42 protein-coding genes, 3 pseudogenes and 1 CRISPR repeat array (1 of these 46 only partly in view) are annotated in these 57,671 nt (G+C 64.4%); of the genes and pseudogenes, 21 read left to right on the top strand and 24 right to left on the bottom strand.

Features of this window, described 5'->3' with window-relative positions; translation table 11 throughout:
* The 3 genes from HALKA_RS0115040 to HALKA_RS0115050 form a co-directional block, all read left to right on the top strand.
* A protein-coding gene (locus tag HALKA_RS0115040) for a hypothetical protein (protein WP_018258773.1) crosses the window boundary here: on the top strand, window positions 1-29 show its end. Its footprint begins 238 nt before the window's first position; the window shows 29 of its 267 coding nt (coding positions 239-267); its start codon lies beyond the left edge, outside the window; its stop codon occupies window positions 27-29.
* Window positions 30-251: 222 nt separating this feature from the next.
* On the top strand, window positions 252-794 hold the full coding sequence (locus HALKA_RS0115045) for a hypothetical protein (protein WP_245545403.1): 543 nt from the start codon (window positions 252-254) through the stop codon (window positions 792-794).
* A 2-nt stretch (window positions 795-796) separates the two neighbouring features.
* The gene (locus HALKA_RS0115050; protein WP_018258775.1) at window positions 797-2,866 is read left to right on the top strand and encodes a coiled-coil domain-containing protein; all 2,070 of its coding nucleotides are present in this window, start codon (window positions 797-799) and stop codon (window positions 2,864-2,866) included.
* A gap of 201 nt (window positions 2,867-3,067) precedes the next feature.
* On the opposite strand, the gene HALKA_RS0115055 is transcribed toward HALKA_RS0115050, so the two are convergent.
* Window positions 3,068-3,787, bottom strand: coding sequence for a PP2C family protein-serine/threonine phosphatase (locus tag HALKA_RS0115055; protein ID WP_018258776.1), 720 nt, complete (start codon window positions 3,785-3,787; stop codon window positions 3,068-3,070).
* 161 nt (window positions 3,788-3,948) lie between these two features.
* On the opposite strand from HALKA_RS0115055, the pseudogene HALKA_RS21975 reads away from it, so the two are divergent.
* Window positions 3,949-4,167, top strand: a pseudogene (locus tag HALKA_RS21975) (glutaredoxin family protein); the annotation flags it as partial.
* A gap of 11 nt (window positions 4,168-4,178) precedes the next feature.
* Here HALKA_RS21975 and HALKA_RS22390 read toward each other — a convergent pair.
* A pseudogene (locus HALKA_RS22390) lies at window positions 4,179-5,243 on the bottom strand (DUF2249 domain-containing protein).
* A 305-nt stretch (window positions 5,244-5,548) separates the two neighbouring features.
* On the opposite strand from HALKA_RS22390, the gene HALKA_RS19640 reads away from it, so the two are divergent.
* Entirely contained in the window at window positions 5,549-6,385 is an 837-nt protein-coding gene (locus HALKA_RS19640) for a hypothetical protein (RefSeq protein ID WP_155119420.1), read from the top strand.
* A 95-nt stretch (window positions 6,386-6,480) separates the two neighbouring features.
* Here HALKA_RS19640 and HALKA_RS19645 read toward each other — a convergent pair whose 3' ends face one another.
* Entirely contained in the window at window positions 6,481-6,852 is a 372-nt protein-coding gene (locus HALKA_RS19645) for a hypothetical protein (RefSeq protein WP_211206028.1), read from the bottom strand.
* Window positions 6,853-6,973: 121 nt separating this feature from the next.
* Between HALKA_RS19645 and HALKA_RS0115075 the strand changes: the two genes are divergently transcribed.
* The gene (locus HALKA_RS0115075) at window positions 6,974-7,213 is read left to right on the top strand and encodes a hypothetical protein (RefSeq protein ID WP_026190341.1); all 240 of its coding nucleotides are present in this window, start codon (window positions 6,974-6,976) and stop codon (window positions 7,211-7,213) included.
* Window positions 7,214-7,258: 45 nt separating this feature from the next.
* On the opposite strand, the gene HALKA_RS21990 is transcribed toward HALKA_RS0115075, so the two are convergent.
* The 6 genes from HALKA_RS21990 to HALKA_RS0115100 all read right to left on the bottom strand — a co-directional run bounded on the left by HALKA_RS21990 (window position 7,259) and on the right by HALKA_RS0115100 (window position 12,692).
* Window positions 7,259-7,726 carry a helix-turn-helix domain-containing protein gene (locus HALKA_RS21990; protein WP_245545404.1) on the bottom strand — a complete coding sequence of 156 codons (468 nt, stop codon included), beginning with the start codon at window positions 7,724-7,726 and terminating at the stop codon, window positions 7,259-7,261.
* Between the two features lie 70 nt (window positions 7,727-7,796).
* Window positions 7,797-7,997, bottom strand: a complete 201-nt coding sequence (locus HALKA_RS21995; protein WP_245545405.1) for a hypothetical protein — start codon at window positions 7,995-7,997, stop codon at window positions 7,797-7,799.
* Window positions 7,998-8,573: 576 nt separating this feature from the next.
* On the bottom strand, window positions 8,574-10,163 hold the full coding sequence (locus tag HALKA_RS0115085; protein ID WP_018258782.1) for an oleate hydratase: 1,590 nt from the start codon (window positions 10,161-10,163) through the stop codon (window positions 8,574-8,576).
* 475 nt (window positions 10,164-10,638) lie between these two features.
* A complete protein-coding gene (locus HALKA_RS0115090; RefSeq protein WP_018258783.1) occupies window positions 10,639-11,283 on the bottom strand; it encodes a helix-turn-helix domain-containing protein in 645 nt (214 codons plus the stop codon).
* A gap of 30 nt (window positions 11,284-11,313) precedes the next feature.
* Window positions 11,314-11,748 (bottom strand): hypothetical protein, encoded by a 435-nt coding sequence (locus HALKA_RS0115095; RefSeq protein WP_018258784.1) that lies wholly within the window; start codon window positions 11,746-11,748, stop codon window positions 11,314-11,316.
* 113 nt (window positions 11,749-11,861) lie between these two features.
* Window positions 11,862-12,692 carry an IS5 family transposase gene (locus HALKA_RS0115100; protein ID WP_018258785.1) on the bottom strand — a complete coding sequence of 277 codons (831 nt, stop codon included), beginning with the start codon at window positions 12,690-12,692 and terminating at the stop codon, window positions 11,862-11,864.
* 323 nt (window positions 12,693-13,015) lie between these two features.
* On the opposite strand from HALKA_RS0115100, the gene HALKA_RS0115105 reads away from it, so the two are divergent.
* From HALKA_RS0115105 to HALKA_RS0115145, 9 genes are all read left to right on the top strand, one after another.
* Complete coding sequence (locus tag HALKA_RS0115105) at window positions 13,016-13,618, top strand: helix-turn-helix domain-containing protein (protein ID WP_245545406.1); 603 nt, start codon at window positions 13,016-13,018, stop codon at window positions 13,616-13,618.
* A 127-nt stretch (window positions 13,619-13,745) separates the two neighbouring features.
* Complete coding sequence (locus HALKA_RS0115110) at window positions 13,746-13,985, top strand: 4Fe-4S ferredoxin N-terminal domain-containing protein (RefSeq protein ID WP_018258787.1); 240 nt, start codon at window positions 13,746-13,748, stop codon at window positions 13,983-13,985.
* Window positions 13,978-16,488 (top strand): molybdopterin-dependent oxidoreductase, encoded by a 2,511-nt coding sequence (locus HALKA_RS0115115; RefSeq protein ID WP_018258788.1) that lies wholly within the window; start codon window positions 13,978-13,980, stop codon window positions 16,486-16,488. Before HALKA_RS0115110 ends, HALKA_RS0115115 begins: the two co-directional genes overlap by 8 nt.
* Window positions 16,489-16,490: 2 nt before the next feature.
* Entirely contained in the window at window positions 16,491-17,264 is a 774-nt protein-coding gene (gene dsrO, locus HALKA_RS0115120) for a sulfate reduction electron transfer complex DsrMKJOP subunit DsrO (protein ID WP_026190342.1), read from the top strand.
* Window positions 17,264-18,592: an NrfD/PsrC family molybdoenzyme membrane anchor subunit gene (gene nrfD / locus HALKA_RS0115125; protein ID WP_018258790.1), complete on the top strand. Its 1,329-nt coding sequence runs from the start codon at window positions 17,264-17,266 to the stop codon at window positions 18,590-18,592. Before dsrO ends, nrfD begins: the two co-directional genes overlap by 1 nt.
* Window positions 18,585-19,157: a TorD/DmsD family molecular chaperone gene (locus HALKA_RS0115130; RefSeq protein WP_018258791.1), complete on the top strand. Its 573-nt coding sequence runs from the start codon at window positions 18,585-18,587 to the stop codon at window positions 19,155-19,157. Before nrfD ends, HALKA_RS0115130 begins: the two co-directional genes overlap by 8 nt.
* A gap of 124 nt (window positions 19,158-19,281) precedes the next feature.
* Complete coding sequence (locus tag HALKA_RS0115135) at window positions 19,282-19,950, top strand: hypothetical protein (protein ID WP_018258792.1); 669 nt, start codon at window positions 19,282-19,284, stop codon at window positions 19,948-19,950.
* A 79-nt stretch (window positions 19,951-20,029) separates the two neighbouring features.
* A complete protein-coding gene (locus HALKA_RS0115140) occupies window positions 20,030-20,650 on the top strand; it encodes a DUF4085 family protein (protein WP_018258793.1) in 621 nt (206 codons plus the stop codon).
* 38 nt (window positions 20,651-20,688) lie between these two features.
* Complete coding sequence (locus HALKA_RS0115145; RefSeq protein ID WP_018258794.1) at window positions 20,689-21,927, top strand: ATP-binding protein; 1,239 nt, start codon at window positions 20,689-20,691, stop codon at window positions 21,925-21,927.
* Between the two features lie 157 nt (window positions 21,928-22,084).
* Here the strand turns inward: HALKA_RS0115145 and HALKA_RS0115150 are convergent, their stop codons facing one another.
* A complete protein-coding gene (locus tag HALKA_RS0115150; RefSeq protein ID WP_018258795.1) occupies window positions 22,085-22,741 on the bottom strand; it encodes a hypothetical protein in 657 nt (218 codons plus the stop codon).
* A gap of 114 nt (window positions 22,742-22,855) precedes the next feature.
* On the opposite strand from HALKA_RS0115150, the gene HALKA_RS22000 reads away from it, so the two are divergent.
* The 3 genes from HALKA_RS22000 to HALKA_RS0115165 all read left to right on the top strand — a co-directional run bounded on the left by HALKA_RS22000 (window position 22,856) and on the right by HALKA_RS0115165 (window position 26,284).
* Window positions 22,856-23,662: a serine/threonine-protein kinase gene (locus HALKA_RS22000; protein WP_049919921.1), complete on the top strand. Its 807-nt coding sequence runs from the start codon at window positions 22,856-22,858 to the stop codon at window positions 23,660-23,662.
* Window positions 23,663-24,438: 776 nt separating this feature from the next.
* Window positions 24,439-24,873 (top strand): ferredoxin Fer, encoded by a 435-nt coding sequence (gene fer / locus HALKA_RS22005; RefSeq protein ID WP_044956722.1) that lies wholly within the window; start codon window positions 24,439-24,441, stop codon window positions 24,871-24,873.
* Between the two features lie 166 nt (window positions 24,874-25,039).
* Window positions 25,040-26,284 (top strand): inorganic phosphate transporter, encoded by a 1,245-nt coding sequence (locus tag HALKA_RS0115165; RefSeq protein ID WP_018258797.1) that lies wholly within the window; start codon window positions 25,040-25,042, stop codon window positions 26,282-26,284.
* A 37-nt stretch (window positions 26,285-26,321) separates the two neighbouring features.
* Here HALKA_RS0115165 and HALKA_RS0115170 read toward each other — a convergent pair whose 3' ends face one another.
* The 5 genes from HALKA_RS0115170 to HALKA_RS19980 form a co-directional block, all read right to left on the bottom strand.
* Window positions 26,322-30,779 carry a hypothetical protein gene (locus HALKA_RS0115170; RefSeq protein ID WP_018258798.1) on the bottom strand — a complete coding sequence of 1,486 codons (4,458 nt, stop codon included), beginning with the start codon at window positions 30,777-30,779 and terminating at the stop codon, window positions 26,322-26,324.
* 3 nt (window positions 30,780-30,782) lie between these two features.
* Complete coding sequence (locus tag HALKA_RS0115175; RefSeq protein WP_018258799.1) at window positions 30,783-32,687, bottom strand: VWA domain-containing protein; 1,905 nt, start codon at window positions 32,685-32,687, stop codon at window positions 30,783-30,785.
* Window positions 32,688-33,623: an ATP-binding protein gene (locus HALKA_RS0115180; protein ID WP_018258800.1), complete on the bottom strand. Its 936-nt coding sequence runs from the start codon at window positions 33,621-33,623 to the stop codon at window positions 32,688-32,690. It abuts the gene before it with no gap.
* A 175-nt stretch (window positions 33,624-33,798) separates the two neighbouring features.
* Entirely contained in the window at window positions 33,799-36,036 is a 2,238-nt protein-coding gene (locus tag HALKA_RS19660) for a serine/threonine-protein kinase (RefSeq protein WP_018258801.1), read from the bottom strand.
* 6 nt (window positions 36,037-36,042) lie between these two features.
* Window positions 36,043-36,363, bottom strand: coding sequence for a hypothetical protein (locus HALKA_RS19980; RefSeq protein WP_018258802.1), 321 nt, complete (start codon window positions 36,361-36,363; stop codon window positions 36,043-36,045).
* A gap of 140 nt (window positions 36,364-36,503) precedes the next feature.
* Between HALKA_RS19980 and HALKA_RS0115190 the strand changes: the two genes are divergently transcribed.
* Window positions 36,504-39,329, top strand: coding sequence for a protein kinase domain-containing protein (locus HALKA_RS0115190; protein ID WP_018258803.1), 2,826 nt, complete (start codon window positions 36,504-36,506; stop codon window positions 39,327-39,329).
* A 1,297-nt stretch (window positions 39,330-40,626) separates the two neighbouring features.
* Entirely contained in the window at window positions 40,627-41,970 is a 1,344-nt protein-coding gene (locus tag HALKA_RS0115195; RefSeq protein WP_018258804.1) for an orc1/cdc6 family replication initiation protein, read from the top strand.
* A 437-nt stretch (window positions 41,971-42,407) separates the two neighbouring features.
* Here the strand turns inward: HALKA_RS0115195 and HALKA_RS19665 are convergent, their stop codons facing one another.
* The 5 genes and pseudogenes from HALKA_RS19665 to HALKA_RS0115220 form a co-directional block, all read right to left on the bottom strand.
* On the bottom strand, window positions 42,408-42,698 hold the full coding sequence (locus HALKA_RS19665; RefSeq protein ID WP_018258805.1) for a hypothetical protein: 291 nt from the start codon (window positions 42,696-42,698) through the stop codon (window positions 42,408-42,410).
* 236 nt (window positions 42,699-42,934) lie between these two features.
* Window positions 42,935-45,721: a CRISPR direct-repeat array (repeat unit 30 nt; unit sequence GTTTCAGACGGACCCTTGTGGGATTGAAGC).
* A gap of 125 nt (window positions 45,722-45,846) precedes the next feature.
* Window positions 45,847-49,200, bottom strand: a pseudogene (gene grpE / locus HALKA_RS19985) (nucleotide exchange factor GrpE); the annotation flags it as partial.
* A gap of 66 nt (window positions 49,201-49,266) precedes the next feature.
* Window positions 49,267-50,289 carry a threonine ammonia-lyase gene (locus HALKA_RS0115210; protein ID WP_018258806.1) on the bottom strand — a complete coding sequence of 341 codons (1,023 nt, stop codon included), beginning with the start codon at window positions 50,287-50,289 and terminating at the stop codon, window positions 49,267-49,269.
* A gap of 87 nt (window positions 50,290-50,376) precedes the next feature.
* The gene (locus tag HALKA_RS0115215; protein WP_018258807.1) at window positions 50,377-50,937 is read right to left on the bottom strand and encodes a helix-turn-helix transcriptional regulator; all 561 of its coding nucleotides are present in this window, start codon (window positions 50,935-50,937) and stop codon (window positions 50,377-50,379) included.
* The gene (locus HALKA_RS0115220; RefSeq protein ID WP_018258808.1) at window positions 50,934-51,599 is read right to left on the bottom strand and encodes a hypothetical protein; all 666 of its coding nucleotides are present in this window, start codon (window positions 51,597-51,599) and stop codon (window positions 50,934-50,936) included. Before HALKA_RS0115220 ends, HALKA_RS0115215 begins: the two co-directional genes overlap by 4 nt.
* 304 nt (window positions 51,600-51,903) lie before the next feature.
* On the opposite strand from HALKA_RS0115220, the gene HALKA_RS0115225 reads away from it, so the two are divergent.
* A complete protein-coding gene (locus HALKA_RS0115225; protein WP_018258809.1) occupies window positions 51,904-52,857 on the top strand; it encodes a hypothetical protein in 954 nt (317 codons plus the stop codon).
* Between the two features lie 195 nt (window positions 52,858-53,052).
* On the opposite strand, the gene sod is transcribed toward HALKA_RS0115225, so the two are convergent.
* The 4 genes from sod to HALKA_RS0115245 all read right to left on the bottom strand — a co-directional run bounded on the left by sod (window position 53,053) and on the right by HALKA_RS0115245 (window position 57,558).
* Entirely contained in the window at window positions 53,053-53,655 is a 603-nt protein-coding gene (sod, locus tag HALKA_RS0115230; RefSeq protein ID WP_012807413.1) for a superoxide dismutase [Mn], read from the bottom strand.
* Window positions 53,656-53,858: 203 nt separating this feature from the next.
* Window positions 53,859-54,059 (bottom strand): ribbon-helix-helix domain-containing protein, encoded by a 201-nt coding sequence (locus HALKA_RS0115235; RefSeq protein WP_018256768.1) that lies wholly within the window; start codon window positions 54,057-54,059, stop codon window positions 53,859-53,861.
* Window positions 54,060-54,223: 164 nt separating this feature from the next.
* Entirely contained in the window at window positions 54,224-56,575 is a 2,352-nt protein-coding gene (locus HALKA_RS0115240; RefSeq protein WP_018258810.1) for a heavy metal translocating P-type ATPase, read from the bottom strand.
* Window positions 56,576-56,814: 239 nt separating this feature from the next.
* Window positions 56,815-57,558 (bottom strand): helix-turn-helix domain-containing protein, encoded by a 744-nt coding sequence (locus tag HALKA_RS0115245; protein ID WP_018258811.1) that lies wholly within the window; start codon window positions 57,556-57,558, stop codon window positions 56,815-56,817.
* Window positions 57,559-57,671 lie beyond the last annotated feature (113 nt).

A 57,671-nucleotide genomic window follows, 5' to 3' on the forward strand; every position in this document is an offset into this window, starting at 1 on the left:
TGGACGACGTGATCGACCTTGGCGAGTGACGCGACGCCCTCCGAGCGCCACCGCGAAACAGTGGTGAGCGCGACGGAGTCGGAACCGAAGCGTCGCGTCCGGACCATCGGTTCCGACGGACAGTTGTGTCCAATATGGAGAAATTGTTTATAGTTGGAGGTGGAACGTTGTGCCAGAGAGATGAGAGACGCGACGAAGGGGTGTGCGAGTCGGTCGACGCCGGTCGGCGTCGCGACGGAGCACCCAGACCAGTGGAGGGCAGCACCGAGATGAGCGAGGACGGTGCGTACCTCGTCGTCGTCGACTACGAAGACGAGCGCGAGCGAAAGCGCGCGGAGTACCTGCTCGACAACTGGGAGGACGGGACGATCGAGTCCCTCGACGGCATGTCCCGCGTCGTGCGAGACGTCGACATCGACGAGCTGTACGACCAGCTGGCGGCGAAGGTGCCAGAAGAGGAGCTGTCGGCGTACGAACTGAACCGCGTCGACACCGAGGCGACGCAGGTCCAGGCGACGATCGACGAGACGTTCGACGGCGTCGAGGCCGAACGCGTCGAGTGGGCGATGGAATCGATCATGAAAAAGCGAAAGGCCGTCGACCAGGGGTCGACGACCGACGGCGAGAGTCTCTGGGCCGTCTACACGAAGAAGGGACGAGCCGAGATCCAGTACGACATCCGAGAGCGAGAACAGAACACCGTCCGACTCCACGTCGTCATCGACGGTTTCGGAGAGGCACCGGAGTTTCTCCGTGAATTTATCGAAGAGGAGATCGGGTACATGATTGCCTAACAATGGGAACGATCAAAGACAAGCGCGACGAGCTGACGTATCCGGCCCACCAGGTCTTGCAGAAGGACCTGGTCGAACTAGCGAACTACTCGGCACAGCGCCGACGAGACCTGTACAACCAACTCGAACAGAACAAAGAGGAGTACGAGTGGGACTTCTACCCCGAACACCGGGAGTCGATCCCCGAAGCCACCAAAGAGAACGAGCTGGCCTCCTTCGAGGCCGCGAAGCTGCTCCTGGCGACGGCGATCGAAGAGGCAGGCGAGAGCGAGCCCGAGTCGAAGGGGTTCGTCGACCAGTTCGAGGCGGGCGAACGGGAGTTCGTCAGGCAGTTCGACGACTTCCGCCGGAAGTTCAAGCAGATCGACGAGGAGAACCTGGAGACCAACATCAAGAACAAGGACGGGAAGGTCCACCAGTTCGTCACCGAGGAGCTCGAAGCGCAAGCCGACCTCCGGGAGTCGCTGCTCGACACGTCGTCCAACGAGATCCGCGGCGCGACGATCTCGTACTTCCAGCGGGAGTTCGAGGAGTTCTTCGAACTGGCCGACGAGGCCGTCTTCCTCTACATCAAACACCACGGGCTCCCGAACACCATCGAGGGTATCGTCAGTGCCGCGGAAGCGGCCCGGGACGCGAAGTCCGAGCGAGAGACCATCGAAGCGACGGTACGGGACGAGCTGGAGTCGCTCTCGGAGACGATCCACCACAGCCTCCGGGAGCAAGAGCGATCCCTGCGGACCGAGATGAGCCGACTCCAGTCGGAGATGGCGACCGGCGGCGTCGACACGGACGCCGTCGAAGGCGAGCTCGACGAGATCAAAGCCCAGATCGCGACCCTCTCGGAGCAACGCTCCGCGGACAGACGAGAGATCTCGGAGAAACTCGACACGATCTCGACGCTGGAAGGCGATCTCGAAGCCCAGATCGAACAGCTAGAGGCGGCCCGCGAGGAGACCCGCCAGGAGCTACAGGACGAGGCCGCGTCGAAAGCCGCGTCGCTGCTCGAAGACGAACTCGACCGCCTCTCTGAGCGGAAAGGCGATCTCAGCGCCGAGATCCAGCGGTTACGGAACGAACGCGAGCGCCTGGAGACGACGGGAGATCGACTGGACCGGGAGTTCGGCGACCTCGAAGAGCGGGTCGCGACGGCCGAACAGCGGGTCGACCGAGTCGACGAGCTGGACGAGCGCGTCGGTGAGATCGCCGATTCCGTCCGAGGCCAGCGCGAGGAGCCCGACGGGAAGGCGATCCGCGCGCAAGTGGCGCGGCTGTACGAGATGGACTACGTCACGCGGTTCGAGACCTCCGTCGAGGAGGCGACCCACCTGACGCTCCCCGGTGGCGATCGCTTCGAGATCCCGGAGGGGTTCTGGGAGGATCGACGCCGACACTTCACCGGGGACCACCGATCGATCGTCGCAGACGTACTGGACGACGAGACCACGGTCGACCGCTACCCGGTCGGACGCTTCTCGACCTACCGCGTGCGGACGAACAAGTTCGTCGCGTTCTCGGAGACGAAACTGGTCGTCGAGGCCGTCGTCGCCGCCAACCTCGAAGCCTTCGCCGCGAACGGCTTCGACGCGCGGCCCGCGGGCATCGACGACCTCATCGATGTCGTCAACGAGACGGTCGCCCGGGCCGAGTCGAACGACACGACCCACCTGATCGGCATCGCCTCACCCACCGGCTGGACCGACGACGTGGAAGCGTTCGTCCAGAACGAGGACGCCGCGCGGTCCCGGTTCGACCAGCAGGTGAGCGTCTGTCTGGTCGACATCCAGTCCAACGAGCTGATTTACGACCGGAACGACCGCCTCGTCTCCGAGAACGTCGATCTGTTCACGCGAGCGGTGGACAGCGAGCGCGTCGCCGACTGCATCGAAGTCCTGCGCGACGACTACGTCGACGACCCGATGACCGAAGTCGTTCAGCACCACGCGGTCGTCGACGAACACGACCTCGGCCCACACATCGTGCGGGCCGCCTTCGAACGACTGGCCGACGACGGCTACGGGACGACCGGCTACCCCGCCGCCGCGGACGGGCTCTGTTTCGTCGTCGACTGAGACGGCTGAGTGGAGCGATTGACCGGTGTCGTCGACCCCGTGGCGACGATCGCCGGTACGCAACGACGATACACCGTCTGAGATGGCGCTGTGAGTGATACGGGCCATTGGCCACTCCGGGGCGGCAAACTGTCCGACAGACGCGGCCGGCGGGCGAGAGCTGTCCCCGAAGCGGCGACGAAGCGGACACCGCGGTGTGGCCTACGCCGTTTCGGTCCGGCAGAGACCGACAGTGACGTTGTCCGGTCCGCCTCGATCGTTGGCGTCCCGGATCAGATCCGTCCCCGCGGCTTCGAGCGACGTGGCGTCGAGACAGGTCGCCTCGATCGTGTCCTCCGGAACGGGGTCGGTGAGCCCGTCCGTACAGAGCAGGAGCCACCCCTCCGAGAGCGACTGCGTGTACAGGTCGACGTCGAGGTCGTCGGCGGTCCCGATCGCCTGGGATAGCACGTGACTCATCGGGTGGTTCGAGGCCTCTTCCGGCGTGATCTCGCCCGCCTCGACGAGTTCCTGGACCTGCGATTGGTCGGTGGTCACCTGCCGGAGTGCGTCGTCGACGTAGTAGGCGCGGCTGTCTCCGACGTTGGCGATCGTCGCGGTGTCGTCCGCGACGAGTGCGGCGACGAGCGTCGTCCCCGGCGTCTTGCGCTCGCCCGCCGCGAGATCGGTCACGGCGTCGTGTGCGGCCCGGAAGCCGCGTTCGAGCACGGCCTCCGGCCCGTCGTCCTCGGGCGTCTCCGAGGTGACCGCTTCGAACAGTCGCTCGACGGCCGTTGCACTCGCCTCGGCACCCTTCGGGTGGCCCCCCATGCCGTCGGCGACGACGACGAGTTCCCGCCCGTCGTCGAGCGACGCACAGCGGGACGCATCCTCGTTTTCGGAACGCTGCTGGCCGACGTTGCTGTGGCAGTACGAGATCATAGTTGATCTGCGACGAACAGGTCGTGACCGATCGGTTATCACGCGTCCCAGATAACTGTACTGCCGGGTGAGGGGGCGACAGTTCGCTGGCTCTCGGTGACGCGCGTCCGGTGGCCGGACCATCGCATCGATTTTCACCCCGCTGGACTAACACCGAGACGATGGCGGACACGACAGTGACAGTGTACACCCGGGAGGAGTGTCACCGCTGTGACGACGCGCTCCGGACGATACGGACGGTGGCCCAGTCGGTGGCTCGGTCGGTCGACATCGAAGTCGTCGACGTCGACGAGGCGTCGCTGCGCGAGGAGTACGGCGACCGCGTCCCCTACGTGCTCGTCGACGGCCGGCCGGCGTTCAAGTTCCGCGTCGACGAGCGCGTCGGCGACCGTCAGAACGGCGCGTTCGACGCGTCGCCGGCCGCTTCTTTCCCGCTGGACGGTTCGCTGCCGGCCACTCTCGTCTTCCCGATCAGCACTCTGAATTCCTCGGGCTCTTTCTGTCGGTACTCCCAGCGGAACTCCGGCCCCGTCTCGGCCTCGAACTGGTGGTACAGCGGTTTGGGGTCGTGGTCGTTGACCAGCACGAACCCCGTTCCCTCCGTCAGGTCGTCGTACGCGGCGAAGATACGCTCGTGGCGCTGGGCCGGCGGCAGATCGCGCACGTCCAGCTCTTCGAGGATCTCGACCGCCTCGTCGTCGGCCTCCGCCTCGTTCGTGTCCCCGGAACCGTCGGCGTCGCCGCCGGCCTCTTTCGTGATTTGGACGCGACAGCGACCGGGCTCGCTCTCGACGACCTCCCAGGAGAAGGCGTTTCCGTACCGTTCCCGGAACTCGCCGCGGAGCGGTCGCGGCTCGTGGGGAGCGATCAGTTCCACCGTCCCGCCCTCGGGGATCATCCCGTAGCGATGGTGGATCGTCGGATGGCGCTCTTCTTTGGGGATGTCACGAACGTCGTAGCGGGTGACGACGCCCTCGTCGTCGGCGTCGGACTCGCCGGTCTTGACGACCTCGACGCGCCAGCCGTCGTCGCCGCGGCTTCTGTACTCTCAGTCGACCACGTCGCCGTGCATCGACCTGAGCTCGTGATACAGCGGTTTGGGGTCGTGGTCGTTGTGCAGGACGAACCCCTCGTCGGCCCCCAGTTCGTCGAAGATCGCGAGCAGCGCCTCGTGACGGCGCTGGGGCTTCAGGTCGCGAACGTCGATCGTTCCCAGGTCGGCCGCCAGCGGATCGCGCTTGGCTACTGTGAGTTCCCGGGGCTCCGCGTCGGGATCCGCGTACGTCCACTCGATCTCCCGATCGCGTTCGATCTGGTAGCGGACCAGGTGGAGATCGAGGTCTCGATTCGCCACGACCTCGACGGTGTCCCCGGTCTCTATCTCCGACAGCGTGTCGAACAGCGTCCGGCAGTGCTCGTCTTCCGAGTGTTCTCGCAGGTCGAGTTCCGTTGCCATGTCTACGGTCCGTTTTCGCCCCGATCCCATTACCTCCGTGGCAAATCCTTTCGGGACCGTGATCGAGGACCCGACAGTCGAGAGCGACCCGCGGGCGGAGATATTCGGCCGAACACACTCGGCCGTCTCGCTCGAAGCTCGTCGACACGGAGACGGTGTCCGTCGGTCGGGAGTTCGACGCCGTCGGCCGCTCGGACGAAAGTCGGTACCGCGTGGCGAGTCCGTCACGCGGTCACGACACCGACGAGGGCAGTCGCGTGTGTAGACCACGGAACACGAGTCTGCCGGCCCGTAACACCCCACCAATGGACGAAGCAAACACAGTCGACGACGCAGTCCCCGTCGAGTGGCGGCAGGTCCCGCCAGACGGGGTGTCGCCCCCCGTCGTCCAGGAGCGCCCGTATCTGGAACTGAAACTCGAACATCCCGGGCTCGAACCGACCGAGACCGGTGACCGGTTCTTTCCGGACGCAGTGCCGTACGAACTCGACGGAACGTCGCGCGTCTTCTACTGGCGACCCGCGTTAGCGTCCTCGACTGCGGAGCCGCGAGACCGGGAACTGGCCTGTGGGACCACGCACGAACTCGTCGGGTTCGAGTCGTTGCCAGCAGAGGGGCCACCGCTCGTCACGGAAGGTGCGAGCGGGACGACGGTCGTCGTCGATGGCACCATCGGCGGGGACGTGACGACGAGCCACGTCGGAGCCTACGTACCGCCGGCCGTCTCGATCGAGCGACACGTCGAGTCGGCGGTCGAACTGAGGGTCGACGGGACCCGACACGATCTCTCGCCGGGGCAACGGCGTCGAATACGCCTCGGCGAGCAGCGCGTCGAGCCCGTCGGCACGGACGGTCGCCCGAAGACGATCGCTCCGGAACTCGTCGTCCGCTTCCCCGGCTGGCGCGAATCCACCACCCCGCACCGGGAGCGACGTACCGACTGTTCCCGGCTTTCGGTCTGGACCTCGAAGCGCTCCCGAATTCGCTCTCGGTCCCCACGACGACCGGCGAACTCGACGATCTGGCGCTCGCGGCGGCACTCGGCGTCGACCTATCACGGCGACCGTACCCCGAACGCGCCCTCTGGCAGGCGTTTGCCTACACCGCGTTCGATCCACACGCCGACGCGACGCCCGAGCTGACGCAGCTCGCGACCGGGCAGATCGTCCTCGAAACCGGCGAGTGAAGCCGCGGTATCGGCCACAGTCCCCACGTGAGGAGAGGGCCGTGAGAGGCCTCACACCGTCCGTCTGTACGTCGCCGCGACCATCGCAGTCAGGGTCGTCAGAACGAGGAGCTTGAAGCCCACGAGGTGGCCGAGGCGCGAACCCAGCACCGCTGACGGTGCGAGCCCGAGGAGGCGGTCGGTCTGATAGAGTCCGGTCAGGAACACCAGCGCGATCACGGCCGGCAGGTGGCGGCGGAACGCTCGCGCCTGTGACCGCAGCGCGTCATCGGCGTCGGGACGGGATCGCACCGTCGGGAGGACGACGAAGTTGTGCCAGCCGGCTCCACCGATCCAGAGGGAGAAGGCCGCGAGGTGTCCCGCCCTGATCGCCCAGTCATAGATCCGTCTGAAGCGTCGTCGAGGGCGTTCTTGAGGGATCACCCGAACAGTTCCGACCGATCGACGACTGACTTCGGTCGATCGCACGTCCGAACCAGTTCGGGGAAAGAGTCAGGTTCGATCCGTCGCCATGCGAAGACGCAATAATTTAGGTCAGCCTAAAATGATTCGAGAACATGTCACACACATCAGGACGGCGGTGGATCGGCGGTCGATTCCCACGCGGGTCGGGATCACGGTACTGGCACTCCTGTCGCTGCCGTTGCTTGGCACGGCGGTTCGAGCGGTCGGTCGGGCTCTCGAACTGGGGTGGCTGACGACCCCACTGCTGGTCGTCGCTCACGTCCCGGTCGTCGTCGCGCTGATCGCGCTCTGGTCGATCGGCTGTGACATCTGTCAGTGAGGTCGATACCCGGAGACCCGACGATTCAGCGCCGGCCGAGCGCGGTCAGCTGGACGACACCACGACTTCGGAAGGGACCTCGTCGTCCCGATGCTCTTTCAGCACCCGTCCTTCGGCGCGGTGAAGGATCTCGCTACAGGTCGACTTCGCGACGTCCAGTTCGTCGGCGAGGTCGACGAGCGTAGTACGTCGGGGCGTGTCGTAGTAGCCCCGTTCGATCGCCTCGTCGAGCACCCACTCCTGGCGTTCGGTCAAGAGCGAATCTGATTCGGGCTCCTGTTGGATGCGCTCGACGGTGTACCGGATACCGAAGTTGTCGAGCGTCTCGCCCAGTTCCGAGAGCGTCTCCTGTGGGAGCGTCGCTTCGAGCGTCATCCGTCCGTCCACGACCTCGAACGACATCTCCAGCGGTACCCCGGAGTCTTGCAGCGAGGTCAGCAACAGCGGGACCGTCGTCTCGACTTGCACGCGGATCGCCTCGGCCTCGGTGTCGAAGACCGTCAGGTCGGTCACGGCGTCGTACTCCCGGAACTCCGTACAGACCGTCTCATACGGTTTATTGTAGTTGCTTACCGGTGATCGTCTACTCCGTGGCGACGATCATCGGTAAATCGCTACAATAATCCGTATCAGAGTCGTCGCCGAGAATTTCGATTCTGGCGACGCCGCTCGCGGTGCTGGCCGTCGCCGCAAGCACGCGAAACCGCGTGTCGGGATACGCACGGGACAGTTCGCTGATCCAGACCGTCTCCGGAACCGTGATCGTGAGTTCTGCGTAGGGCATGGTGGAATCGAGGTGCTCACCGGCGTGTCCGAAAGGATCGCTCCGGTTCTGTGTACGGACATGTTTTAGGCGAGGCTAAAAATATGTTGGCGTGAACATCATCGGGTCTGCCTGAAGTACGCGCGATAGCCCGACCGTCGGCAGAACTACGCCATTTGAACCGACCGGTCGCGATCGTCTGATCGGAGGAATCCGACGACTGCGAGAGGATCGCGTCTCTCTGAAGGAGGAAACGAACCGGTGAGAGTAACCCGGCCGGCAATGGATTTGCGGATTGGAAGCACCAGACGTAGTATTTCTTTCGGAGCCACATGGATGCGAGCTACCCCGAGATCGTCGGTTTGGCCAGCGAAATGAATCTGGTTCGTGGCCTGTTGCAGTTGACTCGACTCGCTTTCCCAGCACCCTCGACGCCGTGACGGTCCTCCGAGCGAGTGTCGCGATGCAGAGACCTGGTCGTGGCCGTCGCCGTCTGCAATCTCGAACGGGCCATCAAGGAGTGATCGCTACGCCGTCTGTGGCGTCAACAGGGCCTCGTAGAATCTGGAATGCACTCATCCGTACCGCTGTCGATTCTCAGCGGTACGCGGCGCGAACAGTGTCCGCAAGCACACTGGGTTTCCGGTAGTGTTTGGTCACCGAGGGAACCTCGCGGTCGAGGTCGAGCATCTCGTAGACGGCAGTCATCGCCGACCGAACCGAATACTCGACAGTGAACACGACATCCCGCGGCTGTTCGGCGTACTGTCCGAGGAACGCCAGATTGTTCGACCCGTCCGGAACGACCTCCGGTCGGTCACCGGGTTCTCGGGGTTGGAAGTGCGCCGTGATGAACGGCATCATCGCCGGGATGCAGGTCACGTCGTCGAGTAGCTCCGGGAGCCAGTCCTCGCACTGCAGGTGGTAACACAGTTCCTGCAGGATCTCCCGGCCAGTACACTCGGACATCGGTTTCTCCACGTAGTTCCCCTCGCGGTCCGGGAACAGCGCGTAGCCCCAGAAGACCTTCACGTCGTCCGGCTGGTTCGCGAAGTGGGGCTGGGCGGCGACGACCGTCGACAACAGCCAGTTCGACCCGAGGTAGGTGACGAGCCCGTTGCCCGGTTCCTCGTTGGTGAACTCGACGATGTGGTCGAACAGCTCGGTGTTGTGCAGGGTAACGGTGAACGACTCCCATTTCGTCTCCGTGACGTTGTCCGCGAACACCGACGGATTGCCGAACTGTGGGTTGTCCTCGGCGATGGACTTCCACAGTTCCCACGACGCACCGGTCTCGTTCAGTTCAGGTACTTCGTCCATCCCGCCGATGGACGAGCCGTCGGTCATCGAACCGTTCGTTACGAACACGAGGTCGGACGGCTCGACGGGGACCGATTCGGTGCCGCTGTCGGTCTCACAGTATATTCGCTCGACGGTGCGCCCCGTCCGCGACGGGACGATGTCCATATCGGTCACTTCGTGTCCGTGCTCGAAGGAGACCCCTCTGTCTTCGAGCCAGCGCCGGAGCGGGAGAATCATCGAATCGTACTGGTTGTACTTCGTTCGATCGATGCCCTCCATGGTGTGCAGGCGCGGGAACTCGTGGAGGAACCGGTACATATATCGCCGGACTTCGGCGACGCTGTGCCACGGCTGGAACGCGAAGATGGTCGCCCAGACGTACCAGAAGTTCGTTTCGAGGAAGGACTCGTCGAACCACTCCTCGATGCGCGTATCACCGAGCCGCGGTTCGGGCGTGAGGAGGAGCCGAGCCATCGACTGCCGGTGCTGGCGCGTCAGTCCGTACTCGCCCGCGTCGATTCGTTCACCCTCGTGCATCAGTCGCGTTTTCGCGTACGAGGGGTTCGCGTCGTTGAACTCGTCCATCACAGCTTTGACCGAACGCGAATCGTCTTCGAGCGACGGGATAGACTCGAAGAGGTCCCACGTGCATTCGTACGTCGGGTAATTGAACATCCGGCCACCTCGAATGAGGTACGCCTCGTCCGGGTCGCCGGCTCCGTCCATCGCGCCACCGACGACATCCAGCTTTTCGTAGACGTGGATATTCTCGCCGGGCATATTGCCGTCCCGGACGAGAAAGGCTGCGCCAGCGAGGGAGGCGATACCGCCCCCGACGAAGTGTGCCTCGCGGTCAGTGACGTGTGGGTGCTGATTGTGGGTCATAGTGACTCACCGTCATGTAGTGGTACGCCAGTCACGGCCCTAACCGTTGCCAACATATGTACAGCAGTTTATCAGAGGGGGAGAGCTGTCGCCGGAACGGCCACGCTCTGGTTATAGTAACAATTGAAATGATCTACATACCTATCGCGCTTTTGTCGTGCGATCGAGTGTGCATTGATTTTCAATCAGCGTGTCATAGAATAGTCCGCATGGTTGTTTGTGTATTCGGAGTCAGCGACTCCGAGACCGTCATCTCCATTCTCACAGCAGTCGTGCGCTCCACACCGAATCACCGTTGATGCTGTCTAAATATCAGTATTCACAACGGAACGTTTTCTTTCTGACTGGTTCTATAGTCCGTGCACCGGGTGCACGAGCTTCTGAATCTGTTACGGCTTAAAAACAGTAATCAGGCCGACCAAAGTGTGGGGCGTATTCTATGACAGGCTCTTTCAATGGCTACTATAGCTCGCTGTCACTGTTCGGAGCTGGCGATCGTGTGGTCGATCAACCGATCCGTCCCACGACGGAGTCGCTCTGAGATCGCGGACGCGGTCGCGTCGAGTTCCGCTGCGAGTTCCGTCAGATCTGCTCCGCGGGGGACGGCGAAATACCCCAGCCGGTGGGCTGCCAGTAGCGCCTCTCGCTGTGGAGCAGTGAGCCCGTAATCGTCGCCGCCGTGTTCCGTCTCGCAGAGCCGGTGTGGACGGAACGTGACACTGCTGGACTGACAGGCGTCCCGGAACGCTTCGAAGTCTGCTCGGTCGGCGAATTGCGTGCTCACCTTCCACCCGTGTTCGGTCACGAGCGCACCTATCGGATACGTCTGCCGGTCGACAAGTTGGGTGTACATCTCGACGTAGTTCGTATCGAGGACGACACGATACCGAGACTCAACGATGGCCGAGTCTATGGCGACGAACTCCACGACTGACTCGTCACCGAGCAACGCCAATTCGAGCGTATCCGGATTGACACCCGTCGCGGAGAACACGAGCGCCGGTTCAGCAGTCATTCCGGAGACGACATTGTCGACGATCAGTTGGGTCTCCAGCTCGGCAGCGACCGCACACAGCGGCATATCTGCGGACTGCAACTCGAATTCACAGATGACGCTCATGTGTGCTACTCAGCCGACCAAAATAAAGGCCTACTGAGGATTCTCACTCGTCGAAACCGACCAGCGGCGTCTGAGTCGCTCGGCCAACACGTCGAATGAGCGTCGTAACGCGCGTCGACCTCGCTCATCGTTCATCCCGCCATCGGCGCGGACCTGCGGCGCAGCATCCGACTCGCCGCCACAGAGAGTCACCACGCGGTCGGCGTAAGCCTCAAACGCGTCGCAGTCCGCGTCGGTCTCTGGCTCCAGCTCGTCGATTCCACATCCGAACTCGCCGGCCACCCCGAGCGGGCGATCGACATCGACCGCGTCCACGGCTGGTTGGAGGACCGCGCGGACTCCGTCGAGACCCGCGAGATGCACGGTCAACGGCGGTACCACGTGCAGTCTCCGGACTCTGAGAGCACCGGTGTGATCGAGGTCGTCGATCCCGTAGAGAACCCGCGGTTCTACGCGAGCAGCCATCGCATCCGTGTGACACACGGCGGGGACTGGGTGCGCAACGAAACGTGCGTCGAGACGACTGCTGCAATGGGCTCTTTAGAGGGCTGTGTTGAATCACCATATGGCGTGGGAATTCACTGTTTCACGGCCCGCTTAATGTTGTAGACGACACACATTAGGGCAATTTCTCGGAACTCACGAAACCAGGACCGAGCTCGCACGGCAAAGCCGAGCGAGCGCTTGACCACCGAATTGACGGTTTCAGTCATTGAGCGCTGGTTGTAGCAGTCGTCGTCAATCCGAGCGTTGTGAGCGTGATCGTACGCAGCGAAGATGCGATTCTTGATTAGCGGGCGAATATCGAGTTCACGGAGTGCTTCTCTGAGCGCTTGCTTGTCGTATCCCTTGTCGGCGGCGAGACTCAGCAGATCGCCCGCGTTCCGGCGGGCGATCTGCGCACAGAGATCGGCATCACTTCCCTTGCGGTTGGTCGAGCAGTGCACATCAAGGATCGCTTGCGTGTCTGTATCGACGAGTTTCGTGACTTTCAGCTTCTGCACACGGTAACTCGTTCGCTGGCAGTAGTGACGACTCGCGGCAGATCGTTCGTAGAACGTGGCATCGATAGCGCCGTGTTTCGAGGGGTCGTGCAGCTGCGCCGACTGGCGCAGCAGCACTCGACACACGCTCATGCTCATATCATCGAATGCTTTACACAACGTTGATGGATGAGGGAGATCGTCCGCTTCAAGGCCGATCTCCCCGATTATTTGTGGCATCTCCTTCAGCAGGTCGATAGTCATCCGATAGGACGTGTCGAGGTAAACCCGGAGACAATGGAGAGAAACGAACGCATAGTCGGCGAATCCGCCGCCTCCTTCCGGAGCGGCGGATTCGTCTCCATCGCCCGTGACTCTTTTAGCGACCGGCACAACTTCCCCAATGAAGCGGGAGATTTGGGTCATGGACAACCGGAGTCTCCCGCTTCAACGCCTTTGATTTACTGACCTGTCCCGACGCTGTCTAGTGATTCAACACAGCCCTTTAGAGAGACACTGGCGGCCGTCACAGTTCCGAAAATTTGGAGCGCCGAGGTCGCGAGCTGCGATACCGACAGACTGAGGCAGTGTAGACACGTCAACGTTACCCGTTTGTTCTCAGTGAGTGAGAACCAGCCGGGTTCGTATACCGACGCTAGCTGTAGAGACTCTTATAGGATATGCAAGATACCACGACAAAACAGAAAGACGACGGCCGAGATCTGTATGTCGCTTTCGAAATCAAACCCGTGCTCGACAGCGACTGTCCACTCGACGAGTTCGAGGACGCCGACGGCGACGTCGTCGAGGTACGACAACAGCTGCTGCACGACCAGTGTCAGACCGAGATGACGATCCAGTCGGAGGAGGCTCCCGTATCTCCGGGTTGCGAGGAAGCAGATATCGTTCACTCGGTGAGTGAGGTCGATGGAGCCTGTTTCTGTGCTGTCTTCGGTGAGTTCGACTGTATTCCGGAGATCGTCGACGTCACCGAGGAGTCGGTCTGCGTCGAGACGTATCTCCCGGACAGGAACCAGCTCACCGAGTTAGTCGAGACGTTGAGAGATGTAACGCGTGAGTTGCATCTGCGACAGCTGAAACGAATCGACACGAGAACGGGCGAGACGGGGGAACAGACCATCACACTCGCTCTCGACGACGTTACAGAAAAACAGCGTGAAGCAGTTACGAGGGCCGTCGCCGCCGGGTACTACGCGACGCCACGCGAAACCTCGCTAGAAGAGCTAGCTGATGATCTCGACATCTCGAAGTCGGCGTGCTCACAGCGTTTGACCGCCGTAGAATCGACGCTTGCAGTCAACGCATTTGCGAACGCTACCACCAGCCGCTAACGGTGGACCCCAAAAAGAATGACGATCAATGTGCCGGCCGTTCGTAGCAGGCTTCCCCAGCCCCCACTTGAATCACTTCATAATTCACACGAAGAGATATCGACGAGAAGCGGCGACATTGAACTGTATGACAAAAGAATCGCGACCCGCCCACGAGCCGATACCAGAGTGGGACGAGGCTGCCGACGAGATCCTCGATGGGTGTGGATACGATCCGGATCTCGGGAAACGGATGGCCGAAGACGCCATCAAGATCACGAACGGTGAGCTAACCGAGCAGGAGTTCCACGAGAAGTACCACGAGGAGGTTAAAACGGAGTTCGGAACCGACGAACGACCCACCAAACCGGAGGGATTCGATGACTGACCAAGAGTTCACGGCGTCCCGCCGGGACGTTCTGAAGAGCGGTGTCGTCGCCGCAGTCGGACTCGGCGGCGCTGACAGCGTTCTCTCGACGCTCCAGCCCGCCGACGACTCGGGAAAAAGTGTTAATCAGGTTACTAGCTTCCTCGGAGAAGATCAAGTCGTGAAGACCGCCTGTTCGCCGAACTGCCGCGGGAAGTGTCCGCTGGACGTTTACATTCGGGACGGGCAGGTGAAGAAAGTCGAGCAGCAGGTGCCCGCTGCAACTGAGTTCAAGCGTGGCTGTACGCTGGGCATTTCACACTTACAGCGCGTGTACAACGCGAAGCGGTTGAAGTACCCAATGAAACGCGCTAGCTGGTCGCCAGATACCCCCCAGCCCGACAAGCGTGGTGAAGACGCAGACTTCAAGCGAATCAGTTGGGACGACGCACTTGACCTAGTGGCTGAACAGATACGGACCACCAAGGACGAACACGGGATGGAAGGCATTTTTTGGCACGCCGGATCGGGTGACGGTGGGACGACTGGCTTCGGTCGCCTGAAACAACTGGTCGGTGGCATTCAGGACAGCTTCGTCTTCGGGATCGACACTAACGTCGGCCAGGGCTTCAACCGAGTTACCGGCGAAGGTGGCGTCTTCATGCCTCCGACGAATACCGCTGAAGACTGGGTCAACGCGAGGACGATCATCATCTGGGGGTCGGACATCTTCGCGAGTCAGTTCCAGATGGACGCCGAGTGGATCCTCGAAGCCAAGCGCAACGGCGCGAAGCTTGTCGTCGTCGACCCCATGTACACGAACACGGCGGAGAAATCGGACCTCTGGTTACCGATCCGCCCGGGAAAAGACACGCACCTCGCTCTCTCGATGATGCACTACATCTTCGAGAACGAGGTTTACGACGAGTCCTTCCTCCGGCAGCGGACGAACGCACCAGCACTCGTCCGCACTGACGACGGAACACTCCTTGACCCAAGCCGGGTCGTCGACGATCCTGCCGATGATGCAGTCGTCGTGATGAACAAGGAAACTGGCGAGCCAGAGGTTGTCGGCGCTGAAACTGGTGGTCCGTTCGCGCTCACGGGCGAATGGTCCATCGATGGGACGACTGTCCAACCCGGACTGGTGGCACTCCGTGAGCAAGCTGCGAACTATCCCCCGGAGAAGGTGGCCGATATCGCGGGACTGACGACTGAAAACATCGAAACGGCAGCCGACTGGTTAGCTACTCGTGGCGCAGGCGGTATTATGCCGAGTTACGGTGTTGGCCGATACCTGTACGGACACGTGTTTGGGCAGGCCTACGCGACGCTACTGGCACTGACCGGCGACTACGGCCGTCACGGAAACATCCACGCACAGCACCCGTCGTACAACGGCTCTTACCTTCAGAAAGGCGATTGGGGAAGTCCAGACGATGCGGTCGGTGTCGAAACGTATGGGTACCAACGCGTCCTCGATCTGCTTGAGGACGGCGGCCCCGCCCAACCCAGGTTCCTCTACGGAATGAACTCGAATATGCTCGGGAACCAGTTCCCGGATAGGGACCGCTGGCTGAACGCGATGGAGAATCTCGACACCATCGTGTGGGCGGACATGTACCACACGCCGACGACTCAGCAAGCGGATATTATCCTGCCGGCCGCTCACTGGTTCGAAACTGAAGACTTGCTCACGACGTACACCCACCCCAACCTCAGTTATCGGCAGCAGGCCCACGAGCCACTTTGGGAGGCCCGTGACGACTACTACATCATAGCTGGGTTAGCCGAGCGACTCGGCCACGGAGACAAATTCCCCGACGACAAACACGAAGTACTCGACCAGTTCGTACAAAACGACGACCGGCTCTCCTGGGAACAACTTCGAGAGACCGGAACGGTCGCCACTGACGAAACTCCGGATGTCGCGTACACTGACGAGTTTGGGACGAAATCCGGTCGGATCACGGTGTACGACGACGACGCGCCAACTGAGAAGGGACCGGGACTGCCCGATGAGGGAGTCGCGCTCGAAGTTCCGGAGCCATTAGAAGCCAGAACAGACGACGACTGGGAGAAACAAGATGAGTACCCACTGGTGTTCATGCAAAAGCACTCGAAGTGGCGGATTCACTCCCAGTGGGCCAATGTCCCATGGCTCAGAGAGGTCAACCGGGAGCCACAGCTGGACATTCATCCGAAAGATGCCGAGCGGAGAGGAATTTCGGATGGAGACTACGTGCGCGTCCACAACGACCGTGGCTCGGTGGTTGTCCGCGCGAAGTACAACAAGGGGATTCGTCCGGGACTTGTGAACACGGACCAGGGATGGTGGGCCGAGGACTTCGTTGAAGGGCACTACCAGGACCCGATCTCCGCGGAGACTGCAAAAGTTGGACGCACGTTCGCCTTCTACGATTGCAGAGTAGAAGTCGAACCCGCAGCTGATGAGTACCAGTCCAACCAGTACACGCAGGACAATCCACACGGTACGGCTGGCAGCTCGGCCGGAGGTGATTAAAAATGACAAATTATGGACTCGTAATCGATCAAGAGCGCTGCATTGGCTGCCACTCCTGTGCCATGAGCTGTAAGCAAGAGAATAACGTCCCGATGGGACAGGCCTGGAATCGCGTACTGACCGTCGGTGGCGATCACATCGATACACCCGAAGGCTCGTATCCAGAGGATGGAGACGACGGAACGCTGGAGATGAGCTATCAGCCGACGGCCTGTCAGCACTGCGAGAACGCACCCTGTGTGAAGGTCTGTCCGGTCAACGCGACGTACAAGCGCGAGGACGGCATCGTGGAGATCGACTACGACAAGTGCATCGGCTGCCGGTACTGCATGGCCGCCTGTCCCTACAACGCTCGGGTGTTCAACTGGGACGAGCCACAGCACCGCCCCGAAGAGGGCACTGGTGACGTCGAGGAACGGCCCCAGGGCGTCGTCGAGAAGTGTACGTTCTGTAGCCACCGCGTCGAGGAAGGACTCGATCCCGCGTGTGTCGTAAACTGTCCTGCCGATGCCCGAATCTTCGGGGACCTCGACGACGATGGGAGCACTGTCTCAAAGTACGTCGCCGAATACGATACCAACCGACTGCTCGACGAGAAGGGCACCGATCCGAAAACGTACTATATCCAGGGCGAGATGTCACCCGGTCGGCCCTGGAAGGGCAAAGAACTCGAATCGGAACTCGACGAACAGCCGACGCCCGAGGAGGCCGACGACCCCGACAGCGAGGAATCGATGCGACGTGCTACTGCCGACGCAGTGTGGGGTGATGACTGATGAGTGGTGAAGTGACCGAGAGATCGGCGACGTCGACAGTGCGGAGCCCCGTGGTGTCCTCGTTCGGGACCGTTTCGAAGGTCTGGCTCGGCCACCTGGGTGTGCTCCTGGTCGCCGGACTCGGGGCGTGGGCATACCAGCTCCAGCAGGGTCTGGTCGTGACCGGGATGCGGAACGTGTTCTCTTGGGGGCTGTACATCATGCTGTTCGTGATGTTCGTCGGGCTGTCGGCGGGCGGGCTCATCATCTCGAGCGCGCCGAAGTTCTTCCACTCGGACCGGTACGAGGGGTTCGCACGGCTCGGCGTCCTCGTGAGTCTGGCCTGCATCATCGTCGCGGGACTGCTCATCCTGCCCGATATCGGTCGGCCAGAGCGGCTGTACCAGTTCTTCACGTCGCCGGACTTTCGTTCGCCGATGGTCTGGGACTTCGGGATCGTCGTCCTGTACGGCGTGTTGAACGTCTGGTACCTCTGGCTGCTCACTCGGCGAGACCTCGCTGCCCGCGGATCGCGACTGGCCTTCGGAGCCGAGGACACACAGGCCGGCCGGGAGCGGGACCGGACGCTGCTGTTCTGGACCGCCGCGGTCGCGTTGCCGACAGCGGTGATGCTCCACTCCGTGACCGGCTGGATCTTCGCGACACAGGTCGGCCGCGGCGACTGGTTCAGCCCGCTCGTTGCACCGGTGTTCATCGCCAAAGCGCTCGTCTCCGGCCTGGGCCTCCTGCTCGTGGTCTCGATACTCGCCGACCGCTACACGGGCTTCGACGCCGACCGGGACGAGCTGACGAGTCTGGGGAAGATGCTGGGGATCTTCCTGGCGTTTCACGTCGTCTACCTCCTCGCTGCCGAGCGCCTGCCACACGCCTGGGCAGACCACTTCGGCTTCTGGGCGATCACCAGCGAGTTCCTCATCGGGGACTCGATCTACTTCTGGCTCTGGACCGGCGTCGGCGGGGCAGTACCGCTGGTGCTGTTGGCGACACCGCAACTCAGGAAGCGACTGTCCGTGATATTCGTCGCAGGCGTACTCGCCGTGTTCGGCACCCTGTTCGAGGGGATTCGGCTGGTGTTCACCGGCTACGAGAGTGTGAACATCGACGCCGCGCCGGGCATCTCGCTGGGCGGCGAGTACGCGGGCGTCACGACGGACATCTGGGCCACGACGGGGGTGTACACGCCGACAGTGATCGAGTTGGTGGTGACCGCGGGAATCGTCGCGGTCGGCGCACTGATCGTCACCGTCGGGCTCCGATACGTCCCGCTCCAGCGGCAGACCGAACAGGAGAGATACGCGGCAGACAGCGGAGGTGGTGGGTGTGACTGACGACACCGCGACGGCGGTCGACGACGCGACGGAGGAGACGAGACGGCCGACGGCCGACACCCTCGCTACCCTGGCAGTGTGCTGGCGCGAGCCGTCCGAGGAGTTGCGTGGTACCGTCGAGTCGGGCGCAGTCGCGTGGCTCGACGAGAGCGAGGCGGCCGTCGATCTGGACGAGCTGCGCGTGGAGTACACGCGACTGTTCGTCGGCCCCGGCCCCGAACAGTGCCCGCCCTACGAGAGCGTCTATCGGGACGGCGACCACGACGGCGACGACCAGAACGTCGGTCCGGTGTACGGGCCAGCGACACAGGCGGTTGCGCGCTGGTACGCCGAGTACGGACTTGAGCTGCGGGACTCGAGATCGGCACCGCCGGACCACATCGCGACGGAGCTCGAGTTCGCCGCCTACCTCGCCGCCACCGAGGACGACGACACGGTCGAGCAGTTCCTCGACGAACACCTGCGAGCGTGGATCGAACCGTTCACCGCGCGACTCCGGGAGAACGATCCGGGGCCGTTCTACCGGGCGGTGATCGAGAAAACGATCGAAGTCGTCACTCGGTGATCGCACCAGCAGCGTACCATCGATGTCACACTCCGGGACAGACGGCGGCGTCTCTCAGACGGCCGTCATCGCGTGATAGCCACTTGCACGCACATTTATGCACCTGTGACCAAAGATAGCAACTATGTTTGCTACCGTGAAGTCGTGGTTCGGCTCACTGTTTGGCGACAGTGACGACGGCCACCTGCTCGATCGTCCGAAGGAGGACCATCAGGTCAAGCGACAGGAAGCCGAACGGAAGCTCGACGAGCTCAAGAGTCGCCGAGAAGAGCTGAAAGAAGCGCTCGATGACAAGCGCTCGAAGTACGAGTCGGCGAAGGAAGCCGGTAACGAAGAGCGAGCACAGGACTTCCTTCGCGACGCAGAAGAGATCAAAGAGGAACTCGAAACCGTAAGAGGGCGGATCGACGAGACGAGCAAACAGCGGAATCTGGCCTCGAACCTGGCGAACATCAAGGAGATCGGCGAGAGCCGGGGCGACGACTACTGGAGCCAGCTCCGGGAGATGGACCAGAGCGAACTGGTCCGGCTGTTCCAGCAAGAGGAGATGAAAAACGAGGAGCTACACGACGTGCTCGGTCAGACGGATACGCTCTCTTCGAACACGCTGGATTCGTTCGGTGAGGGCGCGAGCCAGCTCCACACCGGCTCCGAACTCGAAGAGGAATGGAGCGACGACACATCCGAGACCGACGAAGAAGTGAGCGAAGAGCCCACAGAGGTGGGGGACATCGAAACCGAATCGGACGCACTGAGCGAAGACAGCGACGACGAGACCGTCGAGTTTTCGTAGCGGCTTTCTCCGATGTGGAGATTCAGTAGAGTGGGTTTAGTGCCAAAGTTTTATTATGGTGCCTACCATGTACTCGTATATGGTTCAGTTCAGAGACTGGATTCCAGGTAGCTGGGGCGGCAGTTCGAACGAGCTCATGGACAAAGACGCCGACGAACTCGACCTCGAAGCGCGGACCTTCGAGACCCAGATCGAGCTGAAGGAACAGGAGCTCGAACGGCTCGATCACGAGTTCGAGCAACTGGTCGAGAAGGGGCGAAAGGCCGCCGGACAGAAAAAGGAGCGGCTGAAGCGAAAGGCCAAGCAGCTCAAGCGAGACTACGAGAACAAGGAAGCCGCGTGGCAGGAGATGCTGGAAGAGTACACCACCCTGCTGGCCGCCAAAAACGCCAAGGAGCGTCTCGAAGAGCAGCCCCAGTCGTCGCTCCGGGACATGAGCGAGAAGGACGTACAGGAGTTCATGAACGACATCGTCCGGGAGATCGAAAAGCGCAACAAAGATACGGAGTGGATCCAGCGCAAGGGAGATCAGCTCAACCGGACCCTCACCAGCGTCTCGCAGGACTTCGGGGCGACGATGGAGGAGTCGGAGATCGACACTCTGTTCAAGGACGCCAACGAGGACCCGGTCTCGCTGAGCGAGCTCACGAAAGAAGAAGACGAGAGTGAGGACATCTTCAACGAGGAGCTGGGTCGCTAACGCGCCCACCGCGTTCCCGTCACACCAATTTTGAAACTATGGATCTCGGACAGTACAAAGAGGACATCCTACAGGAACAGTACGAAGAGTACCTCAAGAAGGGGAAGTCACACCTCGATCAGGAGAACCACGAGAAGGCCGCGAAAGCGTTCTCACAGTCTCTCGATCGGTTGGAAGAGCTCGAAACGATCCGGGAGACGACGTATCCGGATCGCAAAGAGCAATTGGAGTCGTCGATCTCGAAGCTAAAGAGCGGTGAGGCCCTCTCCGAAGAGGACATCGGCGAGAACCGCGGCGGCGGAGCTGAGGACGCCGAACAGCCGGAGACGGACTTTCGTGAGCAAGTCGAATCGTTCATCTCCCAGACGGAGGTCACGTGGGACGACATCGGAGGCCTCGACGAGGTCAAAGGCGAGTTAAAGCGGACGATCACGCTGGGCGGCATCGACGACAAGCCCGACGCCGTCGCCGCGACCGATCGCGTCCTCCTGTTCGGCCCGCCGGGAACCGGGAAGACGCTGCTGGCGTCTGCGGTCGCCGGCTCGCTCGACGCGACGTTCTTCGACGTCAAGCTCGGGGGACTGCTCTCGAAGTACTTCGGCGAGACGAGCAAGCAGATCACGGCGCTGTTCGACCTCGCCGAGGAGATGAGCCCGAGCATCGTCTTCCTCGACGAGATCGACGCGCTGACACAGTCCCGCGAGTCCGACCTGGACGAAACGTCTCGCCGCGTGTTGAACACGCTGCTGTCGGAGCTGGACGGGATCGACAAGAGCGACGATAGTTTCGTGATGGTCCTGGGCTCGACAAACACCCCGTGGGACCTCGATCAGGCGATCCGTCGTCGCTTCCCGCGACGGGTGCTGATCCCGCTGCCCGACGTGGGCGCGGCCGAAGAGATCGTCGCGATCAACACCGTCGAAGGCGGGATTACCTTCGAGGGAGATTCCTCGGCGTTCCAGCTGTCAGACACCGGTCGAAGCGTCGACACACCCGTCGAGGCGATCGCCAGCGAGTGTATCCACCGCGGGTACACCGGCAGTGACGTGGAGGCGGTGTGTCGGACCGCCGTCAACGCCATGATCAACCGGTCGAACACGGGACTGGCGTCCGTCGCCGACCGTGGCTTCGACGCCGTCAGGGAGTACGACCTCTCGGTCGACGCCGTCCGGCCACAGGACGTGCAGGTGGCGTTCGAACGCACCTCGGCCTCGCTCTCCGAGGAGAGCGTGCGGCGCTTCGACGAGTGGGATCGGGAGTTTGGCTCCGGCGCGTGACCGGCCACACAGCAGCGCCTCCGTTCGAACTGGAACGGGCCGGAGCGACAGCACGAAGAGCAAACGACGGGGCGCGTCACACTACCGGCTGTACATCTGTCACGGATTTGGCCACCCCGAGGGGGCAAATATCGAAACGAAGGTACAGCCGGCAGTATCAGGAACTGAGGAAGTAGTTGCGAGCCCGTTTGGTCGCACTGGAGACTTTCTGGACGGCCTCGGTCGGTAGCTCGTCGCTTCTCGTGTTCTCGACGTTTTCGAAGGCCGTCTCCACGTCGGCGAGGACGTTGCGGTACCGCTCGTCCGAGATGTCGGCCGCGTGCATCATCTCTTTGAGTTCTCGCAGTTCGCTCTTTACCTCGTTGGTCGACCGAACGTCGCAGATCTTGAGCACGAGGTCGGCCTTGTACGGGATCGGACGGTCGTTCCCACGGGACTGCTGGACCTCGACTTCGAGTGCCGTACTGTAGCCGATCTGTACCGTACAGTCGCCGGTGATCAGCGAGGGGTCGCCGTCGGAGAGGTCGATCTCGCCGAAGGCGTTTTGCTGTACCGTCTCGCTGCTCGAACCCGCGTCCTGGACGTAGAGCTGGCTGTCCTCCTTGTAGAACTCGATGTATCCGGGCTCGCCGTCGTCGTCGAACTCGCGGGACACGGAGATGTCGTGAACGCCCAGCGAGGTGACGGACCCGTCCTTGTCGGCGACGACCGCTTCCCCGCGCTCGGGGACGCGGTAGACGCGTACAGCCGACTCGTCTGTGACGGAGAGAGACGCCGTCGACTCGGGATCGGCCGCACGGATCGTTGCACGCATACCAGGTAGTTAGCAACCGTTCAATTCAATCTTACGAGTCGACGCGTGAACTGACGAATCAGACCCGATAGCACCGGAAAAACATTAATGATATCCAGCCAGACAGCAGAGACGATGAGCGATCGGAACCCACCCGACATCGAAGCTGTCACCAGTCCCCCGCGTCGGTCGCTGCGATACGAGCACATCGAGACCAGCGACGAGCCGATCGGGCGAGGGGGGCAAGCCGTCGTGTACGAGGGACGGGTCACCGACGAGGAGCCACCGGACAGAATCGCACTCAAGGAGCCACCCCGAGCCGGGACGCTCACCGGCGACGCGATCGAACGGTTTCTCAGCGAAGCCCAGCGCTGGGAGACGGTCGACGGTCGGGAACGGAACAAGCAGCGCTGGACGGAGTCGGACCACATCGTCGGCGTCGTCGACACCGGCGACCGGCTGCCCTGGATCGCCATCGAGTACATGGGCGGTGGCACGCTCGCCGATCGCCTCGACGCGAGCGACGGCGGACTGGGACTGACCCACGCGCTCTGGATCGGCGAATGTCTCTGCCGGGGCCTGGCCGTCGCCCACGCCTACGGGATCGTCCACCTCGATCTCAAACCGGCGAACGTCCTCTTTCGCGAGACGGCCGCCGGGACGTGGGACCTCCCCAAGATCGGCGACTGGGGGCTGTCTCGGGTCCTCTCGGAGCAGACCGGAACGATGGACGGACTGTCGGTGGCCTACGCCGCGCCCGAACAGTTCGAGTCCGACGAGTTCGGCGATCCCGACACGCTGACGGACGTGTATCAGGCCGGTGCGATCGTCTACGCGCTGCTCACCGGGAACCGCCCTACACCGGGAGTCAGACCGGGATCATGCACGACATCGTCTACGGCGACCCGCCGACGCCGCCCAGCGACTACCGCGACGACGTGACCGAGGCCATCGACGCGGTCGTGCTGACGGCACTGGAGACCGAGAAGCGGTCGCGATACGAGAGCGTCCAGTTGTTCGAGCGAGCGCTACGCGCCGTCCGGAGCGGTGGACGGCTGCCGACGATCATCGCAGACCGGGTCGACGAGCCGGTCGATGCCGGCGAGAGAGCGCGCCCAGAGACCGGGCAGTCCAGCGAATTACAGCACAGCCACACCCAGCAGACGAGCGACTCGGGACGGAACGAGCAGACGGCAGAGCACCAAGCAGAACCGACAGACACCGTATCGACGGAGTATCTGCTCGCAGTCGTCGACGAACTCACCGACAGCGGGGAGCGGACGGTCTCCAGCGAGACGATAGCAGAGCACGTCGAGGACGGGCGACAGTCGGTGCTGGATCGGCTCGACGAACTCAAGCAGGCGAACCTGGTCGAGTACACCTCCGACAGACCCTCCGGCTACAGGCCGACCCGGCGCGGGGTCGAGCGCGCGAGGGGGACCGAGGTCGACGTGTCGAGGACCGACCAGAGCGGCGATCGAGAGACCGGCGGGTCCCAGCACAGAGCGTCGAACATCGGGGCCGAAGCGGTGTACGAGGCGATCAGGGACCGGTCGCGGCGGGGCACCACGCCGGTTTCGAGCGTCGAGTTGAGCCGAGCGCTCGACGCGAGCCGTGGAGCCGTCCTCGACGCGCTCGACGACCTGAAAGACGACGGCCGGGTGGCGTATCGCTCGGACCCCAACGGCGGCTACCACCTCACGGGCTCGCGGGGTGCGGTGGAGCGATCGAGCGACCGGGGTTCGACGGCGTCGTCCTCGCGGACGGCGACCGTCGAGTACCTGAACGACGAAGTCGTCACAGATCGGGCGTGGGACCCACGAGACGGAGAGGCGTTCACGCGGGCCGCCACGAGCGATCTCCCGCCGGAGGACTACGGAACGATCGAGGTCGAACAGGACGAGTACATCCTCGACGCCGCCGAGGCGGCGGGGCTCGATTGGCCCTCCTCCTGTCGTGCCGGGGCGTGTACGAACTGCGCGGCCGTCGTCGTCGAAGGCGAGATCGACATGGAGATGCAGCAGATCCTCTCCGACGAGGAGGTCGAACAGGAGGACGTGGTCCTGACCTGCATCGGGACGCCCGCGTCGGACCGGGTCAAGCTCCTGTACAACGCCAAACACAGGGATCGGCTCCAGAACAGGGTGATCTGAGAGCGGCGACGCTCGGGCGGCACCGGCGCGGAGCGGTCGGCAGGAGTTATATGGGTGCCGGGCGACGGTGATCGATACCGTTGGCTATGCTCGCTTCGAGCCGGGCGGCTCCAGAGATACCGAATCGTTTTATGCGCGGGCAGACAGCAGTGTCGAGAGAGACAGGATGCTCGGAACCGTAGCCGTCGTCGGTATCGCCGTCGCCGTGTTCGTGGGGTTCAACATCGGCGGCTCGTCGACGGGGGTGGCATTCGGCCCGGCGGTCGGTTCTCGCCTCGTACGGAAGACGACAGCGGGTGCGCTGTTCGTCGCGTTCGGCTTCCTGGGTGCCTGGACGGTCGGGCGAAACGTCATCGCGACGATGAGCAGCAGTATCGTGCCGGCGGCCCAGTTCACGCCCGTCGCGAGCGTCGCGGTGCTGTTCTTTACGGGCGCGTCGCTGTTGATCTCGAATCTCTACGGCGTCCCGGCCTCGACCTCGATGACGGCCGTCGGCGCGATCGTCGGGCTGGGCCTGGCCTCCGGCACCCTCAACCAGGCGCTCATGTTCGTGATCGTCTCGGCGTGGATCGTCGCGCCGCTTCTGTGCTTCGTCATCGGCGTCGTCGTCGGACGGTACGTCTACCCGCATCTCGACCGCTACGTCGCGTTCACGAAGTTCGACCTCCACTTCGTCCAGCTCGACCGCTCGGGAACGATCCCGCGCCCGTATCTGAACGTGAACGCGTCGCCACAGGACATCGTCGGCTCGCTCCTGGTGATCGTGATCGCCTGCTACATGGCGTTCTCGGCGGGCGCGTCGAACGCGGCCAACGCCGTGGCCCCGCTGGTCGGAGAGGGTGGCTCGCTCACCGTCAACCAGGGCGTCTTGCTCGCGGTGGCGGCCTTCGGGCTGGGGAGTTTCACCATCGCTCGGCGGACCCTGGAGACGGTCGGCGACGACATCACGGAGCTGCCGATTCTCGCGTCGCTGATCGTCTCCGTGGTCGGTGCCTCGGTGATCACGGTGCTGTCTTACTTCGGGATCCCCGCGAGTCTCGCGGTCAGTACGACCTCGACGATCATCGGGCTGGGCTGGGGGCGGGCGAGTCGAGCCGCGACGTTGACAGAGCTGGCGACGCCGACCCCCGAGCGCCCGGATCTGGAGGTCTCGACGGGCGCGCTGGTCACCTCGCGCGTCGAGGAGGCACCCGCCGGTCCGACCATCGGAGATATCGCCCGCGAGGAAGCGCCCGCGGAGAAGCCCACAGAGGTGCCGGACGTGCCAGACGTGGGCGCGGAGGGGCCCGCGGATCTCGACGAGCGGAGCCTCTTCGATCCGGGCGCGGCGAAACGGATCGTGACGATGTGGCTGTTGACCCCGTCGCTGGCGATCGCCGCCTCGTATCCGGTCTTCGCGTTCCTGCTGTGAGCGGTACGGGCGGAGAGAGGGTCCGGGGCGGGAGTGATTACCTCTGGTCGTCCAGTTCGGAGAGACACGTCCGGAGGGCGTCCGCCACCTCGCCGTCGGCCCGCGTTACCCGACGTTCGAGTCGCTCGCGGTGGGCGGCGAGTGGCTCCGGATCGATCGCCGCGATCGCGGCGAGGTCCTCGCCGGCCCGTTCTCTCGCCCAGCGGTCCGAGTCCGACAGCGCCGCGAGCAGGGTCGCCGCCGCTCGCGAGCGGACTGTCGCGTGCCGCGTCGCCAGTCGCCCGAGCAGCCAGACGGCGAGTCGGCGACGCGCTGGTCCGCCGCGTTCGTACCGGACGGCCATCGCGGTGGCTACCGTCTCGGGCGTGCGTTCGGCGTGGCCCAGCAGGCCGAGGACCGCGTCGACGATCGCCTCGTGCGTTCGCGGTTCCCGCCCGGGCCGTCCCAGCAGGTGACCGATCGCCTCGTCGGCCGGGAGCACCGCGGTGGTTCCGAGCGTCGCGATCGCCTCGATGGCGTCGACGCGAACCGCCCAGTTGTGGGCCTCGCAGGCGTCGAGCAGCGTCGCGACGCCGCGGCGGTGCAGCCCCTCGTCGTCGCTCAGCGGGAGGAGCCGGGTGAGCGACGCGAAGACGGCCTCGTGGCGGTTCAGGTTGACCGACTGGGAGAGCAGTGCCGCCAGAACGTCGTCGCGGTCGGCGGGCGCGACGTGGTTCTCGATGTGTTCGAACGAGCGGTCCCGCGTCTGGTCGTCGGCGAGGACGAGAAACTGCGCGGTCACCGCCGGCTCCAGCGTCGGTTTCGTCGGATCGCCCGGCCACGATTCGAGAATCGTCTCGTAGGACGAATCGCCGCCGAGCCCCGCCGCTCGCGCGGTCACCGTCGCCAGTCCGTCCGTGGTGACGCTGTCGCGCGGGAGGTCGTAGTGGGGTGAGGCCGCCGCGGGCGACGTGAGAAAGTCGACGGTCTCGGACAGCGCCCACGCGAACGACTCCGTGATCGTGTGGTTGGCGCGCGCGCAGGTGGCGACGACGCGAAAGAGCCAGTACGTCGACAGCGGGCTGGGAGCGATGTCCCGGAAGTTGGTGACGATCTCGCCGTCGTACTCCTCGTGGAGGCGCTCGCCGACGGGGTGGAGCCGTCCGTGAACGGTGCCGGGCGCGTCCTCGGCGACGGCGGCGAGCAAGCGACCGGCGGCACGGGTGACGGTCGGAGAGGTGTCGGAGACGAGGGCCGTCAGCGACGGCTCGACGAGCGAGTCGAGTGTCACCGAGCACTCCGTCCCCAGGATCGTCACCACGGGCAACAGAGCGGGCCGCGTCACGCTGTCGGTCCGAATCCGGTCACACAGCGTGTCGGCGACCGGGACGAGCGCAGCCGGATCGGCGTGACCGATTCGGGCGAGCCCACCGGCGGCCGAGCGCCTGACGCCGCGCTCGCGTGCGCGGAGATGCGTCGTCAACGCCGCGACCACGCGGTCCGTGACCGACGGCTCGATCGCTCCGCAGTGACCCAGCGCGCGACAGGCCGCGAGCGCGACGTATCGAGGGCCGTCGACCGCGTCACAGAGCGCGTCGACGAGGGGCGAGGAGACGCGCAGGGAGTCTCCGACCAGCGTGGCGGCCGTGTGGGCGGCCTGGGCGCGAACAGCGTCGGACGGGTCGCGCAGTCGCTCGATCACCACGTCCGCCAGCGCCGCCGGCTCGTCCGTCGCCCTGACACGCAACGCGGACAGTGCAACGTCGCGGACGCCGGGCGACGGCGCGGACGCGTACCGACAGAGCAACGCCCCGACGCTCTCTGCCGGTGGAGCCGAGGAGGCCGTCCGCTCAGAGGGGGTCTCGACGCGGGGAGCGAGCGTCGACAGCGCGCCGAGGACGGCGACGGGCGAGGCCGTCTCCCGGAGCGTGGGGGTACTGGCGAGGAGCTGCTGACGGACGGTCGGACGCAGGGACGGCGCGTGGACGGCGATCGAGACCAGACGCTCGCAGGCGCGGCGACAGCGGGCGCGAGACGCCGCGGCGAGGCGGGACGCGATCTCGTCGACGGTGTCGGCCGTGGCCGCCGCCGGGTCGACCGTCGAAGCGCCCCGCTCGGCGTCCCGGTCTGTGTCCGGGTCACCGTCCAGCAACGCCCAGGCGGCGTCTCTGACCGCGGGACTGGGGTGGTGTCGCCACGCGTCGTCGGGACCGCCCGGAAGTGAGTCCGCGCGGCCCATCGTTTCGAGCAGGGACGCGGTCAGTTCGCCGTCGTCGGTCCAGAACCGGTCTGCGAGCCAGTCAGTCGCCGAGACGGTCTGGGGAGCCGTCTCGGCCAGCGCCGTCGGCCACGCCGTCCGTCCGGGGCGCTCGCGCTCGCGTGCGCTCTCGGGGAACGGCGACCAGCCGGTCCGACAGCGCAACAGGAGTCGCGGATGAGCGGTGACGAGCCTCGCCAGTCGCCGGGCGCGCGACTCCGAGAGCGTCTCGCCGGGCGGACAGGAGCCGAGCACCTCGGCGACGACGGTCGGCTCGTGGTCGACGAGCACGGACAGACACGCGAGCAGCGGCGTCTCCTCGCGTCGCTCGGCCAGAGAGTGGAGGCGGTCGCGTGCCCGTCTGCGCGCCGCCTCGTCACCGTCGAGGAGAAGGAGGGTCGAGAGCCACGCGAGCAGCGGCGGCGCGACCGGGTCCGACTGGACGACGGCTTCGAGACGCCGAACGGTCGCCGCCGTGAGCCGGCCACCCTCGGCGACGGCAGTAGCGAGGGCCTCGGCGACGAGCGCGTCACGCTCGTCGTCGCCGAGGAACTCGACCAGCGTCGGTGCCGCCTCGGTGACGGCCTCCGGCGCGGCCTCGGCGAGTCGCTGGAGCGGCTCGGACGCCGGGTCCGGATCGAGAATGTCCATCCCGTCGCCCTCGTCCTCGGCGTCCCGGCGGTCTCGGAGGACGCGACACTGCACGGCGACCGGTCCGGTGCGGTGCTTGGCGTCGGTCTGTCCGGTGGCTGCGAGCACCGACACGGCCTGGGGTCGCACCGCGGGATCGTAGGCGGCCACGGGCCAGGCAATCCGCCCGAGCAGCGAGCACAGGGTCGGTTCGATCTCGGCGAGTCGTTCGAAGACAGACAGGACGCGCCGCCGCACGTGCTCGTCCTCGTCGGCGAGCATCGACTGGAGGACGCCGACGGCCGCGAGCCGATGGCTGTCGGCGTGGCGCGCGATCGCGTCGCAGATCGAAACGCCCGCGTGGCGCAGCGAGTCGTCGTCGGCGTCTCGGAGCGTGCGCGCGACTTCCAGATACCGGTCGAGATCGACGAGTGCGGCCAGTTCCGAGCCCAGTTCGTCGAGCGGATCCGGAACGCCCAGCCCGCTGTGGGGCGACAGCTGGAACCACACGAGCAGATCGACGAGATACCGTGCCCGTCCGGGGTGGTCAGAGCGCAGTGCCCGGACGGCCGTCAGGAGCACCCCGACGGCGGCACCCAGAACGTCGTCGTCTCCGTCGGTCAGCCGGGACCCCACCCGTCGCTGGAAGCGTGCGAGATCGATCGTCGACGGATCGAACGTGTCACCGATCGCGTCGAGGGCCGTGTGCCGAACGCGGCGGTCGTCGTCGTCGGTCGCGGCCAGGAACCGCTGGGTGTACGTCCCAGCCAGGCGTGGCTCGTGGCGAGCTACCCGTCCCAGCGTCTTGAGGGCCGCCGCCCGGACCTGTGGCTCCGGGTCGGTCGCACGCTCGGAAACGGTGTCCAGAAACGGCTCGACGCGGGCCGGTGCTGCGACGCCGGTGTCGAACTTCGTCCCGCGTCCCGCCGTCTCCCCGAGAGCCTCGATCGCGGCGGTCCGAACGTCCGGGGACGGGTGGTCGAGCAGCGACCCGATCGCGTCCAGCCCCGCGAGGTGGCCGGGCAGGAACCGCCCGATCCGGCCGAGCGTCGCGAGCGCGTCACAGACGGTGGCCGGGTTCTCGCGGTCCAGCTCCCAGACGAGGCCGGCGACGAGGGGCCGAAGCATGGCCGGTTCGCTCGTCGCGACCCGCACGACCGCCCAGGCGGCCTCGTTCCGGACTGCCGAGTGGGCGTCGTCGGCCGCGTCGACCAGCGGGCCGAGCAGCGGCTTTGCCACACCCGGAGCCGCGGTGCCGAGATCGCCGAGGAGCGCCGAGAGCGCGGCGGTGTCGACGGCGGATTCGCCGGCATGCGTGAGGGGCCGTCGGAACGTCTCGACCAGCGGCGCGAACGCCCGCGGCCGACGGCAGCCCAGATCACGCAACGCCGCCAGCTCCGCCCGCGTCGGGGTCGCTCCCGGTCCGATCGACGACTCGACCGCGTCGACGACTTCGGTCGTCCGGTCGGGCCGTGAGTCGGTGGCCGCCGCGAGTGCCGCGAGCGCGGCTCGTCGCCGCGCGATCGTCTCCGAATCGAGGGCAGCGAGCGCGCGGTCGATCACCGCCTCACCCGAGACGTGTCCGGTCTCGAAGCCGACACGGAGCGACCGCGGCGTCCGATCGAACACGGTTCAGGCCTCCGTCGAGAACAGCGCCCTGACGAGGCGCTGCATCGTTCGTGCGAGCGTGTCGGTCTCGGCGTGGACGATCCGGTCGAAGTACTCGGTGTGAGTGCCCGGTTCCGACCCGATGTAGACGCCGAACACGGGAACGGTACACGCCGCCAGCTGCGACTGGTAGCGGTCGGGGTGGTCCGGCGCGCCGTCGGTCACGACGACGACGAACGGGTGAGATCCCCGACCGTCGTCGAGGCGCTCACGGGCGACGGCGACGGCCGTCGAGAGCGGCGTCCCCCAGTCCGCACGTTCGGTCATCAGCCGGTCGACGTGCTCGGACGGGCGACCCCCGAAGGGGAGTTCAAGACACGGATACCCCTCCCAGATAGACAGCACGGACGCGTCGACCCCGACCGCGAACAGCGCGTGGACGAGCTGGGCCGTCGCGGTCTCGGCCGTCCGGACGGGTTCGCCGTCCATCGATCCCGACCGGTCCAGCACGACCAGACAGGAGTGGTCTCTGGCCGTCCCCGACTCCCGGCGGGTGAAGACCCGCTGGGCCCCGTTGCTCGCGCCGACGAGTCGCCGCCCGTCGAGTCGGCCGGTGCGATGCCCGGGCGCGTCCCGGGGACGACGCTCGCGGCGAAGCTGCGTCGAGAGGTCCCGCTGGAGTTGCTTCGAACGTCCGACCGCGTCGTCCCAGCGGTCCCGGTCGCCGCCGTCCTCGGCGGGGTCAACGACGATCACTTCTTCGAGGGCCGTCGACTCGTCGTCGACGACGGCGAGCAGTTCGCGAGCCTCGCGTTCGAGGGGCGACCGGCCCGAGCCCGCCCGATTCGACTGTGCGCGCACGCGCTGTCGCCGGACCCGTCTGACCGTGTCGTCCTCGACCCGGCCCGGCGGCCGACGGTCCTCGTCCGGATCGGCGACGCTTCCCGCACCGTCGGCTCCGGAGGCGGACCGCCCGTCAGCAGCGCGATCTCGGGCGACGTGGGCGCTGGCCGCCCCGTCGTCGGGCAGCTGGTCCGCCGCGTCTGCGGTCCAGCCGGCGCGGGCCCGGGCGTCGCTGGGCCGGACCGGCGCGGTCTGGAGACGCCCGTTCTGTCGCGGCGGGAGCCCCGCGAGGGCGTCTCTGGCGGTCCCGAAGAAGTCGTGGGCCCGTTCGACCCGGCGAGTGCCGTCGGGCTCCGAGAGCACGTCGGCGACGAACTCGTCCATCGCCGGGACGAGGTCGACGAGCGCCTCCCGCTGACCGTCGTAGACGACACGCCGGCCGTCGTCCGGGTCGACGATGGCGGCGAAGCGACCGCTGTCGACGAAGCCACGGTCGAGCAGCCCGACTGCGAGGGCCTCGAAGACGGTGTAGGACTGGACCGGCTCGCCGTCTGCGGTCGCGAGGTCGAACAGCTCGACGTACGCGCGGTGTCGCTCGTCGGCCCGCGAGACGAGCACGTCGTTGAGGAGGACGAAGTCGTCGCTGACTGAGAACTCGTTGGCGATCTGAGTCTCGACGACGCCGTCCTCGGCGGTGTTGTACACCATCCGAAACAGGTCGCGCCAGCGCCCGTCGACCCGCTCTAAACAGTCGCCGAAGCGATCGAAGTCGGAGTAGTAGACGTGGCCCAGTTCGTGGAAGAGAAAGGCGACCTGAATCGAGCGATCCCACAGCCCCGGCGGCAGCTCCGTGCCGGGCTGCTCGTATTTCTCCGTCGGCAGCACGATCTCGTAGGCGTCCGGGCCGGCCCCCTCTGCCGGCCGAGCCCACGCTCGCTCCTCGTCGAAGGCGATCGAGATCGTCGTCTCCCTGTCCGTACACAGCGACGCGAGTCGTTCGAGCTCTCGGCGGCGCTCGCTGGAGGCCCGCTCCGGCGTCGAGAGCGCGGCCAGGTCTGTCGGCTCCGTCTGTGCTGTCAGTCGCATCTACAGTCGTTTGTCGATGAGGGTTCGGACCAGCGACTCGTCGTACTCGTCGACGCGCGCGACGAGTTCGCTCCTGGCCGCCTCCCCGACGGTCATGAAGTCGTCTTCCATGAACCGGGCGATTCGAACGAGCTCCCGGGTCGTGACCGGCGTCGACAGCTCGCCGTCGACGTACGCCTCCCGGAGTCGGCTCGCGAACGACACCAGGTCCCGGATCTGAGCTGCTTTCCCCCTGTCGAGGTCCGTCCGGTCGAAGACGAGTTCGACCTCGACCGACTCCGGGAGATAGGAGAGCTTGACGTGGCGAAACCGATCCTCGAAGGCGTCGTTTAGCTCGTAGGTCCCCTGATAGCCGGGGTTCGAGGTCGCGACGACGCGAAACTCCTCGTGTGGGACGAGCTGCTCGCCGGTCTGTGGGATCGTCAGCGACCGGGTCGCGCGCTGTTCCATCACGGCGTTGAGAGCGGCGACGGTGTTGGCGTCGGCGGCGTTGATCTCGTCGAGCAGGAGGATCGCTCCCTCCCTGACCGCACGAGTGAGCGGCCCGTCGATCCACTCCGTGACCGTCTCGCCGCCGTCGCCGCTCACGAGGTGGAGGTGACCGAGCAGGTCCTCGCGGTACGTCGTCTCCGACAGCGTCACGCGGTACAGCGGTCGGTTCGTCATCGCACAGACGTACCGCGTGAGGAAGCTCTTGCCGACGCCGGGGGGACCCTTGAGGACGACGTTCATCCCCAGTTCCAGCGCGCGGGTGACGATCTCGACGTCGGTCCGATCGCCCTCGATCTGGCGGTGGTGGTAGTCGTCTCGCCGAACGCTCGGCACCTTCTCGTGGCCAACGTCTTCGAGCACCGAGAGTTCGCTGAAGGTCTCGTCCGTCTGGGAGCCGACAGTACGACTCTCGGCGTCCGGATCGGCCGTCGTCTCCGGGCTCATAGACACCGAGAGACTCCCTTCGACGCGGCGGTCGTGTTGCGATCGTGCGACGGGACAGACGGCGTTGCTGAAGAGACCACGTTGGGTGCCACGTTCCGGTTCGACTACTAAATGCTTTGTTCCGGGGCGTGATCGACACTCATCCGAAAGGCGACCATGAGGTCCCGACACGAAGTCAGGATCGCTCGGCGAGTGCGTAGAGAGTCCCCTCACGCGTCGCAGCGAAGAGGTGCCCGTCGACGGGGACAGGCGAGCAGGCGACCGTCGAGCCGAGTTCTCGTCGCCACCGTTTCCGTCCGGTCGCCCCGTCGAACGCGACGACCGTTCCGTCACCGAGGCCCGTGTACACGATGCCGTCGGCGATCGCCGGTGTCGTTTCTGTCCCGAGACGGGTCGTCGAGCCGTCGAAGCCGTAGGAAACGATCTGCTCGCCGCTGTAGATCTCGATGCCCCTGACTTCCGTATCGGTCACGTAGTAGGCCGTCCCCTCGGCGACGGCGGGCATCGACAGGACGCCCCGGCCGAGCGTATCGACGACGGTCTCGCGCTGTAGGTCGACCAGCGTGTCACCGACCAGCACCGTTCCGGAGTTTCCCGGCGCGACGATCGGCGTTCGGATGCGCCCACGGCCACTGATGTCGATCGTCGCCTGCTCGGAGCCGCCCTTCGTCAGGACGTGTACGACGCCGTTGTCGTCACCGACCAGCAGCCGTCGCCGGCCGTACTGGGTCACCGGAACGCGAATGCCCGGTGTCGTCTCCACGGTCCACATCTCGTTGCCGGTCTCGGTGTGGATCGCGCTGACAGCACCGGACCGAGACGTGACGACGACGCGGTCGTTCGTCACCACGGGCGGTGCGTAGATCCCGCTCCCAGTGTCGTGTGCCCACCGCTCGGTCCCGGCCGTGCGGTCGATCGCGTAGACGTGGGCGTCCGTGCTCACCGCGTAGAGCGTGTCTCCAGCCACCGCTGGCGCAGCGACGACGGCGTTCTCCGTCTTGAAGTGCCACCGTTTCTCTCCCGTCCGCGCGTCGAGTGCGAACACCAGCCCGTTCGTGGTGCCAGCGTAGACGGTCCCGTCCGCGACGACCGGCGACGCTTCGAGCCCGCTCCCGATCTCCGACTCCCAGGCCACGGCGGCATACCCGTCGGGACCTCGCTGGTCCGGCGTGTGGAACGTCCGTCCTCGATCATAGCCAAATCGCGGCCAGCTGCCGCGTATCGATCGGTCGCTGGCGGTCGCCGACGGCGATCCGGACGCAGAGTCGGACCGTCCGGTGGCGTCAGACTCGACGGCCCCCGCCGCGTCGGGCTGGTCGAGTTCGTCGATCGGCACCACCTGCGAGACGTCACTCGCCGTCGGATCGGATCCCTCGTAGCGAAGCGCGACCGCGTCACCGGTCTGGAGAGTCGCCTCGATACCGCTGAGGTAGAACACGCCGTCGTTTGCGAGGGCGGTCTCGACGGCCGCCTTGCTGTCGCCGGTCGTGTCGATCACCACGCCCTCGCCGAACGTCTCGCTGTCGCCCACGGCGGGCGGGTCTTCGTCGCTCTCGACGGGCTGGACCTCGATAATGTCGCTCGCTCCCGGATCGTCCCCCTCGTAGTAGAGCGAGACCCGTTGGGTGGGTTCGAGATCGTGGTCCAGATCGCTCAGGTAGAAGGTCCCATCGTCTGCCAGGTCGGTCCTGATCGCCGCCGCTCCGCGGGCAGTGGTGTCGAGGACCACGCCAGTGCCGACACCGACACCGTTCCAGTCGGCCGTCTGGCTCGGCACCGAACGGGAGTCAGGACGGCTCCGAGCGGTCGGGTTCGGCTCCGGTTCCTCGGAGCGGTCGTCGCCTCGCTCGATCGAACGCAGGTCGTTTCGGACCTGGAGCATCGCCTCGTAGCGATCGTCGGGGTCCTTTGCCAGCATCGTCAGGATCACGTCGTCCAGCGCCGACGGCACCACGGGTCGACGTTCGCTGAGCGGGACGGGATCGTTCCGCAGGATGCCCGTGATCAGTGCCGCTTCGGGAGCCGATTCGGGGCCGTCGACGAACGGGTGTGTCCCCGCGAACAGCTCGTACAGGACGATTCCCAGCTGGAACTGGTCGGTGAGCTGGTCGGTCGACTCGTTGTGGGCCTGTTCGGGCGCGACGTACTGTGGCGTGGTAACGCCGACGCTGTCGGAGTGGTTCAGGAGCGTCCGGGCGAGCTCCCAGTCGGCGATCTTGGGCACGTCCCACTGTTCGCCCGGCGTCTCGCGGAAGAGGATGTTCTCGGGCTTCAGATCGTGGTGGATCAGGCCGCCGCCGTCGTGGTGTGCGTACCAGACGGCGTCGGCGAGTCGCTCGGCGACCCAGAGCCTGCCCTCGACGGAGAGACCCTCCGTGTACTCCCCGAGGTCCCCGCCGTCCATGTACTCCATCGCGACTCACGGCACGTCGGCGTCGTGGTGGAGCCACGGCAGCGGGCTCTCGCCCCAGTCGACGACGCCGACGATGTGCGGGTGGTCGGCCAGTTGAGCCCACCGTTTGCCCTCCCGTCGAAACGAATCGAACACGTCACCGCCCAGGGTCCCGTGGGTCGCCGGGTGTTTGACCGCGATCTGATCGCCCTCGCCGACCCCGATCCGGTGGACGACCGTCGTGGGAGTTCGACCGATCACTGCCTCGTGATCGAACGAGTCGGGCGACAGCGACCGCCGACTCGGACTCTCGACGGTCGAAGGGTCCGGCTCCCGTGAGTCACTCATCTGCAGGTCGTTGGACTGGGAGTGGCTTCAACGTACTGACCGAGAGGAACGTGACCGAGGAGTGTCCGTATTCGTTCCGATTCGAGAGGTGTTCTAGTGGGAAGATAATTTGAACTGGAGATCCTACGCCGAGAGGAGCGATGGACACCGACGAGGATTCGACTCGTGAGATCGACAGTCTACGGCGTGACGCCGATGGCGCTCCGGCCCGGGTAGATCTCGACGCGGCCGGTCGGTTTCTCGACAGCAACCAGCCCAAGAACCGCCAGACAGCTACCTACGTGTTCAAGCAGGTCGCCAAATCGGACGCACGGCGAGTGAGGGGCCATCTCGACACTCTCGAACCGCGTCTCAACGATTCGAACAGTAAGACGCGAAACTTCACGCTGTTCGCGTTCAGCGAGGTCGTCGAAGTCGACCCCCGGCGAGTGAGTGACTATCTCGACGCGATCAAGCCACGACTTGACGACGAGAGCAAAAATACGCGAAATCTCGCGACCCACGTCTTCAAAGAGGTCGCCCAGGAGGACCCCCGGCAGGTAATCGACTCTCTCGACGCGGTCGAACCGCGACTCGACGACGCCGAGGAATCGACACGGAACTTCGCGGTCTCCGTGTTCAGCGAAGTGGTCGAAGTCGACCCCCGGCGAGTGAGTGACTATCTCGACGCCATCGAACCGCGGCTCGACGACAAGAGCGAAAATACGCGAAGCCTCGCGACCTACGTCTTCGGAGAGGTCTCTAGGGAGGAACCCCGACAAGTGATCGACTATCTGGACGCGATCGAGCCACGGCTCGACGATGCCAAACAATCCACTCGGAACTTCGCGACTACCGCGTTCAGCGAAGTCGTCGAAGTCGCCCCCCGGCCAGTGAGGCGTTCTCTGGACGCGCTCGAACCACGACTCGGCGACGAGAGCGAGAACACGAGACACCTCGCGGCCTACGTGTTCAAGGAAGTCGCAAAGGAGAAGCCACGCCACACGAGCGGCTATCTCGACGCGCTCGAAGACTGCCTCGACGACCGAGGAGAGAAGACGAGGAACTTCGCAGCGTACGTCTTCAAGCAAGTCGCCAAAAAAGAGCCACGCCTCGCGTATGACTATCTCGACGCGCTCGAAGACCGCCTCGACGATCAGGGCCAGGAAACGAGAAACTTCGCAACCTACGTCTTCAAGGAAGTCTCCAAGGAAGATCCACGGCTGACGATTGACTATCTCGACGCGCTCGAAGACCGCCTCGATGACGAAAGCCAAGGAACGAGAAACTTCGCAGCCTACGTCTTCAAGCAAGTCGCCAACGAGAAACCGAACCAGGTTCTCGACTATCTCGACGCGCTCGAAGACCGCCTCGACGATGCGAGTGGGAACACGCGAAACTTCGCGACCACCGCGTTCGGCGAAGCCGTCGAGGTTGCCCCCCAGCGAGTGAGTGGTCATATAGACGCGCTCGAACCGCGACTCGACGACGAGAGCGAGAACACGCGAAACCTCGCGGCCTACGTCTTCGGAGAGGTCTCCAAGGAAGAGCCCCGGCAGACACTCGACTACTTAGACGCGCTCGTACCACGGCTCGACGACCCCAAACGACCGACGCGAAACTTCGCGACCACTCCGTTCAGCGAGGGCGTCGAGGTCTCCCCTCGGCGAGTGAGTGACTATCTGGACGCACTCGAACCGCGACTCGACGACGAGAGCGAGAACACGCGAAATCTCGCGACCTACGTGTTCGCGGAAGTGGCCAAAGAAGAGCCCCGGCAGGTGATCGACCATCTGGACGCGATCGAGCCGCGACTCGACGATCCGAAGCGCTCGACACGAAAGTTCGCCGCCTCCACGTTCGCAACCGTATCCGAAGAGGACCCGTCACGGGTCGCCGGCTACCTTCCGTCGATCGTCCCACTGCTGGCAGACGGGAACGACACCATCGAGGACTACGCAGGGTCCTGTTTCGCCCAGGTCGCCAGACACGATCCGGGGCCGTTGCGAGACCTGCTCCGCTCTGCAGAGTCGAGGCGGTTCGGAGCGGCGGCGGTCGAGCGAGTAGAAGCAATCGTAGCTGCAAACACGTCAGAGGACGACGATGACGACACTTCAGAGTCGACCCGCGTCGACAAACGGCGACCGGCAGACATTCCGGGTGCGCCAGAAGCGGAGATCGCCCTCGACGAGATCGAAGAGGAACGGACGATCGGACAGGGGGGCAACGCCGACGTGGTGGAGGCGTCGGTTCCGAGCGGGACAGGAGACACGTCGATCGCGATCAAGAGACCGCGGATGTCGGGGACGATTCACGGCGAGACGATCGAGCGGATGCTCGACGAAGCCGAGCGCTGGGAGAGGCTGGACGGACACGACCACATCGTCGGCGTCGTCGACTGGGGGGCGAGCCCGGTCCCGTGGATCGGAATGGAGTTCATGGACGGCGGACACCTCGGCGAACGAGCCGGAGAGATGAGTCTGGCCCAGAAGCTCTGGACCGCGCTCGCAGTCACGAAGGCCGTTCGCCACGCCCACAAACACGGCGTCGCTCACCTCGATCTCAAGCCCGAGAACGTCCTCTTTCGGACGGTCGAAGACGCCTGGGACGTGCCGAAAGTAGCGGACTGGGGACTCTCGAAGCGGTTGCTCGAACACTCCCAGAGCGTACAGGGGCTCACGCCACAGTACGCCGCACCGGAGCAGTTCGACGACGACTACGGGACCAGCGATCACAGCACGGACATCTATCAGCTCGGCGCGGTCTTCTACGAGCTGTTCACCGGACAGCCGCCGTTCGACAGTAATCCATCGAAGGCGATGTACCAGATCCTGGAGAGTGAGCCGACGCCGCCCAGCGAGATCGCGGGGGTCCCACCGCGCGTAGACGAGATCCTGTTGACGGCACTGTCCAAATCGAAAGCCCAGCGGTACGACGACATCCTGTACCTCCGGGACGCTCTACAGGAAGCGTGTGAAGACCTGTAGCCGTTGTAGCCGTCGACCGTTTAGAACACTCGAAGTGGGAGAGAACGACGAGAGAGAGCGACACGAAAAGAAGACAGAAGGGCGACAGGAGAGAGCGTAACAAGATAACGAGAGAGGGGAGCGAGGGGAGAGAAAGAGACAGCAAAATAGAGAGGGCGAGTTTTCGGTGGGTGCTGTGAGGAGAGAGGGGGGAGCGGGAGTGAGTGGGTGAGTGGGTGAGTGAACCCCCTCACCCCGTGTGCGAGATGAAATCAGTGAGAGAGTAGGGGTGGGGTCGTAGCGAGAGCGGGCGAGCTGAGACAGGGAACAGCTAATATCGACGTTTTCAGCAAATAGAGAATCTGAAAAGCCAGAATAGAGAATTACCTAGTATAATAGAAACACTTATTACTAAGACAGAAAAACCGAATCCGTAATGCAAGAGGGGTCAGGAATAAGAGTAAAAATATACTAGATAGTCTAGATAGCTCAGGTGAAAATATCTATAGCATATATCGATTATCTAAAATGACTGCTGTAATCTATCGATCATCAACCACCTCTAAATGCGCCTCTCTAGGCCTCTAACGCGGCTTCTCGACTGCTGGCGACGATATCCGTCACTGACTCGGGCTAGAGGGGCACTCTCTCTTTGCCGATTTCATCTCGCACACGGGGTGTGGGGGTCAACTTCCCCCCTCTTTGCCCATTTCTTGGGTCGATTCTACGATAGCGTGGGATTGATCCGGTAAAGCGTTCCGATAATCCGTCTTACTCCACGGCGCTCGTACTCCGGAACGACTTCATCGGCCTGTTCTCCACGGCGATTCACTTCGCACACGGGGTGTGGGGGCGACGGATCCCGACCGCCGTCGGAACTCGACTCTCTACCAGTACCTTTCCGTTCGTCTGCATTTCATTTCGCACACGGGGTGTGTGGGTCCGCACGTCGTCCGAATCGGGACGCAATCCGAACCCGCTGAAACGGTGTTCCCTCGATCTTCACAGTCGTCGTGGTTTCCGGATTCTCGTTTCATCTCGCACACGGGGTCCGTGTCCTCTCATCTCCTTCTCTGCACATCTCCTTCTCTGCACACCTCCTTCTCTACACACCTCCTTCTCTACACACCCCCTTCTCTACACTCGTCCGTCTCTGCATGCGTTCGTCTCTGCACACGTCGGTATTTGACTTTGCCCACGGTACGTCCCATCTCCATCTCTTCGCAGATATTATCGACTCTATGCGGTATATTCTCTACATTTAATCTTGCAGGCGGTTCCAAATCTTTATCTGCGATGTGGATTATATCACGGTATCATGGGTGACGGCGACGACCAGCAGTCACTGTCCCAGTCTATCAAGGGACGACTTCAGGAGGGCGTGCAGGACTCCGTTTTCAGGGACAAGGGTCTCCTCGATCCGGATGCCGTTATCGACGAGGACCGCATCGTCGGTCGCGACGAACAGCTCGAAGACATCATCACGTATCTCCGGCCGGCGCTGCAGGGCAACCGCCCGCCGAATATGCTGCTCTACGGCCCGTCCGGGACCGGCAAGTCTCTGATCATCAACGCCGTCTGCCAGCAGGTACTCGAACTGGCAAACAGCCAGGACATCGACTTCGGCGTCGTCGAAATCAACTGCCAGACGCTCAAATCACACGATCGAGCCGTCTACCAGCTCGTAGAAAACGCCGCGGCGAAAGCAGGCGTCGAGGTCGGCGTTCCACAAATCGGGGTCTCCACGAGCCAGAAGCTCAACCGTTTCTACGATATTCTGAGTGAACACTTCGAGTCGGTCATCATCATCCTCGACGAGGTCGACCTGCTCGTCGGTCGCCAGCGGGATCCAAACGACGAACCGGCGTACTCGAAACTCCTGTATCAGCTGTCCCGGGCCTCTCAGCTGGGCCGGATCGACCAGCACGTCTCGGTCGCCGCCCTCACGAACGATCCGCGCTTCATGGAGGAACTCGACGGTCGTGCCGAGAGCTCGTTCAACCCTCAGGACGTGGTGTTTTCGGACTACGACGCCAACCAACTGCAGGCGATCCTGGAACGCCGACGCGACGCGTTCCAGGAGGGGGTCCTCGAAGACGGGATCATCCCGCTCAGTGCTGCCTTCGCGGCACAGGATCACGGCGATGCGCGGAAAGCGATCGACCTGTTCCGGACGGCAGGCGAGATTGCGGATCGTGCCGGCGACGACACGGTCCACGAACAGCACGTTCGCGACGCACAGGAAGAGGCCGAACGCGACCGGACGCTGACCCAGATGCAGGGCCTCTCCTCCCAGAAGAAGCTCTCGCTGTACGCGACCGCGGTCGTCCCGGTCTACTCGAATCGCAACCTCAACGCCGTCCCGAGTACGGTCGCCTACCGCGTCTATCAGTATCTCACGGAGCTTCTGGACACGGACGAGAAGTCTCGGGACTCCTACCTCCGGTACATGGGCGAGGCCGAGACCTACAACTTCGTCACCTCGGAGAAACGGGGCCGTGGCTACGGCAGCGGCGTCCACAAAGAGTACACGTTCGTCGACGATCCAGAGGTCGTCGCCGAAACGCTGCGCTCGGACATCCGACTCGAAGAGGTCGAGCAGGACGAGTCACTGATCCAGTCCGTCGTCAACGCTCAGATCGAGGACTTCTTCGAGGGGTGAGGCCGCGCGGGTTCTGGGATCCTCCGATCCAGCTCGTACACGCCGATCGCTGTCTCTCGCTCACGCTGACTGTTTCATCTCGCACATGGGGTGATCATCTCGCAGACGGTGTGGTGCCGACCTCGCGATCGATCATTTCGCAGACGGAGTGTGCCCAAGTCACTTCGCACACGGGGTGGGTGTGTACCACTCACTGGCGGCGGCGACACGGCTCCGGCGCGAACCCAGCACGGTACACCGCTTCACTTCGCACACGGTGTCGGTCCCGCTCCCGGCGCGATTCATCTCGCACACGGGGGGTGGTGTTCCGGACACGACCCGAGAATCACTTCGCACACGGGGTGTGTTGCACTCGCCCCAGCCACTGTCGCTTCGGGCGACGACTACGCCGGATCAACGGGACTTTCGTACTGCGAACGAATCTGCTCGCCGTCGCATCACTGCCAGTAGTAGTATCGGTTGCCGTCGATCTCCTTGACCGTGATCGTCGCCTTCGCCGGGACGCTGTCGGGAGGATCGTCGGGTCCTTCCTCTCGTTCGCGGGCTCTGTCGCCGTCCGCGCCGTCGCCGTCGTCGGCCCCATCCGGACGATCACTCCGTTCGCGAAACGCTGCGAGGGCCTCGGCGTAGTCCGCGATCTGGCGGAGACGGGCCGGCGAACACTGTTCGAGTGCGTCGCCGAGATCATCGGGCAGGTCTCCCGGCGGCGTCGGCGGATCGTCGCTCACTTCGATCAGTCTGTAACCAACACAGACCCCACTACCGTCGTTCTGTTGGTTAAGGCGGTCGAACAGACCCCTCTGTCGCCGGCTTCTCGCCACGTCGACGGTGTCTCGCCTGCCTACCGACCGAGGAAGTACGTGTTTCCATCGACCCCCGGGGGGTTCGAGGGGTATCGAGGGTCGACGGAAACGATGAAGTGCAAACAGCAAGTAGCGGTGTATACGTGGTCAAATCGGCCATGGTTTCAGACGGACCCTTGTGGGATTGAAGCACGCTCTTGTAAGTGGTGTCATAGTTGAGATTCCGAGTTTCAGACGGACCCTTGTGGGATTGAAGCACGAACTGGCGAACGCAGAAGCCGTGGAACACGGCGAGTTTCAGACGGACCCTTGTGGGATTGAAGCTCGACTCGGATCGAGCGGCGTCGCCGTCGACGGGTTTCAGACGGACCCTTGTGGGATTGAAGCCGCGCACTGGTCTCGTCACCTCGATCGAACTCGTCACGTTTCAGACGGACCCTTGTGGGATTGAAGCTCAGCGATGTTACTCGGGGTGTTGTCCCCATGTCTAGTTTCAGACGGACCCTTGTGGGATTGAAGCGACCGCGAGAGCAACAGTAGTTTTTCGTCTGACAGTAGTTTCAGACGGACCCTTGTGGGATTGAAGCAGGATGGGCGTCGGCTCCGGGCTGGCCGGAGCGTGTTTCAGACGGACCCTTGTGGGATTGAAGCCAGTCGTCCGCTTGAGAGGCTACTATCCTCTGCGGCGTTTCAGACGGACCCTTGTGGGATTGAAGCTACCGGATAGTTTTGGCACTCAGAGCCGTCAGAACACGTTTCAGACGGACCCTTGTGGGATTGAAGCTTGTTAGAACCGGGACGAACAGTGCGGGTGAACCGAGTTTCAGACGGACCCTTGTGGGATTGAAGCTCACCGTCCGTCATGTTGTGCAAGCCCCCAGTCCCATGTTTCAGACGGACCCTTGTGGGATTGAAGCCCAACGTGGGAGTCGAGAAACGCACTGGTTGACCGCGTTTCAGACGGACCCTTGTGGGATTGAAGCCGGCGACGGAACTGATACGAACATGACTGACAACGACGGTTTCAGACGGACCCTTGTGGGATTGAAGCTCGACTACACATGAGCAACTACACTTGCCCGATCGAGTTTCAGACGGACCCTTGTGGGATTGAAGCCCCCTCGCCGCCGGGAAGTGTCAGAATGCGGCAAATGAGTTTCAGACGGACCCTTGTGGGATTGAAGCGAGACCCATTACAAGACCGAACGCAGTTGGTGGAAGGTTTCAGACGGACCCTTGTGGGATTGAAGCCTCGATCTCATTGAACAGCCTGCGTAGTCCCGCCCGCGTTTCAGACGGACCCTTGTGGGATTGAAGCTTCGCGGCGATGTCGAGATAGCCCTGCGCTCGGTTTCAGACGGACCCTTGTGGGATTGAAGCCGCGAGGGAGTCCCGAAGCTCGTCCAGGTCGTCGAGTTTCAGACGGACCCTTGTGGGATTGAAGCTCACCCGACCAGACGAAGATCAGCAGGTGCCACCAGTTTCAGACGGACCCTTGTGGGATTGAAGCAATTACCAAAGGACTGCTGATAGAACCCGGGAGTTTGTTTCAGACGGACCCTTGTGGGATTGAAGCCGAACCTCACCGGCTCCACCGAGGAGAAGATTGAGTTTCAGACGGACCCTTGTGGGATTGAAGCCAGACGATCACGACCACGACGAACGAATCGGGCTACGTTTCAGACGGACCCTTGTGGGATTGAAGCGAGAAACGCCTGGTACAGATCCGCCGAGACATCTGCGTTTCAGACGGACCCTTGTGGGATTGAAGCGTGCCACTCTGCGTAGTTCCATACGCCATCTGAGCGTTTCAGACGGACCCTTGTGGGATTGAAGCTACCACCATCCCGACCGGCGCGATCGTCGTCAACGGTTTCAGACGGACCCTTGTGGGATTGAAGCCTGATCGCAGCACTTGCGATCATTGTCCGGGTCATGTTTCAGACGGACCCTTGTGGGATTGAAGCCTCGATTGGGATGGTTCCACTATCAAACGGATTGTCGTTTCAGACGGACCCTTGTGGGATTGAAGCAGTGCCGAACTTGAGAGCGATGCACCGGCAGTGATCGGGTTTCAGACGGACCCTTGTGGGATTGAAGCACGCACCCAGCAACAGGTAGCCGTAGGTGGCGATGGTTTCAGACGGACCCTTGTGGGATTGAAGCCGGGACGACCAGGTCGACGTTCGCGGTGGTGTTGTGTTTCAGACGGACCCTTGTGGGATTGAAGCTGTGCCTTGATACTCCCATGTCCCGTCAAGAATCTCGTTTCAGACGGACCCTTGTGGGATTGAAGCGCTTGAGGGCGACGACGACAGTTATCAGCGAAGGTTTCAGACGGACCCTTGTGGGATTGAAGCACTCAAACCCTTGATTCGACAGTCGAAAAGTACGGGTTTCAGACGGACCCTTGTGGGATTGAAGCGGGGGTCGCTCATGCTACTCGCTCCCCCTTGCGGGCGTTTCAGACGGACCCTTGTGGGATTGAAGCAACACTCGAACCGGAGACGACGAAACGTGGAACGAGTTTCAGACGGACCCTTGTGGGATTGAAGCACCGACGACGGCCGCGTCGATCGGCAGTTCGCGATGGTTTCAGACGGACCCTTGTGGGATTGAAGCGGCTTGCCGATTAGTGTTTGCGGCCTGTGAGTTGCGTTTCAGACGGACCCTTGTGGGATTGAAGCGCGGAGTACAATCGCGTCCCGACGCCGCTGCTGGACGTTTCAGACGGACCCTTGTGGGATTGAAGCGATGTCCGGAGGCGAATCTGATGTCTGACGACACCGTTTCAGACGGACCCTTGTGGGATTGAAGCTTCGCGCTGCTGTCCGGTCCCTGGTAGAGGGAGTAGTTTCAGACGGACCCTTGTGGGATTGAAGCTATCCTGGCGAGTTCTCGCCGTCGACGCACGAGGGGTTTCAGACGGACCCTTGTGGGACCGAAGCTAGACGGAATCGTCCGGCGACTGCCACAGGGCTTCCAGATCGTCTCGCAGATACCGGATCGATTCGTACCGGTCCCGCTTTGCGGTCGCCAGCGCCGTGCGTACGATCTCGTCGAGTTCGGGTGGCACGTCGTCACGATCGGCACTCGGGGCTGGCGGTGGCCCGTCGTCGCGGACGATTCGCTTGCGGACGGCGAGGCGGCCGCCGCTCACGGGGGGCTCGCCGCGTAGCATCGCGTACAGCACAGCGCCGACCTGGTAGATATCCGTGACGGCGTCCGGTTCGCCGAAGGTCTCGGCGTCGAACTGTTCGGGCGCGGCGAAGTGCCGTGAGAAGCCTTCCATCGAGTCGGTTCGGTCCAGTAGCTTTCTCGCGAGGCCCCAGTCGGCGAGCTTCGGCAGGTCCCAGCGTGACGGTGTCGTTTCGGTGAAGAGGACGTTCCCCGGCTTGACGTCCAGGTGGGCGATCCCGTACTCGTGTGCGACTTCGAGCGCGCGGCAGAGACACTGCGCGATCCACACGGCCTCCTCGACTGGCAGCCCCTCGGTGCCGTCGAGTCGCTCGGCGAGGTCGCCGCCGTCCATGTACTCCATTGCGATCCACGGACGGGTGTCCCCGACGTCGACGACGCCGACGATGTACTCGTGGGAGCGCCACCGGCGGCTCTCTCGCTCGCGGTCGTCGACGGTCCGCCACGTCTGTGCCCGCTGTAGAAACGAACTGATCGCGTCGTGTGTCAGGGTCCGCTCGCCGCGAGCCGGTTCTTTTAGTGCGATCCGGGCCGGCGACTCGATCGCCGGGTGGGTCGTCTCGTACACGACCGCCTGGCCGCCGGTGCCCAGCGTCGCGCTGATCTCGAAGTCCTCGTAGCTCACCGACCGTCGCGGTGGGCTCGGGAACTGCTCGACGGCCGGGGCACGCGCGTCTCTGACCGCTCGATCGAGTGTGTCGCTCGACCGGCCGGGATCGGGCTGCCCCGTGGCCGCTGTGACACGTTCCGCTGGAGAACCGGCGCTGACGACCACCGTCGCCTCCCGGCGCACCCCACCGTCGCGCTCGTATCCGATCTGCTGGACGGAGACGATTCGCCCCTCGGGGACGGAGCTCTCTGTCGAGGAGACCACCCGGTGGCGGTACGGGTCCGTCTCGGCCCCGCCGTCGGGATCGACGAGCACGAGTCCCGCCGCTTCGAGCCCGCGGTCGATCCGGCCGACCAGCGCTTCGAGGTCGTCGTCGGCCAGCCCCGTCGACGTGTCCTCGTCGAGCAGTGCCCGCAGCGAGTCCTCGACGGCCGCCAGCTCGCCGACGAGCCGGTCGCCCACCTCTTCGCCGTCCTCGTCGCGTTTGTCCGCACTTTCCGTGTTCGTCCCGACGATCGACTCGACGTTCCGGGTCGTCTTTTCGAGGTTGTCGCGGAGATCCGCTACGTCGTTGTCGATCGACCGGCGACAGTAGAGGACGCCCCGGTGGAGCTGGTTGCGTACGTCGAGGGCCTCGTCGATCAGCGTCTCCTGGTCCAGTCGGGTACCTGGCTCCTGGCTTTCATCGGCCGCCGCTTCGTTTTCGTCCCGGCTATTGGCGAACTGGGGCGCGGGCAGATCCCGTGTGCCCCGCCGTCCTTCCGGTCTCTGTGTCGGCAGTTCGCCGTGGCCGGGCTCGATTGTGACCGATTCACTGCCGTCGTCGTGTTCCGCTTCGACGTTGATCCGCCGGTTCTCGTCGATGCTGACTCTGAGCTCGATGGTCGGGGTCCCCGCCGGTGCGGGTGGCACGCCTGTCACCGTGAACTTGGCGAGGAGCTCGTTTTCCGCGGCGGATTCGTGCTCGCCCTGGTACAGTCGTATCGGTACCTGTGTCTGTCGGTCTGTCGTCGTGGTGAATCTCGCGGATTCCACCGTGGGGATCGTGGTGGTTTGCTCGACGACGCGCTCGAAGCGACCGTCCTCGACAGCGACGCCGAGCGATCGCGCGGTCACGTCCAGCAGCACCACGTCGTCGACCTCGCCGACCAAGATGCCCGCTTGCACGCCCGCACCGAGAGCCGTGGCTTCGGCCTCGTTGACGCGCTTTGCGGTCCGCTGTCCCACCAGGGTCTCGATGCCGTCTCGGACCTGTGGAATTTGGCTCGCGCCCCCGACGAGGACGACCTCGTCGATGTCGTCCGTCCCGTGGCGACTCCTCGACAGCACCGTTCCAGCCGACTCGACGACGCGCTCGACGAGGGGCTCGGTCAGCGACTCGAAGCGTTCGCGACTGAGTGTCGCGGCCAGGTCGAGGGGGCCGCCGTCTGTCGTCGCGACGTAGGGAAGTTCGATCCGCGTTCGGCTCCGCGAGGTGAGTTCGACCTTCGCGTCTGCCGCGGCGTCGGCCAGCCGTCTGTGCGCCTGGCGGTCCTCGCGCAGATCGATTCCATGCTCCGCTTCGAACTGGTCGGCGAGGTAGTCGACGATCGCTTGGTCCCAGTCCTCGCCGCCCAGGTCGCTGTCGCCACCGCTGGCCACGATCTCGTAGACGCTGTTTTCTATGTCTACCAGCGAGACGCTCAGGCAACCACCGCCGAGATCACAGACCAGCAGAGTCCGCTCGGCGTCGTCGCCGTGGCCGTAGCCCATCGCCGCGCTGGCGGCGTCGTCGATCGTCCGCTCGATCTCCAATTCGGCGATCTCGCCCGCCCGCCTGATTCGGCTCCGCTGGCGGATCGACGCGGTCGCGGGCACGGTGACGACGGCCCTCTCGACTGGTCGTCCGAGGGCGCTCTCGGCGTCCGACCGCAACTTCTCGAAGAACGCGGCCGCGAGCTCCACGGGTTCGTACGCCGTGCCGTCACGCTCGACCGCGTCGTCACCGTCGAAGAGGGCACGCTTGATCGACGTGATCGTCTGCTCTGGGTGCGCGACCGCCCGATCTCGCGCTGCTTTGCCGAGCAGTTGGTTCTCCTCGTCGTCGACGGACAGCGCGGACGGCGTGGCGCGATCTCCCTCGCTGTTGCGGAGGATTTCTGGCTCGCCGTCGCCCGGGACGGCACAGACGCTGTTGGTCGTCCCGAAGTCGATACCGAGTATCGCGCCCCCGGTCGACCGTCCGGTGGTCGGCTCTGCCGTCTCGACCGCGACGCCGTCGAACTCACGCTGTCCCTCGATCTGGAGTGTCGCGTCGCCGGTGCCGTTCTGGACCGAGACCTGCAGGACTCCCGCTCTGTCGACGGTGAACGTGACTGCTACGTCCGGCACGCCCGCGGGGGCAGGTACGAGGCCGGAGACCGTACACTCTCCGAGCCGCTCGTTTCCATCGACACGTTCCTGATCGCCCTGGAACAGACGGATCTGGACCGTCTGCTGGTTGTCTTCGGCCGTCGTGAAGGTCTCTGTCGCCGACGCCGGCAGCGACTGCCCTCGGGAGAGCAACTGCTCGCAGTGGCCGCCCTCGATCTCGATGCCGACGCTCGCGGCCAGCGCCGCTCCTGGCTGTGTCCCTCCCATTCGTTGTCTGCCTTCTCTGGCTCCTCTGAAATAGGTATTGGGGAGTGTCCCCGCGAGCCCGGCCGATCAGGGCGCGCCGTCGAGGATGTCGGTCAGCTTTTCGGGCTCGATGTTCCGGCCCGAGATCGGGAACACGATCGTCGATCCCGCCAGTTCGTCCGCGCGCTGTCTCATCGCCGCCAGGCTCGTCGCACAGGCACCTTCGATGGGCACCCTCTCGTCTACGAACAGATCGCGAACGCCTCGCCGGAGGGCCGCTTCGCTCACGAGCCGGAACCCGTCGAGTCGCTCGCGGAGGACCGTCGTCGTCAGCGCGAACGGGACGCGCGTCGCGACACCCTCGGCGAACGTCTCCATCCGATCGTGGGGTTCGAGCGTGTCGTCGGCCCAGGCGCGGTGCATCGCCGGTGCCGCCTCCGACTGGGCTCCGATCACGGTGGCGTCCGTGAGCGCACCCACAGTCAGACAGTAGCCGGCGGCGCTGGATCCGCCGCCGATCGGGCAAAACAGATAGTCGAGGTCCGGCAGCGTCTCGACGATCTCGAGGCCGGCGGTCCCGACCCCGGCGACGAGGCTCGGCTCGTTCGCGGAGTGGACGTATCGATAGCCCGCCTGCGCGGCCAGGGACTCGGCGTGCTCTCGGGCCTCGTCGAAGTCAGCGCCGCGGAACTGCACGTCGGCACCGAGCCGTTCCATCGCGGCCACCTTCGCGGCGTTGGCTGCCTCGGGCACCACGATGGTCACCGGCACGTCGAACGCACGGCCGGCGTAGGCGACCGACTGCCCGTGGTTGCCGGTGCTCGCGGCGATCAGGCCCGACTCGCGGAACTCGTCGTCGAGGCGCGACGCGAGGGTGACGCCGCCGCGGACCTTGAACGCCCCGGTCGGCAGGGTATCCTCGCGCTTGAGGTACACGTCGGCGTCGAACTCGGCCGAGAGGGACTCGCTCCGGACGAGCGGCGTTCGCGGGAGGTGGTCGTCGACGACGGGACGGGCCTCGTACACGTCGGCGGTCGCTGGCGGGGTGAGATCGTGATACGGGAACACGGTCGTCGCATCGGGGGAGGGAACAGGGCTGTACTCGCTCACGGGGGCCTGTTACAGGCGCTCCGAATTAACCTTTCATATCGTCTGGTCGACGGTCCCGGCCCCGCTGCCAGCGCGGTCGAAAGCGGATCACGAGAGGACGACGACGTTACCCATCCCGCGGCGCTTGCGCTCGATGAGGTCCCGCGCTTCGAGGTTGTCCAGCGCCCGGCTGACGGTCGCTTTCGACACGTCGGTCTGCTCGACGATCTCGCTCTGTGGGAGCACGCCGTCGGCGTCGAGTACGGCCTCGTAGACGATCCGCTCGTTGCTCGCGAGCCGGTCTGCCACTTCTTCCCACTCGCTTCGCCGGGCCGCCAGCAGTTCCGACGGCGCTGTCTGCTCGCCGTCGCCGCCGGCTGGGCCGTCCGGCTCTGGGACCGGTCGGTCCGCTGGCGACACAGGCTCGCCGTCGACGAGGAGGACGGTCGCACTCGCGCCAGCGGCGAACGCCGCGATCGTGAGTGCGATCGCGTCCCCGAGGCGAAGCGACGGACCCAGCGTCCCGGTCCGCACGCTCGCGTCACCGACTACGACCGTGATCGACGGCGGCGTGATGAGGTGGGCGACTATCGCGACCGTCACAGCCGTCGCGGCGACGAAGGTCCCGGCGGCGACGAGCGCTCGGCGGTCGCGGCTCTCGTCGCTCATCGTCCACGAGGGGACGCGCCGGACCCCTCTCTGAGCCGGACGAACGCGTCGACCGTCTCGTTTTCCAGATCCACGACGACGCTGTACCGCGTCTCTCGTTCGACCGGATCGACGACCACCAGCGCTCGCCGGTCGCTGACTCGCCGTTCGGTCCGCTCGACGACGACGCCGTCGGCTCGCTCTCGCAGGGTGAACGCGGAGTCGTTGGCCGGCGCGAGCTGCGTCCACGCCGTCTGTGGATCCGCTCCCGCCACTGCGGCGGTGTCGCTTCGGACGGACTCGGGGATCGGTCGGATCGTGTACACCGCGCCGTCCGGCGCGGACCCGTCGGCGAACGCCCCCGCCGTCCGCACGACCTCTTTGGCACGCTCTCGGGTCGCGAGCGGGAGCTCGACCGGTTCGCGCGGTGTCGTCGTCACGACGAGGTGACTCCCGCGACCGGTGATCTCGACCCGCTTGACGGTACGCAGATCGGCGACCACCGTCCGGTCGCTCTCGCCGCTCGTTTCGACGAGCTGTGCGCCGTCGATCGCGAACTCGTGTTCCGCGGGTGGTGTGACCGCCGCAGTGACGCCGGTCACGGTCGCGAACAGCGCGATACTGCCGCCGAGGACGCCGAGTGCGAGGACCAACACCACTCGGGACCGCACGACCGTCTTCATGTCTTCCGAGACCGAACGTCCTCCCAAGAAGGTGCTGGTTTCCACCGGTTTGAAACGCCTGAAACGGGTACGAAACGCGTTTCACACCTGTTTCACGGCCGTTTCCAACGGACACTTACAAGCCCTTTCTGTCAAGCCACAGGTGGCGAGATCGGGCCGGCTCCCGTGGGCGGTCGCCGTCGACCGTCGGTCGAGATCCCGTCACACGCTCTCCACGAGTCACTCTCGACCGCCCGCAACGCTGACCCGGTCGCTACACGAACACACATGACACGATCCAGTCCCCGCCAACGGAGTGGTACAGATGCGACGTGAGTATCGGCTCGCAGCCTACGCGCTGGCCGTTTCGGCGCTCCTCCTGGCCGCCAGTGGCGCGGTCGTCGTCGCCGACGGCAGCGTGGCCGACCCGACGGACGAGTCGCCCGAACCGACGAACGACACCGTCTCCACGTCCGGCACCGACACGGAGACCGTCGACGTATCGGTCACCAACGCCAGCGCAACGACGTTCACGGTCAGCGAGGCCGGCCGTACGTGCGGCGGCGCGCTCCGGGTCGACGATCCGAACCGGACCCGGACCGACGTGCGCGTCGACGGCGTCACCGTCACGCTGATCGAGGCACACGGCGGCGAGGCCTTCGACGAGATCGACCGACAGCGATTCGCGGCGCTGGTCTGGGACGAGTTCTCGACCAGCGCCGGACTCGGCGAGTACGAGCACGTCGAACTCCGAGTCAACCAGTACTACGAGAGCGTCGACCGCGAGGAGCCGACCGACACCGTCGGCGTTCGCGCCAGTCCCGCCGACGGCTGTCTCCCGAGCGTCGCGGGGACGGTCTCGCTCGACGACGAGTCGGTCGACGTGCGCTCCGCACGGCCGACGCTCGACGATCTCGACCTGACGGTCACGGACGCGATCGGCGTCCTCGACGACGAGGAACGGACGCTGGTCGAGCGACTCGTCGAGAACGACTCACAGGCCAGCTACACCGTCCAGCAGCGGTTCGACGATCCCAGTGCGCTGGCGGCGACCGTCGTCGAAGCGACCAACGAGGGCGAGGTCACACTCGAACTCACGGCGTCGTCGTCGGACAGTCCGACCGTCGTGGTCCGGATCGATCTCGAAACTGAGAACGTCGTCACCGCCTACACGAAGCTGTCGATCGAGAGCGTCGACACCGATACCGTCGTCGTCGACGGCAACGAGACGGTGACCTTCGAGACGAACGGTACCACGTCGTCGACCAGCGGCGACTGATACGGATTGTTGTAGTGCTTACCGGTGACCGTCGCCACGGGGTAAACCGTCTCCCATCGTTGGTATCTCTGGTGCAGGAATCGGCGGGAGAGTGGTAACAAACCGCGGTCTGGTGAGGCGTCGGACGGCGCTCGAACCGTCAGCGCCCCCCAGCGCCGACGTGATGCCACACAGTCGAGCCGCCTCGACTGCGCGCTACTCGAACTGCTCGACGACCTGTTCGTAGCGCTGGCTGGGCTCTTCCCAGTCGACGACTTCGAAGAAGTTGTCGACGAACTCGCCGCGGGCCGGCCCGTAGTCGTGGTAGTAGGAGTGTTCCCACACGTCCAGCGCGAGGACGGGGTGGCTCCCCCAGAGCGCGCCCTGGTCGTGCTTGTCGACGACGACGTTCCGGAGCTGGTTGCTGAACGAGTCGTACACCAGCAGCGCCCAGCCACCGGCGGCCGAGGCGGCGGCCTCGAACTCGCCTTTCCAGGCCTCGTAGGAGCCGAAGTCTTCCTCGATCCGGTCGGCCAGCGCGCCCGAGGGCTCGTCGCCGCCGGTCGGGCTCATGGACTGCCAGAACAGGTCGTGGAGGACGTGCCCGGAGCCGTTGTGCGTGACGTTCCGGAGTGCGCCCGACGAGGAGGAGAAGTCGCCCGCCTCGCGGTTCGCTTCGAGCGTCTCTTCGGCGGCGTTCCAGCCGTTGACGTAGCCCTGATGGTGGGTGTCGTGGTGCCAGGTCAGGACCTGTTCGCTGATGTGTGGTTCGAGCGCGTCGTAGTCGTACGGCAGCGGCGGCAGTTCGTGTTCGCTCATTGCATCCGATAGAACGCCCGAAAGCGACTTGAACGTTCTCTGAACGAGATTTTTGTAGCCGAAATGACTGCTCTACGACCCTCTCTCATACGGTTTATGAGGGTGTCATAGAAGTCTTCACACACTATGGTCGAGATTGTGATTATTATAGAGCGTTACTAGCTTAGAAAGCCGTGCACTTGGTGCACGGTGCGTTGAAATGTTTAGAGTATCCCTTTTCGTTTCCGAATTATGATTTCTCTCACTCGTTCAGCGTGATTTGACTCGGATTGAACGAACGCTGTGAGGATGGCCTCGACGATCTCGGAGCGGCTGGCTCCGAGATCGTCACACTCAGCAACTAATTCGTCCACTTCTTGTACGATCTCTTCGTCAACAGCAACGCCGAATTTCTCTTTGCCCATATCTATAACCCACTAAAAATGGCGTGCACCAAGTGTACAGCGTTTTGAGGAAGTCAACGAAACCATGAGAACCGTTCTATGACACCCTCGTTTATTGTAGTTGCTTACCGGTGATCGTCTACTCCGTGGCGACGATCACCGGTAAATCGCTACAATAATCCGTATCACTCCTCGAAGAAGCGATCCGGTGTGACTCGGGACAGTCGCATGGCGTTTCCGGTGACCCCGAGGCTCATTCCCATGTCGCCGACCACGACCGCCAGCGCGACGCTGACCAGTCCCAGGGGCACACCGAGTGCCAGCACCGCCTTCACGCCCAGACTCGCCCAGATGTTCTGCCGGATGACGCTGTTTGCTTCGTTAGACAACGTATACAGATACGGGAGCTTCCCGATGTCGTCGCCCATCAGCGCGATGTCGGCCGTTTCGAGAGCGGTATCGGTTCCCGCGGCCCCCATCGCAACCGCGACGTCGGCGGTCGCCAGCGCGGGCGCGTCGTTGATCCCGTCACCGACCATGGCCACGTCGCCGTGGCTGGCCTGTAACGACTCGACGGCGTCGACCTTCTCGTCGGGCAGCAGTTCGGCGCGGTACTCGTCGACCCCGACGCGGTCGGCGATCGCGCGGGCGGTCCCCTCGTTGTCGCCGGTGAGCATCACGACGTGTTCGACGCCGAGTTCGTGGAGTCGATCGACTGCCTTCGAGGCCGCCGGGCGAACCTCGTCGGCGATGGCGACGACGCCGAGCAGTTCGGTGGCCGTGCCGACGAGGACGACCGTCTTCCCCTCCGCTTCGAACTGCGAGAGCGTGCCGGCTTCGAGGTCGGCACAGTCGTCCCGGTCACACTCATCGTCGGTCGCCTCGACGACGGTACCGCCGTCGGGACGGGCGTGGGCGTGTGACAGATCGAAGCCCAGTTCCTCGAACAGCGCGGGCTTGCCGGCGTAGTACGTCTCGCCGTCGCTCTCCGCGCGGAGCCCCTTTCCGGTGATGCTCTCGAACGCCTCGACGACGGGCAGCTCGCCGACCGCCGATTCTCGGGCGCGCTCGCGGATCGCCTCGGCGATGGGGTGCTCGCTGCGCTGTTCGAGGGTGGCGGCGTACCGGAGCAGCTCCGTCTCGCTCGCCTCGCCGAGGGGAACCACGTCGGTGACGGCGAGCTCGCCTTTCGTGAGCGTCCCGGTCTTGTCCAGCGCGACGGCGTCGACGCCGCCCATCGCTTCGAGGTGGTTGCCGCCCTTGATGAGGACGCCGTTCTTGGCGGCGCTCGTGATGCCCGAGACGACCGAGACGGGCGTCGAGATGACGAACGCGCACGGGCACGCGATGACCAGCAGCGTCAGCCCGCGGACGAACCAGGTCTGCCAGCTCCCGACGAACGTGTGGCCGATCCCGGCGACACTGACGGTCGCGCCGCCACCGATGAACAGCGGCGGGAGCGCGGCCGTCAGTATCGCCAGCACGACGACCGTCGGCGTGTAGTAGCCGGCAAAGCGGTCGACGAACTGCTCTTTCTCGGTCTTCTTTTCCTGTGCGCCCTGGACCATCTCGATGATCTGGGAGAGCGTCGACTCCGAGGCCGACGACGTGGCCTCGAACTCGAAGTACCCCTCCGCGTTGATGCTGCCGGCGTACACCTCGTCGCCGGCGTTCTTGTCGACGGGGACGCTCTCGCCCGTGATCGGCGATTCGTCGACCGCGCTGGTGCCCTCGACGACCGTGCCGTCGAGTGGAATCTTCTCGCCTGGGCGGACGACGACCGTCTCGCCGACGGCCACGTCCTCGGCGGGCACGGTCTCCTCGTCTCCGTTCCGACGGACGGTCGCTTCGTCGGGGGACAGCTCCATCAGTTCACGCAGCGAGTCCCGCGCCCGATCCATCGCGTAGTCTTCGAGGAGCTCTGCGATGCTGAACAGGACCGCGAGCGTCGCGGCCTCCACGAAGTAGCCGATTCCCGTCGCGGCGATGATCGCCGTTCCCATCAGGAGGTCGATGTCGAGGCTCCTGTTTTTCGCCGAGTAGTAGCCCCCGTGGACGACCGGGGAGCCACTGACGACGATCGCGACGAGGAACAGCCCGTCGGCGAGATGAAGCGAGAGCTCGAAGACGCTCCCGAGAGCGACGTTCTGGCCTCCGAGGACGAACTCGAAGAGGAGTCCGAGCGTCACGAACGCGGCTCCGATCCACGTCTTGACGGCCCGAGAACTCCGCCAGATCTCCGCCGGAGGAGCGACCTCGATCCCCTCGCCGGACGAGTCGCCCGGCTCTCCGCTGACCTCGTAGCCGGCGCTCTCGATGGCTCCGCGGACTTCGGCCTCGCTCGTCTCGCCCGTGTCGATGGTCACGATCGCCGTTCCGGTCGTCGGCTGGAGGGTCGTCTCACGCACGCCGTCGACGCGCTGGAGGCTCTTGTCGACTTTCTGTGCACACGACGGACAGTCCATCTCGGGGACGGTCACCCGGACGGTCGTCTCACCCGGTCCACCGTCTCCCGCCGTCTCCGATTTGCTCGACATTACGTACTCGTTCGGGCCACAGTTCGATAAGCCCTCATTGGAATATTCCAACCCCGCCGTCGGCCCCGCTCGCTCGCTGACTCACGCCGTCGACCGTCTGCTTCTGGTGCTCTCCTCTCGGCGTACCGTCCGTCGTCACGGGCCGACAGCCTGCAATCCCATACTGCGGGCTGTCGACGTTTCTCGACGGCCGTCACACGGAGGTGTCGTCCGTCGTCACGGGCCGACAGCCCGCAGTATCAGTCGTCGCTCGCCAGCTCACCCAGCAACCGCTCGTCGGCCACGTACTGCTTTGCCAGTCGCTCTTCGGCCCGTCGCAGCCGGTAGGTGAGTGTCGACCGCGGCACGTCCAGATGAGAGGCGAGTTCGCCCACGTCGACCTCTCGGGGCGATTCGTAGTAGCCGTGTTCGACGGCGGCCCGGAGCGCGGCCTCCTGTTCTGCCGAGAGCGAACCCGATCCGCTCGTCTCGCCCTCCGCCGATGTCTCTGCCGTCCGGAGCATCTCCGTCCGAGCGCAGTCCCCGACCGCCGTTTCGAGCGCGTCGAAGAAGGTGGTGACGTCACCCGCTCCCGAGTGTATGATCCGCCACGTGTAGTGGCGACTCTCGTGGCGCGTCTCGAAGAGGACGCCGTTACCGAGGTGGTCGCGCGCGATGTGGGGCACGGAGTCACAGTCCGGCGTCCGCTCCCAGTTCGAGTAGAGCACGAGTGTGTCGTCGGCGTGATCGAGCACCTGCGTCGTCTGGGTCGCGCCACAGTGGTCGGTCGCCAGACAGTCCGCGTAGTAGTCTGCGTCCAGAACGGCATTTTCGAGGGCGCTCAGCGCCTCGGGCGATCCGGTGGCGTGGTCGACCCGCCAGAGCTGATCCGCGGTCGCGTGCAACGAGAGCGACCGAATCCGGGCCTCGGGGTGGTCGGCGAGCGTGTCGGCCACCCTGTTGCAGCCGGGTTCGTACTCCAGGGCGAAGACGAGTTCGCGCATACCCTCGCTACGGGTCCCCGCGACTTGACGGCTTCTCTGTGGCACCTCCTCTGGGCGACGCGCTCGGAGACCGGCGATTCGCCGATGCCGAACCGCTTCGGCACAGGTGTCTT

The organism is Halomicrobium katesii DSM 19301, assembly GCF_000379085.1.
In the GTDB taxonomy this organism is placed as follows: domain Archaea; phylum Halobacteriota; class Halobacteria; order Halobacteriales; family Haloarculaceae; genus Halomicrobium; species Halomicrobium katesii.

What these genes read in the sequence shown, in the direction of transcription:
- HALKA_RS0115050 (WP_018258775.1), top strand. Translation starts at nt 797, where the DNA reads ATGGGAACGATCAAAGACAAGCGCGACGAGCTGACGTATCCGGCCCAC.
- HALKA_RS0115055 (WP_018258776.1), bottom strand. Translation starts at nt 3,787, where the DNA reads ATGATCTCGTACTGCCACAGCAACGTCGGCCAGCAGCGTTCCGAAAAC.
- HALKA_RS19640 (WP_155119420.1), top strand. Translation starts at nt 5,549, where the DNA reads ATGGACGAAGCAAACACAGTCGACGACGCAGTCCCCGTCGAGTGGCGG.
- HALKA_RS0115075 (WP_026190341.1), top strand. Translation starts at nt 6,974, where the DNA reads ATGATTCGAGAACATGTCACACACATCAGGACGGCGGTGGATCGGCGG.
- HALKA_RS21995 (WP_245545405.1), bottom strand. Translation starts at nt 7,997, where the DNA reads ATGCCCTACGCAGAACTCACGATCACGGTTCCGGAGACGGTCTGGATC.
- HALKA_RS0115085 (WP_018258782.1), bottom strand. Translation starts at nt 10,163, where the DNA reads ATGACCCACAATCAGCACCCACACGTCACTGACCGCGAGGCACACTTC.
- HALKA_RS0115090 (WP_018258783.1), bottom strand. Translation starts at nt 11,283, where the DNA reads ATGAGCGTCATCTGTGAATTCGAGTTGCAGTCCGCAGATATGCCGCTG.
- HALKA_RS0115095 (WP_018258784.1), bottom strand. Translation starts at nt 11,748, where the DNA reads ATGGCTGCTCGCGTAGAACCGCGGGTTCTCTACGGGATCGACGACCTC.
- HALKA_RS0115100 (WP_018258785.1), bottom strand. Translation starts at nt 12,692, where the DNA reads ATGACCCAAATCTCCCGCTTCATTGGGGAAGTTGTGCCGGTCGCTAAA.
- HALKA_RS0115110 (WP_018258787.1), top strand. Translation starts at nt 13,746, where the DNA reads ATGACAAAAGAATCGCGACCCGCCCACGAGCCGATACCAGAGTGGGAC.
- HALKA_RS0115115 (WP_018258788.1), top strand. Translation starts at nt 13,978, where the DNA reads ATGACTGACCAAGAGTTCACGGCGTCCCGCCGGGACGTTCTGAAGAGC.
- dsrO (WP_026190342.1), top strand. Translation starts at nt 16,491, where the DNA reads ATGACAAATTATGGACTCGTAATCGATCAAGAGCGCTGCATTGGCTGC.
- nrfD (WP_018258790.1), top strand. Translation starts at nt 17,264, where the DNA reads ATGAGTGGTGAAGTGACCGAGAGATCGGCGACGTCGACAGTGCGGAGC.
- HALKA_RS0115135 (WP_018258792.1), top strand. Translation starts at nt 19,282, where the DNA reads ATGTTTGCTACCGTGAAGTCGTGGTTCGGCTCACTGTTTGGCGACAGT.
- HALKA_RS0115140 (WP_018258793.1), top strand. Translation starts at nt 20,030, where the DNA reads ATGGTTCAGTTCAGAGACTGGATTCCAGGTAGCTGGGGCGGCAGTTCG.
- HALKA_RS0115145 (WP_018258794.1), top strand. Translation starts at nt 20,689, where the DNA reads ATGGATCTCGGACAGTACAAAGAGGACATCCTACAGGAACAGTACGAA.
- HALKA_RS0115150 (WP_018258795.1), bottom strand. Translation starts at nt 22,741, where the DNA reads ATGCGTGCAACGATCCGTGCGGCCGATCCCGAGTCGACGGCGTCTCTC.
- HALKA_RS22000 (WP_049919921.1), top strand. Translation starts at nt 22,856, where the DNA reads ATGAGCGATCGGAACCCACCCGACATCGAAGCTGTCACCAGTCCCCCG.
- HALKA_RS0115165 (WP_018258797.1), top strand. Translation starts at nt 25,040, where the DNA reads ATGCTCGGAACCGTAGCCGTCGTCGGTATCGCCGTCGCCGTGTTCGTG.
- HALKA_RS0115175 (WP_018258799.1), bottom strand. Translation starts at nt 32,687, where the DNA reads ATGCGACTGACAGCACAGACGGAGCCGACAGACCTGGCCGCGCTCTCG.
- HALKA_RS0115180 (WP_018258800.1), bottom strand. Translation starts at nt 33,623, where the DNA reads ATGAGCCCGGAGACGACGGCCGATCCGGACGCCGAGAGTCGTACTGTC.
- HALKA_RS19660 (WP_018258801.1), bottom strand. Translation starts at nt 36,036, where the DNA reads ATGGAGTACATGGACGGCGGGGACCTCGGGGAGTACACGGAGGGTCTC.
- HALKA_RS19980 (WP_018258802.1), bottom strand. Translation starts at nt 36,363, where the DNA reads ATGAGTGACTCACGGGAGCCGGACCCTTCGACCGTCGAGAGTCCGAGT.
- HALKA_RS0115190 (WP_018258803.1), top strand. Translation starts at nt 36,504, where the DNA reads ATGGACACCGACGAGGATTCGACTCGTGAGATCGACAGTCTACGGCGT.
- HALKA_RS0115195 (WP_018258804.1), top strand. Translation starts at nt 40,627, where the DNA reads ATGGGTGACGGCGACGACCAGCAGTCACTGTCCCAGTCTATCAAGGGA.
- HALKA_RS0115215 (WP_018258807.1), bottom strand. Translation starts at nt 50,937, where the DNA reads ATGAGCGACGAGAGCCGCGACCGCCGAGCGCTCGTCGCCGCCGGGACC.
- HALKA_RS0115220 (WP_018258808.1), bottom strand. Translation starts at nt 51,599, where the DNA reads ATGAAGACGGTCGTGCGGTCCCGAGTGGTGTTGGTCCTCGCACTCGGC.
- HALKA_RS0115225 (WP_018258809.1), top strand. Translation starts at nt 51,904, where the DNA reads ATGCGACGTGAGTATCGGCTCGCAGCCTACGCGCTGGCCGTTTCGGCG.
- sod (WP_012807413.1), bottom strand. Translation starts at nt 53,655, where the DNA reads ATGAGCGAACACGAACTGCCGCCGCTGCCGTACGACTACGACGCGCTC.
- HALKA_RS0115235 (WP_018256768.1), bottom strand. Translation starts at nt 54,059, where the DNA reads ATGGGCAAAGAGAAATTCGGCGTTGCTGTTGACGAAGAGATCGTACAA.
- HALKA_RS0115240 (WP_018258810.1), bottom strand. Translation starts at nt 56,575, where the DNA reads ATGTCGAGCAAATCGGAGACGGCGGGAGACGGTGGACCGGGTGAGACG.
- HALKA_RS0115245 (WP_018258811.1), bottom strand. Translation starts at nt 57,558, where the DNA reads ATGCGCGAACTCGTCTTCGCCCTGGAGTACGAACCCGGCTGCAACAGG.